The 50,592-nt window shown below is 53.7% G+C and carries 47 protein-coding genes, 3 tRNA genes and 5 pseudogenes; 27 read left to right on the top strand and 28 right to left on the bottom strand.

Going from position 1 to position 50,592, the window contains the following annotated elements; translation table 11 throughout:
- Positions 1-217 precede the first annotated feature (217 nt).
- Positions 218-490, top strand: a pseudogene (locus BM022_RS16475) (tyrosine-type recombinase/integrase); the annotation flags it as partial.
- Positions 491-564: 74 nt separating this feature from the next.
- On the opposite strand, the gene BM022_RS13040 reads toward BM022_RS16475, so the two are convergent.
- The 7 genes from BM022_RS13040 to gltX all read right to left on the bottom strand — a co-directional run bounded on the left by BM022_RS13040 (position 565) and on the right by gltX (position 4,507).
- Complete coding sequence (locus BM022_RS13040; protein ID WP_143079583.1) at positions 565-1,053, bottom strand: hypothetical protein; 489 nt, start codon at positions 1,051-1,053, stop codon at positions 565-567.
- A gap of 56 nt (positions 1,054-1,109) precedes the next feature.
- Entirely contained in the window at positions 1,110-2,042 is a 933-nt protein-coding gene (locus tag BM022_RS13035) for a restriction endonuclease (RefSeq protein WP_218146885.1), read from the bottom strand.
- 35 nt (positions 2,043-2,077) lie between these two features.
- Entirely contained in the window at positions 2,078-2,530 is a 453-nt protein-coding gene (locus BM022_RS13030; protein WP_091139964.1) for a site-specific integrase, read from the bottom strand.
- Complete coding sequence (locus BM022_RS16470) at positions 2,530-2,736, bottom strand: DUF6538 domain-containing protein (protein WP_371264337.1); 207 nt, start codon at positions 2,734-2,736, stop codon at positions 2,530-2,532. Before BM022_RS16470 ends, BM022_RS13030 begins: the two co-directional genes overlap by 1 nt.
- Before the next feature lie 91 nt (positions 2,737-2,827).
- Positions 2,828-2,903, bottom strand: a tRNA-Glu gene (locus BM022_RS13025).
- Between the two features lie 45 nt (positions 2,904-2,948).
- Positions 2,949-3,024 (bottom strand) — tRNA-Ala (locus BM022_RS13020).
- 73 nt (positions 3,025-3,097) lie between these two features.
- Positions 3,098-4,507: a glutamate--tRNA ligase gene (gltX, locus tag BM022_RS13015; RefSeq protein ID WP_091139962.1), complete on the bottom strand. Its 1,410-nt coding sequence runs from the start codon at positions 4,505-4,507 to the stop codon at positions 3,098-3,100.
- Positions 4,508-4,871: 364 nt separating this feature from the next.
- Here gltX and BM022_RS13010 point away from each other — a divergent pair, with 364 nt between their 5' ends.
- Together BM022_RS13010 and BM022_RS13005 are read left to right on the top strand one after the other, a co-directional pair.
- Positions 4,872-5,261: a LapA family protein gene (locus BM022_RS13010; protein ID WP_091139959.1), complete on the top strand. Its 390-nt coding sequence runs from the start codon at positions 4,872-4,874 to the stop codon at positions 5,259-5,261.
- A 121-nt stretch (positions 5,262-5,382) separates the two neighbouring features.
- Positions 5,383-5,457: transfer RNA gene (locus BM022_RS13005), tRNA-Val, on the top strand.
- Between the two features lie 556 nt (positions 5,458-6,013).
- Here BM022_RS13005 and BM022_RS13000 read toward each other — a convergent pair.
- Positions 6,014-6,988, bottom strand: coding sequence for a fatty acid desaturase family protein (locus BM022_RS13000; RefSeq protein WP_091139958.1), 975 nt, complete (start codon positions 6,986-6,988; stop codon positions 6,014-6,016).
- Positions 6,989-7,258: 270 nt separating this feature from the next.
- Between BM022_RS13000 and BM022_RS15595 the strand changes: the two genes are divergently transcribed.
- Positions 7,259-7,420, top strand: coding sequence for a hypothetical protein (locus tag BM022_RS15595; RefSeq protein ID WP_177191726.1), 162 nt, complete (start codon positions 7,259-7,261; stop codon positions 7,418-7,420).
- 213 nt (positions 7,421-7,633) lie between these two features.
- On the opposite strand, the gene BM022_RS12995 is transcribed toward BM022_RS15595, so the two are convergent.
- Entirely contained in the window at positions 7,634-8,656 is a 1,023-nt protein-coding gene (locus tag BM022_RS12995) for an SDR family oxidoreductase (RefSeq protein WP_091139955.1), read from the bottom strand.
- Positions 8,657-9,407: 751 nt separating this feature from the next.
- Here BM022_RS12995 and BM022_RS12985 point away from each other — a divergent pair.
- Complete coding sequence (locus BM022_RS12985; protein ID WP_256209171.1) at positions 9,408-10,361, top strand: c-type cytochrome; 954 nt, start codon at positions 9,408-9,410, stop codon at positions 10,359-10,361.
- 62 nt (positions 10,362-10,423) lie between these two features.
- Here the strand turns inward: BM022_RS12985 and BM022_RS12980 are convergent, their stop codons facing one another.
- The 3 genes from BM022_RS12980 to BM022_RS12975 all read right to left on the bottom strand — a co-directional run bounded on the left by BM022_RS12980 (position 10,424) and on the right by BM022_RS12975 (position 11,726).
- Positions 10,424-10,786, bottom strand: coding sequence for a DUF488 domain-containing protein (locus BM022_RS12980; RefSeq protein ID WP_091139950.1), 363 nt, complete (start codon positions 10,784-10,786; stop codon positions 10,424-10,426).
- A 216-nt stretch (positions 10,787-11,002) separates the two neighbouring features.
- Positions 11,003-11,143: a hypothetical protein gene (locus BM022_RS15590; RefSeq protein WP_177191725.1), complete on the bottom strand. Its 141-nt coding sequence runs from the start codon at positions 11,141-11,143 to the stop codon at positions 11,003-11,005.
- A 163-nt stretch (positions 11,144-11,306) separates the two neighbouring features.
- Positions 11,307-11,726 (bottom strand): hypothetical protein, encoded by a 420-nt coding sequence (locus BM022_RS12975; RefSeq protein ID WP_177191724.1) that lies wholly within the window; start codon positions 11,724-11,726, stop codon positions 11,307-11,309.
- A gap of 243 nt (positions 11,727-11,969) precedes the next feature.
- On the opposite strand from BM022_RS12975, the gene BM022_RS12970 reads away from it, so the two are divergent.
- Complete coding sequence (locus tag BM022_RS12970) at positions 11,970-13,286, top strand: PA0069 family radical SAM protein (protein ID WP_091139948.1); 1,317 nt, start codon at positions 11,970-11,972, stop codon at positions 13,284-13,286.
- A gap of 132 nt (positions 13,287-13,418) precedes the next feature.
- Here the strand turns inward: BM022_RS12970 and dnaQ are convergent, their stop codons facing one another.
- The 3 genes from dnaQ to BM022_RS12955 all read right to left on the bottom strand — a co-directional run bounded on the left by dnaQ (position 13,419) and on the right by BM022_RS12955 (position 15,520).
- Entirely contained in the window at positions 13,419-14,168 is a 750-nt protein-coding gene (gene dnaQ / locus BM022_RS12965; RefSeq protein ID WP_091139946.1) for a DNA polymerase III subunit epsilon, read from the bottom strand.
- Between the two features lie 117 nt (positions 14,169-14,285).
- Positions 14,286-14,744, bottom strand: coding sequence for a ribonuclease HI (gene rnhA / locus BM022_RS12960; protein WP_177191723.1), 459 nt, complete (start codon positions 14,742-14,744; stop codon positions 14,286-14,288).
- A complete protein-coding gene (locus tag BM022_RS12955) occupies positions 14,741-15,520 on the bottom strand; it encodes a class I SAM-dependent methyltransferase (protein WP_091139978.1) in 780 nt (259 codons plus the stop codon). The genes rnhA and BM022_RS12955 overlap by 4 nt, the downstream gene beginning before the upstream one ends.
- Positions 15,521-15,721: 201 nt before the next feature.
- Between BM022_RS12955 and gloB the strand changes: the two genes are divergently transcribed.
- The 3 genes from gloB to gnd all read left to right on the top strand — a co-directional run bounded on the left by gloB (position 15,722) and on the right by gnd (position 18,811).
- The gene (gene gloB, locus BM022_RS12950) at positions 15,722-16,510 is read left to right on the top strand and encodes a hydroxyacylglutathione hydrolase (protein WP_091139942.1); all 789 of its coding nucleotides are present in this window, start codon (positions 15,722-15,724) and stop codon (positions 16,508-16,510) included.
- Between the two features lie 229 nt (positions 16,511-16,739).
- Positions 16,740-17,855 (top strand): transaldolase, encoded by a 1,116-nt coding sequence (gene tal, locus BM022_RS12945; RefSeq protein WP_091139938.1) that lies wholly within the window; start codon positions 16,740-16,742, stop codon positions 17,853-17,855.
- A gap of 50 nt (positions 17,856-17,905) precedes the next feature.
- The gene (gene gnd / locus BM022_RS12940) at positions 17,906-18,811 is read left to right on the top strand and encodes a phosphogluconate dehydrogenase (NAD(+)-dependent, decarboxylating) (RefSeq protein WP_091139936.1); all 906 of its coding nucleotides are present in this window, start codon (positions 17,906-17,908) and stop codon (positions 18,809-18,811) included.
- A 26-nt stretch (positions 18,812-18,837) separates the two neighbouring features.
- Here the strand turns inward: gnd and BM022_RS12935 are convergent, their stop codons facing one another.
- Positions 18,838-18,942: a PEP-CTERM sorting domain-containing protein gene (locus BM022_RS12935; RefSeq protein ID WP_091139934.1), complete on the bottom strand. Its 105-nt coding sequence runs from the start codon at positions 18,940-18,942 to the stop codon at positions 18,838-18,840.
- Between the two features lie 613 nt (positions 18,943-19,555).
- On the opposite strand from BM022_RS12935, the gene BM022_RS12930 reads away from it, so the two are divergent.
- The 4 genes from BM022_RS12930 to pgl all read left to right on the top strand — a co-directional run bounded on the left by BM022_RS12930 (position 19,556) and on the right by pgl (position 22,464).
- Positions 19,556-19,978, top strand: a complete 423-nt coding sequence (locus tag BM022_RS12930) for a hypothetical protein (protein WP_091139931.1) — start codon at positions 19,556-19,558, stop codon at positions 19,976-19,978.
- A gap of 262 nt (positions 19,979-20,240) precedes the next feature.
- Positions 20,241-20,627 (top strand): hypothetical protein, encoded by a 387-nt coding sequence (locus BM022_RS12925; RefSeq protein WP_091139929.1) that lies wholly within the window; start codon positions 20,241-20,243, stop codon positions 20,625-20,627.
- A 188-nt stretch (positions 20,628-20,815) separates the two neighbouring features.
- Positions 20,816-21,289, top strand: a complete 474-nt coding sequence (locus tag BM022_RS12920) for a hypothetical protein (RefSeq protein ID WP_091139927.1) — start codon at positions 20,816-20,818, stop codon at positions 21,287-21,289.
- Positions 21,290-21,750: 461 nt separating this feature from the next.
- Positions 21,751-22,464, top strand: a complete 714-nt coding sequence (gene pgl, locus BM022_RS12910) for a 6-phosphogluconolactonase (protein WP_091139923.1) — start codon at positions 21,751-21,753, stop codon at positions 22,462-22,464.
- Positions 22,465-22,564: 100 nt separating this feature from the next.
- Here pgl and BM022_RS12905 read toward each other — a convergent pair whose 3' ends face one another.
- The 5 genes from BM022_RS12905 to BM022_RS12885 all read right to left on the bottom strand — a co-directional run bounded on the left by BM022_RS12905 (position 22,565) and on the right by BM022_RS12885 (position 26,777).
- The gene (locus tag BM022_RS12905) at positions 22,565-23,206 is read right to left on the bottom strand and encodes a helix-turn-helix transcriptional regulator (RefSeq protein ID WP_091139921.1); all 642 of its coding nucleotides are present in this window, start codon (positions 23,204-23,206) and stop codon (positions 22,565-22,567) included.
- 625 nt (positions 23,207-23,831) lie between these two features.
- A complete protein-coding gene (locus BM022_RS12900; protein WP_091139976.1) occupies positions 23,832-24,614 on the bottom strand; it encodes an N-acyl homoserine lactonase family protein in 783 nt (260 codons plus the stop codon).
- Between the two features lie 62 nt (positions 24,615-24,676).
- The gene (locus BM022_RS12895) at positions 24,677-24,922 is read right to left on the bottom strand and encodes a hypothetical protein (protein WP_091139919.1); all 246 of its coding nucleotides are present in this window, start codon (positions 24,920-24,922) and stop codon (positions 24,677-24,679) included.
- A gap of 155 nt (positions 24,923-25,077) precedes the next feature.
- Positions 25,078-26,022 (bottom strand): bile acid:sodium symporter family protein, encoded by a 945-nt coding sequence (locus BM022_RS12890; RefSeq protein ID WP_091139917.1) that lies wholly within the window; start codon positions 26,020-26,022, stop codon positions 25,078-25,080.
- Between the two features lie 26 nt (positions 26,023-26,048).
- Positions 26,049-26,777, bottom strand: a complete 729-nt coding sequence (locus BM022_RS12885) for a class I SAM-dependent methyltransferase (protein ID WP_091139914.1) — start codon at positions 26,775-26,777, stop codon at positions 26,049-26,051.
- A gap of 210 nt (positions 26,778-26,987) precedes the next feature.
- Here BM022_RS12885 and BM022_RS12880 point away from each other — a divergent pair.
- Positions 26,988-27,227 (top strand): annotated as a pseudogene (locus BM022_RS12880) (transposase); the annotation flags it as partial.
- 2 nt (positions 27,228-27,229) lie between these two features.
- Here BM022_RS12880 and BM022_RS12875 read toward each other — a convergent pair.
- Positions 27,230-28,513: a hypothetical protein gene (locus BM022_RS12875; protein WP_091139908.1), complete on the bottom strand. Its 1,284-nt coding sequence runs from the start codon at positions 28,511-28,513 to the stop codon at positions 27,230-27,232.
- A gap of 107 nt (positions 28,514-28,620) precedes the next feature.
- Here BM022_RS12875 and BM022_RS12870 point away from each other — a divergent pair.
- Positions 28,621-29,011 (top strand): annotated as a pseudogene (locus tag BM022_RS12870) (transposase); the annotation flags it as partial.
- A gap of 63 nt (positions 29,012-29,074) precedes the next feature.
- Here the strand turns inward: BM022_RS12870 and BM022_RS12865 are convergent.
- Positions 29,075-29,710 carry a C39 family peptidase gene (locus BM022_RS12865; protein ID WP_218146884.1) on the bottom strand — a complete coding sequence of 212 codons (636 nt, stop codon included), beginning with the start codon at positions 29,708-29,710 and terminating at the stop codon, positions 29,075-29,077.
- Positions 29,711-29,957: 247 nt separating this feature from the next.
- Positions 29,958-30,386 carry a hypothetical protein gene (locus BM022_RS12860; RefSeq protein ID WP_091139904.1) on the bottom strand — a complete coding sequence of 143 codons (429 nt, stop codon included), beginning with the start codon at positions 30,384-30,386 and terminating at the stop codon, positions 29,958-29,960.
- Between the two features lie 365 nt (positions 30,387-30,751).
- Between BM022_RS12860 and BM022_RS12855 the strand changes: the two are divergent.
- The 3 genes and pseudogenes from BM022_RS12855 to BM022_RS12845 form a co-directional block, all read left to right on the top strand.
- Positions 30,752-31,019, top strand: a pseudogene (locus tag BM022_RS12855) (DDE-type integrase/transposase/recombinase); the annotation flags it as partial.
- A 61-nt stretch (positions 31,020-31,080) separates the two neighbouring features.
- Positions 31,081-31,389: pseudogene (locus tag BM022_RS15255) on the top strand (integrase core domain-containing protein); the annotation flags it as partial.
- Positions 31,390-33,289: 1,900 nt separating this feature from the next.
- A complete protein-coding gene (locus tag BM022_RS12845; protein WP_091139900.1) occupies positions 33,290-33,634 on the top strand; it encodes a hypothetical protein in 345 nt (114 codons plus the stop codon).
- 743 nt (positions 33,635-34,377) lie between these two features.
- On the opposite strand, the gene BM022_RS12840 is transcribed toward BM022_RS12845, so the two are convergent.
- Positions 34,378-35,259, bottom strand: coding sequence for a response regulator transcription factor (locus tag BM022_RS12840; RefSeq protein WP_091139898.1), 882 nt, complete (start codon positions 35,257-35,259; stop codon positions 34,378-34,380).
- A 776-nt stretch (positions 35,260-36,035) separates the two neighbouring features.
- Here BM022_RS12840 and BM022_RS16105 point away from each other — a divergent pair.
- Complete coding sequence (locus BM022_RS16105) at positions 36,036-36,161, top strand: hypothetical protein (protein ID WP_256209170.1); 126 nt, start codon at positions 36,036-36,038, stop codon at positions 36,159-36,161.
- A 464-nt stretch (positions 36,162-36,625) separates the two neighbouring features.
- Here BM022_RS16105 and BM022_RS12835 read toward each other — a convergent pair whose 3' ends face one another.
- Positions 36,626-38,497: a M10 family metallopeptidase C-terminal domain-containing protein gene (locus BM022_RS12835; RefSeq protein WP_091139896.1), complete on the bottom strand. Its 1,872-nt coding sequence runs from the start codon at positions 38,495-38,497 to the stop codon at positions 36,626-36,628.
- A gap of 377 nt (positions 38,498-38,874) precedes the next feature.
- Here BM022_RS12835 and BM022_RS12830 point away from each other — a divergent pair, with 377 nt between their 5' ends.
- From BM022_RS12830 to cls, 3 genes are all read left to right on the top strand, one after another.
- The gene (locus tag BM022_RS12830; RefSeq protein WP_091139893.1) at positions 38,875-39,081 is read left to right on the top strand and encodes a hypothetical protein; all 207 of its coding nucleotides are present in this window, start codon (positions 38,875-38,877) and stop codon (positions 39,079-39,081) included.
- A gap of 588 nt (positions 39,082-39,669) precedes the next feature.
- Positions 39,670-40,311, top strand: coding sequence for a DVUA0089 family protein (locus BM022_RS12825; RefSeq protein WP_091139891.1), 642 nt, complete (start codon positions 39,670-39,672; stop codon positions 40,309-40,311).
- A 735-nt stretch (positions 40,312-41,046) separates the two neighbouring features.
- Complete coding sequence (cls, locus tag BM022_RS12820) at positions 41,047-42,306, top strand: cardiolipin synthase (RefSeq protein ID WP_256209169.1); 1,260 nt, start codon at positions 41,047-41,049, stop codon at positions 42,304-42,306.
- A 210-nt stretch (positions 42,307-42,516) separates the two neighbouring features.
- On the opposite strand, the gene BM022_RS12815 is transcribed toward cls, so the two are convergent.
- Positions 42,517-45,366 (bottom strand): bifunctional diguanylate cyclase/phosphodiesterase, encoded by a 2,850-nt coding sequence (locus BM022_RS12815; RefSeq protein ID WP_091139886.1) that lies wholly within the window; start codon positions 45,364-45,366, stop codon positions 42,517-42,519.
- A 689-nt stretch (positions 45,367-46,055) separates the two neighbouring features.
- Here BM022_RS12815 and BM022_RS12810 point away from each other — a divergent pair.
- The 4 genes from BM022_RS12810 (at position 46,056) to BM022_RS12790 (ending at position 48,330) form a co-directional block, all read left to right on the top strand.
- Positions 46,056-46,328, top strand: a complete 273-nt coding sequence (locus BM022_RS12810) for a hypothetical protein (protein WP_091139884.1) — start codon at positions 46,056-46,058, stop codon at positions 46,326-46,328.
- Between the two features lie 229 nt (positions 46,329-46,557).
- Positions 46,558-47,241 carry a zinc metallopeptidase gene (locus BM022_RS12800; RefSeq protein ID WP_218146883.1) on the top strand — a complete coding sequence of 228 codons (684 nt, stop codon included), beginning with the start codon at positions 46,558-46,560 and terminating at the stop codon, positions 47,239-47,241.
- A gap of 529 nt (positions 47,242-47,770) precedes the next feature.
- Positions 47,771-48,007 (top strand): helix-turn-helix domain-containing protein, encoded by a 237-nt coding sequence (locus tag BM022_RS12795; RefSeq protein WP_091139877.1) that lies wholly within the window; start codon positions 47,771-47,773, stop codon positions 48,005-48,007.
- Between the two features lie 107 nt (positions 48,008-48,114).
- Complete coding sequence (locus BM022_RS12790) at positions 48,115-48,330, top strand: hypothetical protein (protein ID WP_091139874.1); 216 nt, start codon at positions 48,115-48,117, stop codon at positions 48,328-48,330.
- A 138-nt stretch (positions 48,331-48,468) separates the two neighbouring features.
- On the opposite strand, the gene BM022_RS12785 is transcribed toward BM022_RS12790, so the two are convergent.
- Positions 48,469-48,804, bottom strand: coding sequence for a DUF5335 family protein (locus BM022_RS12785; RefSeq protein ID WP_218146882.1), 336 nt, complete (start codon positions 48,802-48,804; stop codon positions 48,469-48,471).
- 679 nt (positions 48,805-49,483) lie between these two features.
- Here BM022_RS12785 and BM022_RS12780 point away from each other — a divergent pair.
- On the top strand, positions 49,484-49,888 hold the full coding sequence (locus BM022_RS12780) for a hypothetical protein (protein ID WP_091139873.1): 405 nt from the start codon (positions 49,484-49,486) through the stop codon (positions 49,886-49,888).
- Positions 49,889-50,592 lie beyond the last annotated feature (704 nt).

Here is a 50,592-nt window from a genome sequence, read left to right as displayed (position 1 = left end):
CCGGCTCAAGGATAAACGCAAAGCCGGGCATGTAAAGGTCAAGGCTTAGTAAAATTAAATGTCCGGGTGGGTCAGTTTTATTCCGGCCAAATAACCAAAAAGTGGGTCAGTTTTAAACCGGCGTTGACAACTAGCTATGTGCGCTGCCATGTTCACACATTGAACGTGATGCGCTAAAGGAACTGTTGCGCGGGCTCATCGAACGGATCACTTTAGATATTTCAGAGCTAGCCTGGTGGGCCTAGCGCATGATAAAGAGTTAGTCTTACATGCCTTTCGGCACACCTATGTTTCCACCCTGGCAAACACTGGTAGTGATTCTTTCCGTTTGCAAAAGGTCATGGGCCACAAAAGCATTCAATCGACTGAGCGATACATAAATGTGTCTGCCTCAGCCCTCAGGGGTCTATCAAGCATCATCGAAGAGCGCACCGACAAGTATCAGAAAGAGGTCACCGCTAAAGCCCAATCACCGGATACAGAAGAGTAGTACCGCCGCTTCCCTCAATACTTCCCGCTCCCTCTACTCCAGAGATAGGAGAAAGCAGAGATTGGGGCCAGAGACTAAGCCATATCTGGGTTCAAATCAAAGTAGAATTGTGCCAATACGGCGACTACATTCTGTAACTCAGATTCCGCTTCTTGCAGCGCCTCTAAATTCACATATATATATGGGTCTTCCGGAGGATTCATCTTCGATTTGATGCTAACAAGCGCGGCCTCCTCACCATAAGGCATCCATAGCCAGTGAACGTACGTATTGCGTAACTGGCTTAAGCTATCAAATTTGTTAAGCGCCCAAATCAATTCGTGTCTTTTCTCTACCTCATATTCAGGTCTCTGATCAAGCAGATTCTTGATGATAGTTGCCATGTCAGGTACTTTGAGACGTCCAAACTCAACGAGGATGGCGAACTCTTTTTCAGGTAGGCGTAAAAAATTAAAAAGTACGCTCTTAACTGCGAGTTCGGAATTAGTATAGGCCATCACCAATCTTCCTATTGCCGCGTGGTAGTCTGCCAAACGGGATTGGGATCGAGATTCTGTTGCCATATTAAATGTCCGAGGACAATAACTGATCGAGGGCGAGGTGTAAAAGCGACAGGAATCTACTCAAAGAAATCCTCATCAATCTTCTTTAGGTACAGCACTTCTTCATTTCTACAACCTATGTTGTATCTGATCATTAGTTGAGCTAACTGAATGCCATCAATGAGTACGATGCGCGAGTGGAGGTCACGAGCGGTCTGAATTGCAGACTGACTGAAAGCCGAGGTCGTAACGAAAATTCCCTTGTGGGCACGTTTGAGGCTCAGGGCTCCGTAAAAATCCCGTATAGTTCCTGCTCCAATATTATTCCCCTCTGCATAGCGTTTCGCCTGCAAGTAAACCTGATCCACCCCCAGAGGATCTTGATCAATAACGCCATCAATACCATCATCGCCACTCTGTCCTAGTGCTCGCCCCGCCTCTTTAGAAGTCCCCCCATATCCCATCGCTAGGAGAAGCGAAACAATCAATTTTTCAAAGAAAGCTGCGGGATTGTTCCGTACACGGTCCAGTAATTCGCTGGCGAGTGTAGCCGTAATCTTCCGGTGAGCCTCGCGTAGGGTTTCATCTGGCGTCGAAGGCTCAGCTAATGATTCCGAAAGTTCTAATAGAGAGGAAGTCAAACCGGCATCTGCTTCCCGGGTTCGGTTTTTAAAATCTTGGTAGCTCGGGAATTGCTCAAGAAATGCGTTATTGATTACGGTGGAAGTATTTGCAAGGGCAGCACGTCCCTTGTCAGTAATCACAAAATAGCCCCTGCGCGTACTGCTAACTAGTCCAGCCTGTTTGAGATAGCTCTTCGCCCAATGGACGCGATTAGTGAATCTTGTCTGTTTGCCACTGGGAAGAAGTTCGGCGCGCTCCTCGCCGGTTAACTTAAACCGGGCTGACAGTTTCTCAACGACGCTAACATTGGAATCTTCCCCGGTTGCGACGCACTCAAGCACAGGGCGCATTAATGTCTGATAATCCGGTATCATTTTTCTTCTCAATAGAAATTGTTTTAACTTCTTTACGGTTGGCCGCTTCAGAGGTTTACAGGTTTTAATCCTTCATACTTTAACCGCGCCATCTCTTCAGCTAATCGCGGCAACCAGGGACCCGAACCATAGGTACTTCCAACATTGCCTCCTGCGTGGCCGGTAAAGGCATCGTGTATTTCCTGATGGATGCCACTGTTCCGGCAAGCATCCTTAAATGAATGGCGAAAACTGTGAAACACCTTTCGCTCATCTTCAATGCGGATGACCTTCCGCGCGTACCGGCCCCACCATTTGGAAAAGTTTCCAGTCAACGACCTGTGGCTATCCACCCTTAGTGCTGGAAAAACCTTCTCCAGTTGTTGATGGGCGTACTCAACAAAACGAAGCCTCAGCAACTCGGGGTGAATAGGAATAATCCTTCTTGAATTATGTGTTTTTAAAGATGCACCCTCTGCCTCATCAGTAATACTGAGGAACCAGATACCGTCCGCAGCCATTAGGTGAGCCCTCTGCGTTGAAACTCTTGATCGAGCTTAAACGATTCGACGCGAGCGAGCCTATCTGCCTCTTTTCGGTCTTTGGTTTTAAGGCTGAAAACGATCTGAGATGAGGAGTAAAGACTTAGGAGGTCTTTAGGGATGCGCCTACGGAAATGATATGTTCCGTTACGGTTGAATACGTGGATTTGTGATGGCAAGTCCATACTCCAAGTGTAACAGTAGTGCGATACACTTGGAAATTGAACCTATTGATTTGGTTGAATATTACTTCTAATCAACCAGTTGAGGATGAACTGGCGTCCCCAAGGGGATTCGAACCCCTGTACTCACCGTGAAAGGGTGATGTCCTAGGCCACTAGACGATGGGGACTGAGGGGCTTTTGAGCGGTCTTCAGTCTGTTACTAGCCAGATTGCTGGTGGAGGTAAGCGGGATCGAACCGCTGACCTCTTGCATGCCATGCAAGCGCTCTCCCAGCTGAGCTATACCCCCGGCAAAATGAACGCGAATTATACTGAGCCGTCCTGTTCCAGTCAACGTAAAGCAGCACGACGGCATTAAAGCCCTACTCGACTCCGTTTAGGAAGTTTTCAAGCTGTTGATCCATGCGCTTGAGGGTTTCCTCTCTACCGAGCAATTCCAGCACTGCGTTAATGGAAGGCGTCTGGGTTTCACCCGTCACCATCACCCGTAGCGGCATGGCCACCTTGGGCAGCTTGATTCCGTATTCCTTGGCGCAACTTTTGATGGCTTCATGTATGGCGTGGCTCTCCCATTCGACCACCGCAAGCTTCTGCCGCAAATCGAAAATCACCGGCCTCGCCTCCGCGGAAAAATGCTGCGCCTTGAGTTCAGGGGAAGGCTCAAGTGAGCGATAGAAATAGACCGCAGCGTCGGCCAGCTCAGCCACCGTGTCGACACGTTCCTTGAGCAGGTTTGCCACGCTCGCCAGATTCGGCAGCCCTGGCGCGGCGCCAGGGTCGCAACCATCCGCCTCGAGAAACGGCTGCACCAGCGCTGCCAGCCGCCCATCGTCGGCGGCTTTAAGGTATTGCTGGTTGAGCCATTGCAGTTTTTCGGGGTTGAATTTTGCAGGCGAACGGTTGATGGCTGAAAGGTCGAACCACTCCACCAGCTGCTCCCGACTGAAAACTTCCTCATCGCCATGCGACCAGCCCAGACGCGCCAGATAATTGATCAGCGCCTCGGGCAGGTAGCCATCTTCGCGGTATTGCATCACCGAAACAGCGCCATGCCGCTTGGAAAGGCGCTCGCCATCCGCGCCCAGAATCATCGGCACATGCGCATACTGTGGCAATGGCGCGCCCAACGCCCTGAGGATATTAATCTGGCGTGGGGTGTTGTTGACGTGGTCGTCGCCCCGGATGACGTGAGTAATGTTCATGTCCAGATCGTCGATCACCACGCCGAAGTTATAGGTCGGCACCCCGTCGCCCCGCAACAGCACCAGATCGTCCAGCTCGCTGTTAGCCACTGCAATCTGACCCTTGACCAGGTCATTGAACGCGACGGTTCCATCCTGAGGGTTCTTCAGGCGCACCACGGGTTTCACACCGGGTGGCGGTGTTTTGGTCGAATTACGCCAGCGCCCGTCGTACCTGGGCTTGAGCCCTGCTGCGCGCTGCTGCTCGCGCATTTCATCCAGCTCTTCCCTGGTGCAATAGCAGTAATATGCATCACCGGAGCGCAGCAACCGGTCCGCAACTTCATGATAGCGGGCCAGCCGCTGCATCTGATAAAACGGCCCCTCGTCGTAATCGAGCCCCAGCCAGGCCATCCCGTCCAGAATGGCTTGCGTGGATTGCGCGGTCGAGCGTTCGAGATCGGTATCCTCTATTCGCAAAACAAACTTGCCGCCATGCCTGCGGGCATACGCCCAGGAAAAGAGCGCGGTTCTGGCCCCGCCGATGTGGAGATAGCCGGTTGGGCTGGGAGCGAAACGGGTACGAATCATAGCAGTGGTCGTAGAGAGAATAGCTTGCGATTGGCTGAGGTTTGGCTGACGGTTGAACTGGCGAACGCGCTATTTTACGCGAGGCAGCCACTTCCTGCCGGCTCATTCGCGTCATTTGAAAGCGGGAACAACAGAGGACACGGCTGCAGTCCAAGTGAGGCAACGTTTCCCACGCTCTGAGCCCACTGCACCGCCCTGCCTCCTCGCCTCCCTCCCTACTACGGCCTTTCATGTCGGCTGTTATAAGCCCCGTTCCCATTCGGGAGATTTATAACCGGCCGCATAGGGTGCATACTGTAGGGTGTGCTCTTCACATCATCTCGCCCGCGCGTCTTTCGTAGACAATTAATAGCAGGAGACAGCGATGCAGCTATTGTTAATTCTCGGCATTGCCCTCGCCATTGCCGCCGTGGCGTTCGCTCTGCAGAATAATTCAACCGTAACGGTAACCCTGGGCCTGTGGAGCTTCGACAGCTCGCTGGCCATGGTGCTGCTGCTTGCAACCGGCATTGGCGCCGTTATCGCAGTACTGCTGTCGTGGCCCAGCATGCTGAAGAGCATGTGGACGAGTTCCCGCTTGCGCCGCCACATCAGCAGGCTGGAGGCGGAGAAAGATACGCTGGAACGGCGCGTCGGGCAACTCGAAGCAGAGCTGGCGAGGGTGAGCCCCGAACCCATCCCGGAAGAGCCGCCGCGTTACCTGGGGCTAAAATCCATACTGATAGGCAGCGAGCCCGAAAAGCCGAGAGAATAAGCAGAGCCAGCGCAAACCAATATTGCAAGCAGCAACCCATGCGTTGACCGGAATCCGCCATTTATGCTCTAATTGCGCCTCCCTCAGCAGTTATCCATTCATTACGATAACGAACGCAGCGGGGCGGTTAACTCAGCGGTAGAGTGCCACCTTCACACGGTGGAAGCCACTGGTTCGATCCCAGTACCGCCCACCAAAAGATAGCCCAAGGAAATCCAACGGAGGCCACAAAACGACGCATACTGTTTGTGGCGTTTTTTCGTCCAGATAAAGCCAGCAGAAACGCTGGGTCATTACATTTATTCTTCTGTATTTCTTCCGCCGTTACTTTAACGTTTCGCTCTAACGAGCTTTCCCGCTGCTTGTTTATTCTCTTTTTTTCTTATCTTTTCTGACAACGCTAGGCTTCTCGTTACAATTCTCGGTTACGGCTAAATCGAGCCTGCCGTTTGACACCTTACACCCCCGCTTGGACGCCGACAAAGACCGCTCGCTTCTTTCCGCGGGGCGATTAGTTGACATAAGCGCTATCGATGAGGCAAGAAGAACGGGATGGTGGAGAAAAACCTTTTTCTAATGTAAGCATTGAATATCTTAACCGCTAGTCATCTTCAGCTATTTCAGGCGTAAGAAGTAAGGAACCTCACCCGGCGGTTGAACAGTCAAAGTCGCACTGACAAAAAAAGCTCGATTATTTTAAGGGGCCATCACATCCAATTAGCCACTAGACCAGTTTTGCCTAGCGCCCATACTTACCCCTTACTCGGACCACTTATAGCATCTGCTAACTGACCCCCAGTTCCCGAGCCTCGTACAGCATTGAGTTCTAAATTTTGCGCGATGCTTTCCGGCCCACTTATCATGGCATAAAAGAAGACGGCAAAATAACTTTTATCGACAATTGCATTCTGACGTGCGATTTCAGGCAGCATCTGCGCATGCAATGCTTGAAGATTATACCAAGGCACTGCGGGATACATATGGTGTCCGATGTGGTAATTAATATTGTTCCAGAACCAAGAATGTATCTGGTTACTAATAATAGTGCGCGTTCCCGCAAGCTGTCCAGAATTCCAGGGAGTTCCATAATGTTCTGCGACAAAACGAACGCTATTAAAAAATCCGAAAAATATGAGCGGCCAAAACCAGATCTCAAAAACTTCAGATGCAATTCCTTGTCTGGAAGCCCAGTTGAAAACAGTCACCACAACAATTACGTGAAATGTAATTTCGCTCCAATGAATCAGCGCCTTCTTACCCCTGAATTTTTGTAATGGGAAAATAAAAATAAACTGAATCGCGGTGAGAAATACCCCGAACATGGCATACGCGTAAAAAAGGATATGGTCGCCGATTCCACGTTTACCCATGGTGAATGCATCTGGATCTTTTGCAGAGCGATTATGGCGATGATGCAGGAGGTGATCTTCCTTGAAGCAAATAAATGAAATAAGCATAGGCGCTATCGCGAAAACGCCAAATGCCCAGTTTTTCCACTTTTCCTTAAATAGGACGCTGTGGGTGCAATCATGCATAAAGGTCATAATGCCCATCTGCATGTAGCCCATGGCAAGGTAACAGAGCCAAGTGATGGCCAAATAAGGGGAGTTCCAGGCGATGGCTCCTAATCCAATCCAAATTCCGTAAAACACAGGAATTTTTAGGTTGGGTTGCCACCGATGACGGTAGAGTTTTTTCAGTTCAGCGGAATCAATTGGACCTGCCATAGCTTGAATTCGATACTCTTTAAGAAATACCGATCAAATAAGCTCTTGGCGGCAAATCCAGAGTTGAATGAATTTCCAGAATTTTAATTTCCATAATTTAACGGTAGGGTCATCTTTTTAACAAATTATCGTTTTACATGTTGCTGCGTTTAAAACTGACCATCTGTACCGTTTGAAAATTGACCGGGTGTGATAGCAGGGTGAGCGCCCTCCCCCTAGTCTACCAGACTGGGATGGCTTGCACCTTCTTTTGATGTTGGTGAGCATAATATGGATAAGAATCAGCTGATTTCTCCGCTTCTGAGAGCGTTTCTCCTTCTCCCGATCCTCGATGCGAGCCTTGACGATTGCGCTGATCGGCATGAAGCGGAATGGGTGGATCAGCAGGCGGTGGTCGCCGATAAATCCAACGACGGCCATGCAACGACGTAAACATGCCTTTGACCGCTACTCGCCATTCACTATCTTGAAGTGCTGTGGCGTTCGAGAGGCGGATATTGCACGTTGAATTTCTGGTTAAGAATTCAGGCGAGCGGAGATAGGCGGACACGGCTATACGCGCGTGGCAAGCGGAAGATATTCATTCGTACTTATCCACGGGTGAACCGGCCAACGCTATCCGCTTCTGTAATGTCCGGCATGGCGCTAGGGGTGTCCTTCCCCGCCCGAGGCACCGTACACCTGTCCGGTTGCGTAGCTTGATTCCTGCGACGCAAGAAAGACATACAGGGGACCCAGTTCCGCCGGTTGGCCGGGCCGGCCAAGTGGGACATCGTTGCCGAACCTGCTGAGATCTGCCCATCCAGTCGTTTGCATCGGAGTCCAGAATGGTCCCGGCGCCACCGCGTTTACTCGTATACCCTGCGCGGCCACCTGCTTCGCCAGCGACTTTGTGAAAGCAATGCTGCACGCCTTAGTCTGCGCGTAATCGATAAACGCGTCGGATGGAGTGTAAGCCTCGATGGAACTGGTGTTGATAATGGCCGCGCCTGGCTTGAGGTGCGGCATGGCGGCCCTGGTGATCCAGAACATCGCATAAACGTTGCATTTGAATATCGAGTCGAACTGCTCGGTCGTGAGATTGACAATCGAGGGCTGCGCGGCCTGCATGGCCGCATTGTTGACAAGGATGTCCAGCCCGTCCAGATCCCGTACGGCTTTGGCAACGAGCCTGGAGCAGAAATCCTCGTCCCGGATATCGCCGGGGATCGTAACCGCCTTACGCCCTTCCGCCCGGATCAGTTCCACAACCTCCCGAGCGTCGGGCTCCTCAACAGGGAGATAGTTGATCGCGACATCGGCGCCCTCACGCGCAAAGGCGATGACGGCGGCGCGGCCAATGCCGGAATCGCCGCCGGTTACCAGCGCCTTTCTACCCATCAGCCGCCCCGAGCCCTTGTAGGTTGTTTCGCCATGATCCGGCCGCGGCACCATCCTGCTCGCAAGGCCGGGCGGCTCCTGTTTCTGCGGGGGAAAGGGGGTAGCTGGATATTGTGTCCTGGGATCCCGTTTAACGGACTGGCCGGGTCCTTGCAGCGAACCGGCGGGATGGCTTTGTTGCTGGCCTTGCTGCCCCAGGGCCGGGGGGACGAATGCCGCGGCAAGGCCGGCGGTCATGCCGCCAACGAACTGACGTCGTGAGGCAAGGGGATCATTTTTTAATTTCATGCTCTGCTCCTACAAAAAAATTGCTAAAAGTGATCAGTGTGGATCGATAAATCCATCCAAACATAGTAATCAAGCCGGAAGCGCAGTTGGAAGCCGCCTCGCTGTGAACCGATGTACGAACAGGGCCACGAGAACAAGCAATAATTGTCCCCGTGCGGGAAACGTATGATTTCGCTTTTCATTTATCTCATCCGTGCGTTAAGGTACATTAGGCGCAAGCTTGTACTAGGGACAGACCTCGTTTTTTGAGGGCATGTACGGGCAGTTTCAGAAGATGGGAAAAACGGTGGTCTGTCACCCATCACTGATTTCCCTGGCGCCCCGGAAGACATCCGGCAGCGCCTGCCAGATCGAGGAAATACTTGTAATGCTACGTCTCCCTTTCCAGATCTGCTTTTTTTCCAACTGCAAGCCCCTGAAAATCGCGCACCTGCTGGGACAGCTCTTATCTTTTACTCCAACTCTTTAGAGCTACAAGCGGCAATGCGAAGGAACGACAAGCTGAATAAGAGCCCAGCCAAAACATGGTTGTTTTCATCGCGTTGGCGATCTCACTCTCATGCTTGGCCACTCGGGAAAAAAAACTTCCGAAAGTGATCAAGAACTCGATTGGGATGAAGTTGGTTCCGGTGCCGGCATGTGACTCCAAGATGGGCCGTGACGCGCTGTCCGAAACATTTGCCGTCGCGTATCCATGGATCCGAAGCACCCGTTGTCCGAACTTAATCGAGGTCGGGTATACTTCCAAATTATGACCAACGAAGCCGACCAGACATCGCCTACGTTCAACCGCTATTCCTGGCTGTACCGTCCACCCACCCTCCATTCATCACGAAAAGTGCAAGCGCCAAGAATCTTCCCGTGTTTCCTGCTCATGCTTGGCAGCCTGCTCGCCTTTGCCTTCCCCGTTGGCGCGGCGTCAAACGACCACACTACGATCGAGTTCAAACAGGGAGACAAGGTGGTCAAGGTCCTCTCGCTGGATGCCATACGTGCCATCACACCGGGGGTTTCACTGAAGATTTTTGAACCGCACGAAAACAGGGAACGGATCTACCAGGCACTTCCGGCCCGCCCTGTGCTGGATAACATCTTCGGCAAAGAATGGGAACAGGCGCGGGAAATTGTCTTCACCTCCATCGACGGTTTCCAGCCAAGCATACCGGTGGAGAAGTTCCTCGCCCATCCCGCCTACTTCGCCTTCGCAAGCCCGGACAATGCCCCCTTTACGACGACGAACCCGGTGCAGAACAACGAAGTCGTACAGCTCGGGCCGCTCTACCTGGTGTGGGATAACTTGAATTCGAAGGAGCTTCTGGCGTCCGGCGATTCCGATTTCCCTTACCAGGTCATGCGCATCACCGTCAGACACGATGCGCCATTCCCGAACATTTTGCCCCCACCCAACGCCTCCGCCGAGGTGAAACGCGGGTACACGCACTTTCGGCAACATTGCGTCGCCTGCCACACGATCAACGGCGAAGGCGGCGGCAAGGCGCCGGAACTCAACTATCCGACCAGCGTGGTGGAGTACATCAAGCCGGAATATCTCCGGCGCTGGATCATGAGCCCGCAGAGCATCCGCTACAACGCGCGGATGCCTGCCCTTCCCCGGGGAATTCCCAACGCCGAGCAAGTCACGGAAGAACTGATCAGTTATCTTAAAGTGATGAGCATCATGAAGCGCGACCCGGCGCGGCCTTAGCCTCAGGTGGCTTCCTGGCGAGACGCATGCTCCCGGCCCGCCGCAAGCGTAACGGCATTTTTCTATCTGAGGATAATACGTCGCAGCACAACCGCGTTGTTGTGCTGCTCGTCGTGCGCGGAATACACCAGCGTAACGAGGCTCTTGCGCGCCAGCGCGCGCAGTTGCTTCAATTCCTCCGGGTGCTGACTCACCTCCGCCTCATAGCGTGCGCAAAACTCCTCCCAGCGTGCGGGGTCGTGCCCGAACCACTTGCGTAAAGCAACGCTGGGCGCCAGCTCTTTTTCCCACAGATCCAGTGCGGCATCCGCCTTTTTGACTCCACGCGGCCACAGCCTGTCAACCAGGATCCGTATCCCATCCGTGGACTCGGGGGGGTCATACGCTCGTTTCAGCTTGATATTGGTCGCTTTGATTGTGCTCATGGCCAGCTTCTTCTCCGTGATGAGCCGTATTTATTAGTGGGTTCCTGCCACCGCCAACCGATTTTCTTCTTGCGAACAGGGCGCAAAGAACATAGCCCGGCTGTAACACGAGTTTTGCCGTCCAGCCCGTTTCGTTTGTGCCTTGGCGAACGGAACTCAAACACGTGTAGAGGTAAGGTTATCTCCTAAAGACGCTTTCTATAAATTTAATTTGTTTCATTCCCTATGGAGAATGCCATGAACAACGTGATCTATATCGTCGGCCTGATTGTTATTGTCCTGGCCATCCTTAAGTTTGCCGGGATCGTCTGAAAAACACATCGTTCCCCGGTACAACACGATCTTGCCGGAAACCATGTTCCCTCAACATAGGCGTGGTATGGGGTGGCGGCATTATGTGACCAAGCTGCTGCAAAAATAATTCATTTAGCCGCTGCCGGCCCCCACCACACACCGGCAGGATGGAAAATAACGCTTCGCTCCCCTCCTGGGCTCCAGGACAGGAACCGCGGCCTCTGCATCAACGGCCTATCTCTTTCGCCAGTTCCCGGAGCTGATCCAGAATAACTTTCTTCTGTTCGCCTAATTCGGCATAGCGCCCGTAAAGGCGGTCGAGGTCGCGGGTATGCTGGTTAAAGCGTTCCTTCCGTTCCCGTTGCTGTGCGATGCTTTCGTCATAACTTATCGGGGGCATGTCCTTTACCCCTCCCATCCCCTGTACCAGGGGATTACTGTCCTGTATCTCATTGCGGCGCAGCTCCTGCAACATCTGAAACTGCTGGTATACCGACTGCTGCTCCTGACTCACGTGGTTCAACGCCATCTCCAGCTGCGTAATGCGCGGGTCCACCTTGCGCTCCGTGCTCGGTGCGCCCTGAGCCATGAGCATGCCGGTCAGGCAGCAACTGAAGACAAATACAGCAAGCATGGCTGGTTTCACGGCTCGTCCCCACATGAGCGTTGTATCGCAAACTTCACATCATCCATTCCCAAGTCGTATCATCACATACCACGCCACACAGATAAACACCTTTGCAGATAAACACCTTTTGCCGGACTGCGCTGGCCACGTCCCAACGTTTAGATTCCGCGCAGGCCTTTTGAACCAACCTCAAGCCTCGCCACTCGAACGAGACTGCCGACGCGCTCGACTAGCCGCTCTCTGTTTTACCCAGGGCAAATCATGTCAAAATCCGATCCCAACCATCTTAACGATCCGAACGATCCTTACGATCCCTACCCTGACGCTGAACCGCAGTTCGCGCAGCCACCGCTTAAGGCAAAGAAAGGACGTGGCGCGGTATCAAATCTGCAGGGCCGTTATGAAGTCCTGACGCGCGAGCATATAGACGACGGCTGGTCCGGTGCACACATGGACGCAAACACGGACGCAAACATGGACGATGATCCGGCAAGCCCGGAAACTGCTGCTCAGACCGGTGAGCAGCCCGGAACCGGACCGGACACGGACGGCGCATCAACATGGAAGACGCTGGTGATTGAGGAACACGCCAAGAGTATCCTGAGCCGCAACCGGTCTCCCGACGTGCCCTTCACAATATCGCTCAATCCCTACCGGGGCTGCGAGCACGGGTGTATTTATTGTTTCGCGCGTCCCACGCACAGTTATCTCGGGCTCTCGCCTGGGCTGGATTTCGAGAGCAAGATTTTCGCCAAGGTGAACGCGCCCGAATTGCTCCGGCAGGAGTTGGCAAAAGCCTCTCATGTGCCGGAGCCAATCGCCCTTGGCGTCAATACCGATGCGTATCAGCCGTGCGAACGCGAGCTGCGGCTGACACGGCGGTTGCTTGAAGTACTCAACGAATGCCAGCACCCGGTGGCGCTGATCACGAAATCGTCCCTCATTGAACGCGACATCGATCTGCTGGCGGAAATGGCTTCGCGGCGGCTGGCAATGGCCGCAGTGACGTTGACCACGCTCGACTCGCAGGTGGCGCGTACCCTGGAACCCCGCGCGACCGCTCCGATGCGGCGCTTGCGAACCATCCGCGCCTTGACCGATGCGGGCATCCCCGTTGGCGTCAGCATTGCGCCGGTGATCCCTTTCGTGACCGAGCCGGACCTCGAACGCATACTGGCGGCGGCGGTGGAAGCCGGCGCGGTCAATGCGGGGTACGTAACGCTGCGCCTGCCGTGGGAAGTGAGTCCGCTATTCCGGCAATGGCTGGAGGCGCATTTTCCGGATCGCGCCGCTCGGGTGATGAACCGGGTGCGCGACATCCACGGCGGCAAGGACTACGACTCAAGCTTCGGCAAACGCATGCATGGGGAAGGAATCTGGGCCGATCTGATTCGGCAGCGCTTCGAGAAAACCGTCGCCCGTCTCGGCATCGGCGTCCGTTCTGGCCGCTTCCAAGGCTTGGATACCTCCCTTTTCCGGCGCCCTTCAACACCTGTCGCGCCTCAGCGAACCAAGCTTGAACTAAAGAAAAAATCCGGGGAGAAGCCCAACCCTGGGGGACAGTTCGAGCTGTTTTAATCGACGCGTCCCGTCGATCCCTTAGAAGCGGCCGCCTGAGCCGCAGGCTTCCCGCTGGAACACTTCCCCACCGAAATAACGGAATCGGTCTCCTGCTGCCGCGCACATAGCATGCGGCAGGGGCAAGGGGCACTATGCGAGCCTCGCCTCCACTTCTACGCTCTGCTCGGCAGCGTCTGCCGTTTCGGCGAGTTCCAGCTGTCTCCACAGGCACTTTCCCTTGCTTTCTTTCTCGATCATCTCCAGTTGCCGGGTGTGAGCTTCCAATTCATCCGTGGTCGCAGGCAGCACGATCAAATGCAACTCATGCAGATTGGTCGCGAAGTCTATATCGGTCGCGGCCTCCAGTTCCATCAGCAGGCTTTCCTGTCCGCGCGTCATGGCCAGATAAACCTCCGCCAGCAACTCCGCATCCAGCAGCGCGCCGTGCAGCGTGCGGCTTGAATTATCCACCTCATACCGTTCACAGAGCGCATCCAGGTTGTTCCTCTTACCCGGATAAAGCTCTTTCGCCATCTTCAGCGTGTCGGTAACCGAATGGCAGCAATCGCTCAGCGGTGACCATGCGGCCAGCCCGAGTTCATGGTCGAGGAAGGCGACGTCGAAGGGTGCGTTGTGCATGATCAGCTCGGCCCCTTCGAGGAACTCGATCAGCTCGTGGACAATATCGACGAACTTGCGCTTGTCCTGAAGAAATTCGTTATCGATACCATGAACATTTAAGGCGCCCTCGTCGATCTCCCGCTCGGGGTTCAGATAATAGTGAAGGCGCCGTCCCGTCAGCCTGCGGCTTTTCATCTCCACCGCCGCAATTTCGATAATACGATGGCCGAGCTTGGGTTCAAGGCCGGTTGTTTCCGTGTCGATAAAAATCTGTCGCATCTATTCGCTTCCTGTCTTCCGCTACCGGGCGCTGGTCGCTCTGCCTGGCGGTTCCTTAACGCTGCTGCGTCGCTTTGGGCGCTGAATTTCCCGCAACGCGCCAGTCCCGCGGTGGGATTAAAGATTCTCGAGCACGGACTGGACGCCTTTGTTTGCCAGCATGTCCGCCTGCTCGTTGCCGTCGTGGCCGGAATGGCCGCGCACCCACAGCCATTCTATTTTATGCCGCTGTGCCAGGCGATCCAGTTCTTTCCACAGGTCGTCGTTTTTGACCGGTTTTTTATCCGCCGTTCGCCAGTCGCGCTTTTTCCATGAATGAATCCATTCGCTGATGCCCTTCTGCACATAAATGGAATCGGTGTGCAACCGCACCTCGCAAGACTTCGTCAGCGCTTCCAGCGCGCGAATGACGGCAAGCAGTTCCATACGGTTGTTGGTGGTCAGTTTTTCGCCGCCGCACAGTTCGCGCGTATGACCATTGTAGCGCAGAAGCGCACCCCAACCCCCCACCCCGGGATTGCCCTTGCAGGCGCCATCGGTGAATATCTCCACTATTCCAGCGCGCGTCGCGTTCACTCCTTGTAGTGCGTCCCCGTCTTGCAGCGCGCAGCCCTGCGGGGCTCTTTCCCCGTCGCCTGGCCTGTGAGCGTCTGCGCCACCGGCGCCATGGCTCTTCTTCGCGCGCGAACTTCCTTCCACTCGGGCTTGATCACCCGCATACCGTGCACGCGCTTGACCGCCGTCAGAAAATATACCCCGCCCGAAGACCGCCACCAGCGATCGCCCGCGGCCTCCATGAATTTGAATCGCTTCAGCCATTTCTCCTGGCTGAAGGGTGGCGCGTAGCAACACAAACGGTCCTCGGTAATTTCGAAATCAAGCAGCGTCAACCAGTCCTTGAGCCTGGGCCGCGCGATGAAGTTGCCTTGCCAGGGATAATCATCATCCCTCAAGGAAGCGAAAAGCCCGCGCACGCCCCACAGGCTGCGCGGATTGAAGCCGCAAACGATCGCATGGCCTTCGGGCACCAATACCCTGTGCACCTCGCGCAGGATCTGGTGCGGATTGGCGCTGAACTCGAGTATATGAGGCAACAGCACCAGATCGATGCTATTCGATTCGATCGGCAGAAAATCGGGCGCCGCCCGCACCTTCCCCCCTTTTTCCACCGATACGCAGAACTGGAGCGGCATGCGATTGGTACGCAGGAAATCGTATTGTGGAAAACCGATCTGCATGGCGTGATAGCCAAAAACATTCGCCACGGCCCTGTCAAAATGATTTTGCTCCCTCTCCAGCAAATACTGGCCCAAACAGGTTTCAAACCATTCCAGTTTTCTATTGATTGACATATAGTAATAATGCGGAGCTGACAGAAGCGGCAAAATTCATCCAGACCATACGCAAAACGCCCGATTCATCTGTTGATATCCACAGAACGGGAGAATGTTCGTCACGTTCGACGTCATGCCCGATTTACCGGGTTTGACCTGTCCATGTCCAAACCGACCTGGATCCACTGATTCCACTCACTGGCCATTAGCCCTTTACTTATGACGCCCTACATCATCCCGCTGCGCGCCTTGAAGGACAATTATATCTGGGTTATCCGGGATCATTGCCATGCAGCGGTGGTTGATCCGGGAGAGGCAGCCCCCGTGCTGGATTACCTGCGGCGCGAGAATCTGAAGCTCATCGCGATTCTCAATACGCATCACCACAACGATCACATGGGGGGCAATGCAGCGCTGCTGCGCGAATTTAGTGTGCCTGTCTACGGCCCCGCCAAGGAATCTGTTTCCACCGTCACCCGTCCTCTGAAAGAATGCGCTGAAAAGGAAAACGAGGAAGGCATCGTGTACCTGGCGGAATTTTCGCTCAGCCTCAGGGTGCTGGACATTCCCGGCCATACCGCCGGCCATATCGCCTATTATGGCGCAAACATGTTATTTTGTGGTGACACCCTTTTCGCGTGCGGCTGTGGTCGATTGTTTGAGGGTACGGCGCCGCAAATGGTTCAGTCCCTGGAAAAACTCTCCGACTTGCCCAACGGAACCCTGGTCTACTGCGGCCATGAATACACACTCGACAATATTCGCTTTGCCCGCGTGGTCGAGCCAGGTAGCGAGGCTTTGATCGAACGTGAAAAAACGGTTGAGCACCTGCGCAGGCAAAATGCTCCCACCCTGCCTTCGACAATTGAGCTGGAAAAAGCCACTAATCCCTTTTTGCGCTGCGGCCAGCCGGAAATCATTCGAAACGCGAGTAAACAGGCGGGCAGGGAGTTATCCGACCCCGTCAGCGTATTCGCCGCTCTCCGGGAATGGAAGAACAGCTTCTAAGCCGGGCTGCAAAAAAACCAATAGCTCACTGAATGTTGGCGCGCTTGCATTGTCACACGATTGTGCTTTACTTCAACAAGACCTGAAAGAAGTACTGACCAGCCGAGGAAAGCAACCCGATCGCTACGGTTGAGGAAGTTGTGATAAGTGCCGTGGTGCTCACATGCCGCCACCGGTACAACCGTACCCTAGCCGTGAACGATAGCGGCGCTGCCATGGGAGGAACGATATGAATCCGTTTGAACAGTTGTTGCAATGCGGCCAATCCGTCTGGCTGGACTCCATCAGCCGCGATCTCATCAATAACGGCGAATTGCAGCGCTTGGTGAATGAAGACAAGCTGCGCGGCGTTACCAGCAATCCCACTATTTTCGAACAGGCGATGGCGCACGGCGAAAGCTACGATTTTGCCATGCGCCAGCTGTTGCGGTCGAATAGGCAATTGAGCGACAAGGATTTGTTCGAAGCGCTTGCGTTCGAGGACATTCGCATGGCGGCGGATGTGCTGCGACCTGTGTATGATGCAACGCAAGGGGGCGACGGCTATGTAAGCCTTGAAGTTTCGCCGCATCTCGCCAACGACATGGAAAGAACCGTGGCAGACGTGCATCGGCTGTGGAACGCGGTGCAGCGTCCTAACCTGATGATCAAGATACCCGCTACCCCGGCGGGCATTCCCGCGATCGCGCAGTGCATCGCTGCGGGCATGAATATCAATGTGACCCTGATGTTTTCACTGCAAAATTACGCCGACGTCTCGCAAGCCTACATACGCGGCCTCGGCCATCGGGCTGAAACGGCGCCCGATTCAAGTGCCCCATGGCCGGTTTCGGTTGCGTCCTTCTTTGTCAGCCGCGTGGATACCGCGGTTGACCCATTGCTGGAAAAAATAGGCTCGACCGAGGCGCTCAACTTGCGCGGAAAAATCGCCATCGCCAACGCCAAGCTTGCTTATCAGCGATTCCATGAAACATTCCACGGCGAGCCGTTCGCCTCCCTGCGGGCCCAAGGTGCGCCGGTGCAACGCCCGCTTTGGGGCAGCACCGGCACAAAAAATCCCGCGTACTCGGACGTTATGTACGTCGAGGAGCTTATCGGGCCCGAAACCGTCAATACGCTTCCACCAAAAACGCTCGCGGCATTTCGCGACCACGGCCGCGCACGCGAGACCCTGCAGGAAGGGGTCGAGCAGGCCGAAGCGGATATCGCGCAGCTGCGAGAACTGGGGATAGACCTGGATGCGGTGACGCGCAAGCTTCAGGAAGACGGCGTGGCCGCTTTTGCCGCCTCGTACGACAAACTGCTGGCTGCGCTGAACGGCAAGCGGCAGAGCATCGCGGCCTAACGTCGGTTCGTCGGACAGCATCTGTTCATCAAATCAAAAAGGGGGAAGCGATGGAGCTCGGAATGATCGGTCTGGGACGCATGGGCGGCCCGATGGCGCAACGATTGACGCGCGGGGGACACCGGGTCGCCGGTCTCGCCCGCAACCCGGATGCGCTGCGGCAGCTGGAGGAAATGAACATCGTATCGGCGGCGTCGTTTGACGAGCTCGTCAATTCGCTGAAACCACCGCGCATTGTTTGGCTCATGATTCCCGCCGGTGCGCCGGTGGATGAGAACATAGCCGGGCTGTTGCCGCTGCTCGAACCCGACGACGTCATCGTAGACGGAGGCAATTCAAACTACAAAGACACCCAGCGCCGGGCCCAGAGGCTGAAAGCGAACCGCATCCATTATGTCGATGCGGGCACCAGCGGGGGTGTCTGGGGCCTGCAAAATGGCTACAGCATCATGGTGGGCGGTGATGAGGAAGTCGTCGCGCGGCTGCGTCCCATCTTCGAAACCCTTGCTCCGGCTGCGGATAAAGGCTGGGGCCGGGTTGGCCCCCATGGCGCCGGCCATTTCACCAAAATGGTCCACAACGGCATCGAGTACGGCATGATGCAAGCCTATGGGGAAGGCTTCGCAATCATGCGTCACAAAACTGAATTCAGCCTGGACCTGCATCAGGTGGCTGAAATCTGGCGCGACGGCAGCGTCGTGCAATCGTGGCTGCTCGATCTGACCTCGGCTGCACTGGCAAAAAACCCACAACTTGACGGCATCGCTCCCTACGTGTCGGATTCAGGCGAGGGCCGGTGGACCGTTGCCGAGGCCATCGATCTTGACGTCGCCGCGCCCGTGATCACGCTGGCGCTATTGCAACGGCTGCAATCGCGCGATCCCGAGTCCTTCTCGAACAAGCTTCTATCCGCCATGCGGAACCAGTTCGGCGGGCACGAGATGAAAAAGGAATAAGCTGGATATGACCTTAAAACCCGCGATCATCTTGCCGGGGTGGTTTGGTACTTTTTTGAGCGCCGCATTCTCCATCCTATAAGCCCGAGACCTGCTAAAAACATCGCGTAGGTTTCTGGTTCTGGAACCACCTGAACAGCAAATGAAAAGACGAGATCAAAAGCGAAAGCTTCATCCGCGGATCTATGCTGAAAGTAGCTTCAGCATAGGTATGAGTGGAATAAATGCCGAGAACAATTAGGGCAACGCTTGTATTTTTCAAACATGAAAACATTCACCTCCCCAGCACTACGTCTTGCTTAATTGCATTTATCGCTTGGTTAGTATCAGCATTCATGTTCCATTCTCCTTATTCTTATTACAGGATGACCAATTCGGGGACAATCGCAGGATGTGTCCGCAACGAAGTTATGGCATACATAATCATAATAGGCGAAGAGATGGGAAATCCAATCTCAGAACTAGGCTTCTTCAAAGTAGTGAATTACGCGCGGAACTATCTTCCCTCGTGCTTTGGAACAGGATTGATAGCTATTGCACAACATAGAATTAAAATGCACGGATACTCTCGCTTTGTTTTGCCGCTAAAAATACTTTAGACATGCGCAACTTGACAAAAGACGCTCCTTCCTATATTCTCACCGCTCCGTTGTAGCCATTTCCCGAATAACTTCCCTAAATCACGGTCACCGGCCGATTTCCCCGGTGCCAGTTCCAGTTTGATCTCTGTCCGAGAGGCCCGACATGAATCTCCCCAGATTTGCTGCAACTCTCTCCCTGCTCGCCGTTTTTGCCGCTTCCAGTCCATTCGCAGGCGCAGTGGAAGATCTTGATATCGAGGCAGCCGTCAAAAGCGCCAAAACAAGAAGCGACCATGAGACGATAGCAAAATATTATGAAGGCGCAGCCAAAGAGGCTCGGACTAAGGCCGAAGAGCAGCAATCATTACTTGAGGAATACGAAAGCAAGAGCTATCTTTACGGCAGGAACGCTGAAGATATGAAAGCCCGCGCCAGCGCAGCCCTGCGGAAATACGAGAAAGCTGCGCAAGCCAGCAGCAAAGAGGCGGCCCTGCATCGGCAGACGGCGGCACAGCTCGACGACAGCTCTGGCGAACCCGGTGCCAAACCCTTTAGCGTTGCGAATGAGCCATCCCGCCACCACTAGCGCGCCGCAGTAACGCCTGAAGCAATCAAACGACGACACGGGAAAATAGGAGGACAGTTTAGGCTGTCCTCCTATTTTTTCGCTTGAAAACAACCACCCCGCCGTTATTGCCGATCCTTCTCTATACTATACTTTAAACATGACTAAGTTGACAAAGGGTGCGTGTTCGTGTATAGTTCACACCATGGTAGCTCGAAAAGACAGAGAGAACAGACACGCAGCAGATTTCGTCAGAGAAACCATTAGTCAGAGAGGTGTGATCATGAAAGCCGGAAAAATTGTCACCCGCATATCGTTGTTCAGCCTGTTGGCTGCGCTGGGTTGGTCCGCATTCGCCTTTGACGTCGATTCCGCTATTCAGAATGCCGCAACTGCGCACGACCATGAGGTGGTGGCAAAGTACTATCAGGATGTCGCCAAGGAGATGCAGGCAAAAAAACAGGAACAGAAACAGTTGCTGGAGGAGTATGAAAACCATAGTTATCTCTATGGCAGACAAGCTCAGGATTTGCAGGCGCATACCGAGGCCTTGGCACGCAAGTATGAGAAAGAAGCAAAAGCCAGCATGAAAGAAGCGGAGTTGCACCACCAGATGGCCTTGCAACTTGAGGAAACAAACCCTTCGGGGCAACGGCTAAGCGCCAGATAACTGGCATTAGAATGCATTTTGCCTCATACTGTCTAAGGCGGCATACAGCGTTAATCTGTAGGTCGCCTTAGCAAGCAGATCCTAATCAGCAAACCCGAGTTAGCAAACGTCGAGCAAGAGTCGGCACCTGACGCTTGCGCCCGCAATCCATTCCAAGCGAAGCAGAATATGGCGAGGACACCCTCCATATGATTAAGGCGCGAAGAAGGACCTTCAACATTCTAACGTTTTCCGTCGGGGTGACGCTGGTCGCTGCACTCCCCTTCTCAACCGTGGTTGCGAAGGACGCCCGCGCACGTACCGCTAACTCGGCTGTCCTTGCCCAAAACAGCGCCGAAGCCGTGTCGCCCACGGAATTTGAAGCTGAGTCCAGCAAGAATCATGAGACCGTAGCCAAGTATTACGAAGATTCAGCCGCGGAGATGCGGGCAAAGGCGCAGGAACAAAAGCTGTTACTGGATCAATACGAGGACAAAAGCTACCTTTACGGCAAAAAAGCCCAGGACCTTCAAGCGCACACGACAGCATTGATACGCAGGTATGAGCAGGCCGCTGAGGCTGACGCAAAAAAAGCGGATACGCATCGAAAAATCGCCTCACGGCTCAAGGATAACTTGGCTGGGCAATCAAAACCCAACACTATGAATTCATCCCGCCGGTAGCGGCTTGTCACTGTACCGAGGCCTTATACGCTTATACGGCTTGGGAATATCGCAGCAGCAACCCCGTGTTATATTTGCAGATTCTCTCGCGTGGCCGCGGCTGATGAGCGGCGGCGAACGCGGATGTAACAGCGTTGCTCGCCGCAATTCCGTTTCTGACTCTGAGCACGCGTCCCGCCTCGTGCGTTGTATTGTCCCGTGCTTTTCGTGCATCTTCCCACATGAGTCGGCTGGCGCTTTAAGCGTGCCGGTGCGAGCCACCCTCCCAGCTGGCCTCTATACCGAGGCTGGCTGCGCGATGACCAACCGCAGCGATGGCTGCGCTGAGTTGCGAGGTTTTACTTGTTGTCCGGCCTTGCGGTATCATGCCCCGGCTGCGGCCGGTTGATTCGCAGAGCGGACGCGCGACCAACCTGCCCAGGCGCTACTTCGAAATAACATAACAAGGTCAATTAAAACCCATGAACTCACCCCAATCGGAAAAATGCCGCTGGCATGGTTATGACAATCTTCAGGCGCTGCAGGATGCTGCGGTAGCTGCCATTCTTGATAGCGCAGCTCGTTCCATCGAGGAACGCGGCCGTTTTCTTCTGGTGCTCTCCGGCGGCGAAACGCCACGTGAAATTTACCAGCGATTACGGGATGCGCCGACCGACTGGTCGCTCTGGCATATCTATTTCAGTGACGAGCGTTGCATGCCCCCATCCGAAGAAGAACTGAACGCGCGCATGGCCGGGGAAGCATGGCTCGACCACGTGCCTATTCCTCGCGCACAAATCCACGAGATCCCGAATAGCCCTCGCGCAGATATAGCCGCCGATGCCTATGCGCAAACCCTGAGTTCCGTTGGCGTGTTCGATTTAACGCTGCTTGGGCTCGGAAAGGATGGACACACCGCGAGCCTCTTCGCGCGCAACGAATGGGGAGTGGAGCCGGGTTCCCCCGATACGCTGGCGGTATTCAACGCGCCCATACGGGTGCCCCAGCGCATTTCGCTCAGCGCGGCGCGACTCAACCGCTCGCGCCAGATCATATTCCTGGTGAGCGGGGAATCGAAGCGGCAGGCGGTAGCAAGATGGCGTGCTGGCGAACATATCCCTGCAACGGCCATCACAGGCGAATCGGGGGTTGATGTGCTGGTGGAATCGAGCCTGTTGCAGCCGGCAAACGGGTAAAACTAAAACAATGGGGAAATGAACGGAAAAAGCAGGGGGAAATACGCGGAGAAACCAGCTCAGGAATTAAACGGAAAACAATAAAAAAAAGGAGTAGAACCTACTCCTTTTTCGAAGAGAATTTGAACCGGCATAAATCTCCGCCGTGGGCCATGCACTCATCGTGATCGACCTTGCTATCGGTAAACGTCTCCATTAAACCCTTGTCCAGGTGGCAGATCTCCCTGTCTTTTACCGCCATCCTGTGAAATACGCAGTTATCCGCTTCAATGACCGTCTCGCCGTTGGGCATGGTGACCGTTTTTGCGTTGTAGCCAAGCTGGTCCATTACCTCAGCCAGCTTATCAACCTTCTCCTCATGCGTCTTGAGCTCAGGATATTGGCTGCGTATCTGCTGCGCCACGCCCACGCCGATGTCGTTCAAGCGCTTGCCCATGTTTTCGGAGCCTTCCTCCTGCTGCACCGACGCCACCACCAGCTGCGCAAGCCATGAATACTGGCGCGGAAAGCTTTCTTTACCTAGATCGGTCAGGACATAGAGTTGCTGTGGCCGCCCACCGCCGGACGGACGCGTGTTCCCAGCCGCTACCAATCCTGCCCCTTCGAGCGAGGCAAGATGCTGCCTGACCGCGTTACGTGTGATTTCGAGGCCTTTCGAAAGCTCATCCACGCTCATGCCCGGCCTTTTTCCTCGCAGCAGCTTGAGCAGCTGCTTTTGCCGCTCTCCCATCGTATTAAGCATTTCGCTATCCCTCCTCTCCCTATCAGATTAGAACACGAAAGTTTTCATTATAGAACCATTTACCTGCTTGCCATCAATTCTTTAGACACTTTTCCCAGACGATAGTTGACATATAGTCATAAATCCTAAATATTTTCGTTCCGCAGACAGTTTGCGATACGCCTGGCACCAAGTCCGATTGTATGGCTGCTCGCCTTAGCTCATATTATTCTAGCGGCACTGCTATTTATTTCCTTCAAGTCTAATCGATTCTAAAGGAAAGGCCCCGGTGAAAACAAGGAAATTCGCGCGGTTTTGCCCCATTTCACGCGCTTCCCCGCAGCGCGGGCGAGCCGGAGAGTGTCTCGCATCGCCCATTTCACAAAACTCCGCAAGATGGGACACATCGGGGTCCGGGGTACGCTGACGAGTATGGGAAGCCTCTCGAGGGAAAAGGCGAGACAAAAACATGGCAGACAGACGAGCAAAAAGACGAGCAAACGAAATGGATTTGGCAGTGCCCGGAAAAATGGGATTCTACGGACGTCAGTCTCGGAACTTGAAGTCCTGGTTGATCACCTGAGCGGGGAAAGGATTTGGGGGAAGAAGCGGGAAGAAGGAGCGGGAGGAAGGATAAGTTCGAATTTCAATCCCGCCATGCGGGAAACGTGGGCAAGCGCTGGAAAAACGCCATATCATGGTTGGGCCATAGTTGGGCCCTTTCCCTGGCCGCAAGGGACTTGAGTTTGCGGATACTATCCAATGCCAGTGCCTGGTTATCCTGCCAGCAACTCCCGGGCGCAATTTCCTCGGCCAGATTCTCGCTCAAGTCGGCCGCATCCCCGCACAGGATGACGGGGAGCCCTTTTTGCAATTCAATAAACAGCGACATATGTCCGGCCGTGTGGCCTGGACTGGCGATCGCGTGGATACCCGGCGCCAGCGTATATTCATCGGATGCGAGCCGCCAGCTGCCCGCATCAACAAGCTCATCGGCAAACACGCTTCCGTCCCGGCTGGTCCGGGCCGCGGCCAGTTCATCCGCATGGACATGCACTTCGCAGCCCGGAAAATCGCAAACCCCACCTACATGATCGAAATGCAGATGACCGATGAACACGACGTCAATATCGGTTGATCCCAGCCCCAGCCGCGCCAGATAGCGCAGGATACGCTGCTCATCGTGCATCACGGGCGGCTCAACCGTGGGGCGCATGGGGTCGAAATATGCTGCACGCAAAGCGGGATCGGCAACCTTGCGGTAGTCGCAACCCACATCATATAGAATCCGGCCATTCGCAGTCTCGATCAGATAGGCGAGGATCGGCGCATCGATGAATTCGCCGTGACCACGGTTATGGGTCGAAAGCGTTTTTTCGTAGCGTATCGTCCCTGTCAGAAGCGGCCAGACCTTCAATCCCCTGGACATGTCGTTCTCTACGCGAGTATGTAGGTGAAAATGGCCAACCGCGGAAAACATGTCTTTGTCATTCAGCGTTTCTCGTGCTCAGCATCCGAATGCCCGGCATCGCCGGTGCGGTGAATGGAGTTGGCGAGGATGTGAGCGGAGAAATTCATCGCGAAAGGCACCACCAGAATCGCCGCCAGCAATATCAGCAACGCGGTGTTAATTCCGATGTCTATTTCACCGCGCATGACTCTCATAAACAGCCATGCGACGAGCCACACCAGACCAATCACGCCCGCAGAGACGAGTAAAAGAAGGTTATCCGTCATGGGGCTTCCACCTTCACCGGTACTTTTTCATGGAGCGGTTTCACCGTCGACATTCTCCCGATGCCTGTTTCAATGCCTTTCATGTTACCGCAGCGCAATGCCATTGCAAGCGCTCCCGCCATTGGTACTGCGTGAAAACGCGCGGATCGAACCTGTCAGCGCACCTTCGTCTGACGCAACCGCGGCGCCCGGGTCCGCCACAATACCGCCAGCAGGCTGCCCAGCAAGGAATGCATGACCGCTGAAACCGCGCCCACGACAGGCGCAAGCGGTAGCAACGGAAATGCCTGTTTCGCCAGCACGATGGCCAGACCGGAGTTTTGCATCCCGACTTCGATCGAGATCGTCCTGGCGCTCTGGCCCTCATAACCGAGCATTTGGGCAAAATAATGGCCGATAAGGAAACCTCCACCATGCAGCAGTGCGGCAGCCAGGATCAACTCGGCACCATAGATAAGTATCGCTTCCGCATTGGCGGCAAATACCACGGCACAGATGAAACACACGCCGGCTACCGACAACAGCGGTGCGACGGGTATCATGCGCGCCACCAGGTTTGGCGCCCAGCGATTGAGCAATACACCGAGCATGATCGGGATGATCACGACCTGGAGAGTTTGCTTGAACAGGAGCCAGGTATCCACCGGCACCATGGCCCCGACAAGCAACTGGGTCAGCAATGGTGTCAAAATGATTGCCGCCATGGTGGAGCAGACCGTCATTACCACCGAAAGCGCCACGTCTGCTCCGGCAATGTAGGTCACCAGGTTGGATGCGGTGCCGCCCGGACAACACCCCACCAGGATCAGGCCCACGGCGAAATGCGGCGGCAGGTTCAAGGCCTGCGCCACGCCCCACCCCAGCAGCGGCATGATTGAGTACTGGGCCACGAAACCGACCGCTACCGCTCGCGGCATGCGCGCGATCCTACTAAAATCGCCCAGGGTAAGCGTCAATCCCATGCATAACATGATGAACGCCAGCACCAGCACCACCACGGGCCCCTGGTTCATGGTCACAAACCCCTCGGGCCAGTAGAGCGCAGCGGCCCCGGAGAGGATCATCCAGAGCGGAAACAGGAGAGCCAGTCGATGTAGCATGAGGACGCGTCCGGGGGCAACCCCTATCAGATCGCTGAACCAGGGATAGCGGTCACGGCATGACGGGAAAATAGCAGCGTGTGATGCTGCGCGTGACGGCTGACCAGATGCGTGTGGATCAATCCGGCCTGGCGTGCCATTTCGCGCAAGGTGGAGATAGATTCCGGATGATCGTGCGCGCGGACATGGGCGCACGCCTCCTCCAGTTGCTCCCCGGGGACTGCCGTCCATTTTTCGCGCATGAATTGCAGGTAACCCTCCAGATAGCTCTCCCGGTCCTGGTTTTCTTCGCGCACGACGTCCACCAAAATGAACCAGCCCTTGTCCGCGAGGCAGCGACCGACCGCCTGGAAAAAGCGCGCCTTCTGCTCGGGCATCAGGTGATGAAGCGCAAATCCGGTGAAAAGGACATCCCAGCTTTGTGCGGTGGACTCGACCGCTTCCAGGAGATCCCCTTCGGTTAAAACGACCTCGCCAGACAATTCCGCAAGGTACGCATGCGCCTCCGCCAGCGCCGTTGCGGACAAATCCACGCCCTGGTACAACGCCGGCTGCATGCGCTTCAGGCAGGGGGCCAAGTAGCGTGCATTCCCGCAACCCAAATCCAGAATCCGGTCGAAGGATTCATCGCACTGCTCCATAAGGCGATCTATTCCGGCGTAGATTTCACGGTGAAACATGTAGTTGTGCTCGGTCAACAGATCGTACAGCGACCAGGAGCGGGTGAAAATGGCAGTAGATTCAGGGCTGGACATGAAGCGAGGGCGGGATGACCGGACGAGACTCTACAATATACCCGATTTCGAGATAGCCGTTGAGCGCATCGCATTCACGCCAAATCACAAGACGGCGCGCCATGGGGGGTAGCCGCATCCTGAAAGGAGCGGTCAAGCTATACCATGCGCGCCCAATCATGCTCGTTAGCCGTATTAGGCATAAGCCGATTATGCTTTGGAAGCGGCAAGGGCATTGAACTGTGTTTCATCCAACCGGGCAAGCCAGAGCGCTTTAACCGCTCATACCGGGCTGAAGTGCTCAACAACTGGTTATTTACATCACTAGATGAAGTGCGGGAAATCACGCACCAGTGGCTACAAAGTTATAATGAAGAACGACCCCATAGCGGGTTGGGAAGCCTGCCCCCGGCTGTGGTTCGTGAGCTAAAAATTTTAGCAATTGAATCAAGCATAGCCTTTCTAATTTGACTTTAACTTCCCTTCTTTTTAAACGGCACCTCAAATCTCAATGGAATCGCTACACTGATAAAATAATCAGGAGCGTGTTTTGTTAAACCAATACCAGCTACTGTAGAGAAAAATAACCGCGAACCAATAATGGAAGACGCACCGAATGTAAATACACTATTGATTGTATCTGTCCCAGGGATTGAGTTATTAAATATCCTTGTATTACCTATAAAACTTTGCTGAATACCCACACTTAATGAAGTCTGCGGACTTGCAGCAAGCGTTGCGCCCAAAGTTAAACTATACACATCGCCAGGCTCGATCCCATCTTTTGCAAAAGTTTTCCTGTAACCCAGCGTGCTGGTAAAAGCTAATGGATCCTGACGCTTAAGTGCGGTTGCTGAAAAATTCAACTCATTGAAGCTGGTAGCCATACCCACGCCAGTCGCAGTCCCAGCCAGGCCCCCAAGTGAAGCATTACTGAGTGTTTGTTGTTTGCCTGTATCTGTATCCCAGGTTATTCGACCAACGATATCTGGCAGCCAAGCGCTTTCCCGCAGCAAAGTTTTGGCAAGACCGACACGAATGTCACCTAGCGCATAAGTGGTATTTTCCGTTTCTTGATTGACAATTCCTACAACATTAGATGCATTGATTATCCGGGCTGGTATGCCAAGTTCTACCTGAGCCCCGAAAGGCAGGCCGAGTCTAGAAAAAAAACCTGTTTCGATATCGTTACGGCGTGTTTGAGTATCGGCAACTGCACCTATGTTACCCGCTGCATCCCTGAGCAAGACAGGCTGTTCGTTATCAAAACGCGCATAATTCACATATGGCTGAATTTCTGCTAGTCCGAATGGCAACAGTAATGCCCCAGTCTGAACCAATGTGCGTTCAAGGGCTCGTTCCGCTGCCTCCTCATCTACCACAAAACTACCGGCGCCTGTTTTGCCTTGCGCTGCGGCCACAGGTGGTGTTTCTTTTGCACCTTCATTAGCTGGAGCCTGTCGAGCAGGTTGGCCGGCAACGACTTTATCTGATGGCGCCGCAGGGAGCTGAGCAGCCTTTGTAGATTCAGAAGCCTGCGGCACCCCGCCTACACGTTGTTCGAGTTGCTGGACTCGCCGCTGAAGATCTGCAATTACCTGATCGCGCTCCTGAAGTTTTATCATGAGTTGATTGACCGATGCTGCTTCCGTTACCTGTTGCGCCCAAATACTGAATGGATTGACAAGAAAAAGACTGACGCCCGTTAATAAGGCCCCTTTAATCCGGTTCTTTTTCGATCCATCGACTCTTTTCATTTCCCGCCTTCCAGTCTCAAGAAAAAACCATGCAAAGTACAATATATTTCGCTCTCCAGTTCCTCATATCGAACATCTTTTTTAGGAGACAGGTATGCCTGGGTGCTATGCATAGTGCTTCACGTTCTGATCGTATTGGAGCAGCCGCCGGAATTGAGAGTCGGAGGCGCTGGAGCTTTTGCGAGAAATTAACAGCTGTCGAGGAATCGCGTCTGCCCGGCATGACGGCCTCTTGTCCGGCGCGAAAATATGGTATTGCTGCTCCAGGCGATTATTTCGCCGGAGAAAACTCGTGACCGAAGGCGGACAAGAAGCGAAGCGGCGCGTAGTGACTGCGGGTGACGTATGAGAGTTGAAAAGGCGGATTCGTGAGTTGGAGGAGGAGTTGGGCAAGAAAACACTGGAGAATGAGGTTCTCACCGAAGCGGTGAAGCTTGCCCATAAAAAAGAACTGATCTCGCGCACGCCCTTGCTGCTCGAGGAGGATTCCCTATTGAGCGGCGCTTTGAGAACATTGACTGGCGCTTGCAGACTGTGGAATGGTTCAGCGACGTTCACAATTTATCGCAACATCACAAACTCATCTGCTCTTGGTTCAAGCAGATTAGGAGTTGAAACGCCATCAGTCCGCGCGACCGCAAATCCGACTTTACCGATTTGCGGAAAATCTATCCATGCGTTTTCGAATTGCTCGACCAGCAAGGTGCGGTTGCCCCATGCTGGATCGGCAAGTAATACACGGTTACCTTTTATTCCCCGAAAAATAACAAAATGGTTATACCCCAGCAGATTGAGGGGAACAATAATAGGCGCTTTCTTTACCAAACCATCAAGCGTGAGCTTGCCATAGCCGATTCCATCGTAGCCACGTGCATCGGCATAGCGTTTTAAATCGAGTAAGGAAAAGCCCTGACGAATATTCACCAGTAGAGGATTCTTTATGTACTCCTCCCGCCCCATCAGCGCTGTCGCTACCTCTTTCTCGGTAACCATGTCGTGATGCTGAAAATTCAACAAAGTCGTTAACGCAGCGGCCCCGCAGCTAAGATCCCATTTCTGCATAACAACATTTTCCCGGCGCATTTCAAGAAGAGATTTAACTATTCTCGCATCCGCCAGGTTCGCAACACCGATGGTCAGAGTAGCGATACAGATTAATCTTATGGCTACAGGATAAATGGATCGACATTGTTGCATACGCCCCTCCCCTGTTTTTTATTAAGCTTTGTATTCTCACAAGACTATCTATCGCCGCACGCCTCATGTCTGCGTTTTGGCTCACACTGGCCTTGATTTAAAAGTACTGATACGGAGCGGTAAATGAAAGCAATAGAAGTAAGGATGGATCGCCTTATTCTGGTATTTTTCCCGCCCGGCTTGATTGCCGCGATGTAACCTTTGTTTTATCTGCTCCGATCTGCATTTGGTGGAAGCCTTTGGTTTACTAATGGGACGGAACGTCGATCACGATCACCGTTATATGTCCCTGTGAGAAAGAAAACCGCGGAGTGTGATGGTCATGAACGTTGCTATGTGCGATGACTTTGTCCCCCTCGGCAGAATACGCAGTCTGAACATCGGTATCACTGCTCCAGCCGCAGCAGGCGACTGCCTTCCCCACACCTCGCCCAATTTCAACATTGTTTTTAGGCGTGCTGAAAACGGTCGTCGATGTGCTGCTATAAGTGCGTGTATTGGAGCCCTCCGCAGTGGCGAAAGCGGCAACTCCTACTGCGACGCTGCCCGCTGTTACGGTATCCATCTCTGTGCCGGTCAGTCTCACCGGTTCCGCAGCCCATAGAACTACCGGCTGCGCCAGGGCGGCGAAAACCACGACGCCAAGCGCTAAAGGTGAAAGTAAAGTCATTCTCATAATCTTGCTCCTGACTGCAAATGTAGGGGAAATAGGTAGTGCCACTCTTTCTTCTCGATGCGCTGGAAATTTCTCCCCGTTTTGCTGTTGTCTCCGTTTCAGGCAAGATCGAATAGAGTGGCAAACCAATACTAATGTATCGTCTTCGTTTTGAAGATTCTCATTTAGTTGTATATGAACTACCACTTTTAGATGGAGAAGGTGTCAATTGACGATCTAGCATCCCTCAAGACCTGGGGCACGCGTTGAATCAAAGCACGTTTGGAATTGAGCAGGATTTTGAGGACGCTCCAACGCCTGCGAAAATGGAGCCATGAAAAATCAAACAAGTTTTCGCCCTAGGTAGACCAGGTGCTCGGATATGAAACCGGCGGTTCAAAGCGGGTCGTCCTACCAGCTTTAGGTCTCGGACCTCACGTATGGCTCGACTTGGCAGGGCTGCTACTGGTGCGTGGCCTCCGTGATTGACGTGTTCGCCAGGAGTATTGTCGGGTGGCAGGTCAGTAGCTCCATGCAAATGGACTTCGTGCTCGATGCGCTCGAACAGACTCCCTATGCTCGTCAACCTGGAAATCAGAGGGCCTGGCACATCGCAATCGCACCGATACGGGATCTCAATATCCCTCCATTCGCAACATGAACTTCTCCCCAAGCGGCTATTGAGTCTACCTTAGGCCCGCATGCAGTTGCCCGGCTCCTGCACATGTGGAAACGGCTCAGCGACACTGGCAGCGGGTTATATCAGCCCAGAAGCCACCATTTTGTCCAAGGTCTTGGGCCTCGTCAGCTGTTTGACCGCCGTGAGAAGTGCCGACTCCTACGGGCATTGCTGAAGCGTTCGTCAAGACCTTCAAACAGGATTTTTGTTTATTTTCACGAGCGGCTCGATGCAAAAACTGTAATAGCACAGCTTGAACAATGGTTCGAGCATTACAATGAATACCGTCCTCGCAAGCGGCTCAAGATGAAGACACCCAGACAGTTGATCCACAGCACGCCATGAAAATAGCTTTCATCGGTGATTTGAACTTCCGCCAAGCTTTTGAAATTCAGAACCGGCCACTACTTATTGAGAAGTTAAGTTAAACTCTTCTAACAAGTTTTAAGCTCGTCACTTCCCAAGACTTTCACGATCTATCGCGACGTAAAAAACCCATCTGCTTTCGGTTCAAGCAGATTAGGAGGTGAGACGCCACCAGTGCGCGCGACCAATCCGACTTTGCCGATTTGGGGAAAATTTATTCGACGGCGATAACGTTTGTAAATCCGTATGAGTAAGAAGACCACGGAGTGCTGGTATCAGTAACGGTGCTATTTGCGATGACTCTGTCCCCCTCGGCATAATACGTAGTCTGAACACTGGTATTGGTGCTCGAGCCGCAGCAGGCGAGTGCCTCCCCGTAACCTGACCCTGTCACAACGGTCGTTGTAGGCGTCCCTGAGGCGGTCGTTGAGGTACTGGCATAAGTGTATGTATTGGAGCCGGTTGTAGCGGCCCAAGCGCTAACTCCTAGGGAGACGGCGCCTGCTGTGAGAGCATCCATCTGCGTCGCGGTCAATCTCACTGGTTCCGCAGCCCATAGGACTACCGATTCCGCCAGGGCGGCAAAGACCACGGCACACAGCGCTAGAGGTGAAAGTAAAGTCATTCTCATAATCTTGCTCCTGTCATACGAGAGAGAGATTATTCTTATCCCTTTTTTTCCCGCGAAAATGTAGAGTTAAAGTGCCATTGCCGCTCTTTCTCCTCATGCTGGGAAAATTATCCTGTTTTGCTGTTGCCCTGTTTCCGCAAGAGTGAATAGAGTAGCAACTCGATATTAGTGCATCGTCTTCGTTTTGAAGATACTCTTTTGGTTGTATATGAGCTGGGACTTTTAGATGGAGAAAACGTCATGGACGACGACGTGGCGACACTAAGACACAGGGCATGTGTTGAATCCGCGCGGATTTTGAGGAGGCTTCAACGTGTGAGAAAATAGAGCCGTGAAAAATCAAACAAGTTTTCGCCGGACATAAGCGAGCGTGATAGGCGATGTGACGCTGGGACACCGAGTACACCGCTGTAAGCGGCAAGTACGACGGGATTGGTGAAATCTATCCGGTCCCTTCGGGTTGCACATCCAAAAACGTGGAAAACGCATTGAAAAGCTCGACCATAGTTCACTATCCACCAGCTCGATATCGATCCGCGAACACATGGACCACCATCATTTAGCGCGAGGACACGTGGAGCACGACTGCGAGATACAGCCAGTGTTCGTGGGTTGAAGATACAAATGATATCGGACCCGATTGGGCGCCTCGGCATTAAAGTCCTGCTCTAACCCGTTGTCGGCAACCTAGGCGAGGCAACGACCAGTAAAACTCGCCGCATCCTTTTAGGATGTCGCGCTCCTCGCTGACTTCGCTTCATTCCGCTTTCAGATGACGAATTTCTGCTGCCTAGAAGTTCGCTGTCTCCGATCGAACAGACTGTAGCGTTTGTGGACATAAACTAGGCTGTGAAACACCATCCTGGGTCACCTCTGATACTCCGGTGACTCTTTCGGGAATCTGTTTTACAGCATCTTGAATTCTTCCCGACCACGCTGCTGCCCATGACTCCTCCTTTCATGCCTTGTCTTTTAAGCCTTCGGAGTGGCTACAGACTACGGAGGCGAGTCAACTAAAGGAGTAGCGTTAAGCATTAGCCCACCTCTAGTACTCTGTTTGGGGTATCGATAGCACCTTCAGTTGAATGAATAGCACCTTCGGTTGAATAAACTATTTACGAATTGCGGGTATTGCACGATAGGGCCATAGTTGGCTCAACCGGCTAAACCAAATTCGGGGGTGCTTTCGAGTATTGGCCGGCTCTCGAGGCAAGTGTGCCCTTCAATATTTACTTCAGGAGAAGACCCATGAACGCAAAAATGACCTCGTTGTTTGCTGGTATCGCTTTACTTGCCGGTGTAGGCATTGCTAATGCAGAGGAACGCCTGACCGCAGCCTCAATGGATGGTGTTACGGCCGCTGGTTACAATAGCGTTTACTTCAATAAAGATATTTATACCAACGTACAGGCCTACCTTAATGTATACAAAGATGTTGATTCCTATGTGAACGTCGATGGAAAACTCGCGGATGCAGAAGCTGCTGCTTCCTGCTCCGCTTATAGCTGCTTGACCGAAACGCTCACCGTTACCAACACAGGTTATTACGGACCGACGACTTCCTATAGCCAAAGCCTCTCCGCTACCGACTAATTAGCCGCAAGAAAAATCAACCCGCCTTTTGCTACAGAACGACTGTTGATGAAGCATCTGTGGCTCAAGGCGGGCTGAGAAAGATCCCATAAGCCCCCATGTCTTTGCAAGGGGCTATCTTCATGCCGCCAATACGAGGTGAAAACGGGATCGGCGATGGCACACCGCCCTTTGCCGACAACCAGACCCTTACCGCCGCGATGCTCGACCGCTTGCCGCATCATTTCCACATTGTGTAAATTGCCGGCGAAAGTTATCGCCTTGAGAAGAAGCGCAAAGCAGACAAACACAAGCAAAAGGAAGTAAAACCCAGTGCGGAGGTGGCCAGAATTACTTCGACGTTTCCGACGATAAGTGGGTCAGATTTAAATCCGCGTTGACATTTAATTTGCGGATACCGGATGGATCGCTTCTGGTTACAGGACAGAGAGGGGAATTCGCGATTCGCCCCATGTGGTGCTATTGCAACCGGCTATAACCCGCGTTGATGTGACGAGAGATGTTCGCCTTGAACTACGGGCAGTTTTTTTGCGCCTTCCATTACTTTAGATGCTCAGTTCTATAAAGGGCGCGCAGCCCCGCTATTGATAGGAATAGGAATATTCCGCCTCCAAGGCGATATTGGCGGTCCGATGAAGTCGACTACTACAGATGAAAATGCAGGGGCCGACTCCATATGCGCTTAGATATCTCCTCTCTTGCTGCTCTCACTAATCCCAACCCTGCCGCACACTAAACCGCAATCAACATTCAGCTTTCCCCTCGGTTATTTGAGATCCCAGGAAAGCTGCGTGAGTGCGATTGATTGCCTTAAGCTTCGTCATAATTTTTCGGGTATGAACCTTTACGGTGCTCTCCTGCACTCCGAGCTCATACGCAATGATTTTATTTGACTTACCCCGCCGCACAAGCTCGAACACCTCCAATTCCCGCGGCGTAAGAGTATGCAACAGAGGTGGGTCAATCTTGGCGACGTTCGGGCACTCCTCCTCTCGGAGCATTGCAGTTTTTCCAGTGATCTCCATAAGAGCGTTATGTGGAATAAATGCACCGCCCGCCAAGACAAGTCGAAGTGACTGGATCACTGTGGACGGGTTGAAAACCGATGAGACGTAGCCGCGCGCCCCAATCTGAATGGCATCCAGAATATCACGGAGCTCATCATGATCGGAAAGGAAGACGAAGGGCAAGTCGGGAAGCTCAAGCTTCAGACGTAGAATTCCGTCAGAAATATGATTCTCGCTGATGCGTGCTGAACCAAGATTAAAGACGACCATTTCAACTTTGCAGGGACGTTCCAGATATCTAGTCACGAACTCATCGATGTTTGAATAAGGCAAGATAACAAACTCATCCGAAAGCGTTGTTAGCAGATTTGCGATGGATATCCGTGTCAGCGGCCGTGAATCAATCAGTGCACATCCCGTCTTAACAACGTCTTCTTCAATCGTGCTCTCGTCTATAGGATGAGCACGCTTTGGTGTCACAAATAGCTTATTCCCTGGGTCTCCCTCGGTCCTATCTTTCCAATTATCATGGCTGTTCTCTTCGCTGGTCAGTGCCAGCCCCATCCTACTCAGTTCACTCTCAAGCTCTGCTATTCTCCCTCTTAGTCCACTTATCATTTTCTTATCTCGCTACGCCCTAGTGTTCATATTAGCTGCGGTTCGTTTGGAGATCTTAGACGAAGTTCCATTTCTTCTTTTTGTTGCAGCCACCGTTAAGTAAAATATTTGTTACAGGAAGCAGGAACGGCTCCTCTTTTCGTTTCCATCCCTTTTTTCCAATCCTTTGGAGTTCACACGTCATTACCCGACGGGTCGGAGGATAAAACATACAGTTCCTTCGCACCAAAGAAATGAAGCATTCTAATTCCTTAGCACTAGGTACTGGTATTTCACGTCGGAGGATGAAACATCTTAGCTCCCACGTTTGTGCGGAACCGAACACAAATTTACTTATATTTACTACCGAACATTTTTGGAATCGATGGACGAATTGCCCAGAGGACCCCCGGGACACCTTCGCCCGTTTCTTGAAAAAAATTGTCCTTAAATTTTGACTGAGCGGCTATGTTATTTGCAGATCATCTTGCCTTATGAGCGCCCGCCGTCAGGATTACCGCTCACCATTAAGCTATTACGTTTTAGCAGGGCATTGGAACTGACAAATATCCCGATTGTGGATAAGACAAGTGTCCTCTTTGTATCCTTTACCTAAGTGAACTGCTTTAGTTTAATTTTCTCCGCCCGTGGGGGAGCGATCAGTAAATCTTTGTCCAGATCATACTAGCGATGGCGATGAGCGATACGAGGATGGCTCCTCGCTCTGTAAAGGTGCGTGCCGCCCGAGCGGATTATCCACTTTAACTCTCAGGAGAAAAACATTGATGAAAATGAGAATGACTTTACTTTCACCTCTGGCGCTTGGCGCCCTGGCGGAGCCGGTAGTCCTAAGTGCGGCGGAACCGGTGAGACTGACGGGGACAAAGATGGATGCTGTCACAGCGGGCGCCGTCGCCGTATGACTGGGCCCTTGGGCCGCTGCCGACGGCTCCAACACCTACACTTATACCAGCACCTCAACAAGGGCTTTCAGCACGCCCAAAGACAATGTTGATATAGGGTTAGGTTTCGGGAGGGCGGTCGCCTGCTGCGGCTCGAGCAGCAATACCGGTGTTCAGACTGCGTATTATGCCGAGGGGGACAAAGACATCGCAAAGAGCATCGTTCATGATCATCGCACTCCGCGGTTTTCTTTCTCACACGGCGTCACAACGGTTATCGCGGTCGACGTCCCTGCCCGGTAGTAACCTAAAGCTTCGACTACTGCAAATCGGAGCCGATAACACAAAAGCTGCATTGCGGCGGTCAAGCCGAAATTTCCCGGAGTTTATGAGGAGGCTTTTTTTGAACAGCCCCGCTTTTATCGGGCTTTGTGGTGTTGGTATACGGCATGGGAGGCCATAAAACAGTTGATCCGATTTAGGATTTAGACGTGGAACAGGTCTGCTGCCGCGTCATACTTCAGGACTCCCCCCAATCCGGTCAGCTCGACATGATAATCATTGGCCGTGATGCTGTGACTGCTATCCAGGTCGATATACAGATCGCGGCCGTTTTGCAAGCAGACGTTGGTCGAGATGCTCAGCGCGTTGCCGAGGGCGATGTCCGATGTTGCTGCACCCAGACGCGTGCCATTCACCATCAGCAGCGACTCAAGGGCGGCGGAGAAATCGAGCGCGTCGCCGCGACTGAAGTCGGACACCCTGTCCACTCCGCCAAACCGGATATCGCCACTATTGAAGGCGGTCGCAGTCCAACGAAACAGGTCATCGCCCCCACCGCCGGCAAGCGTGTCATTGCCAGCTCCGCCTTGCAGCGTGTCATTGCCCAGCCTGCCACTCAGCACGTTTGCATTCGCGTCCCCGGTCAGCGTATCAGCGAAGGCAGAGCCAGTCACCTTTTCAATACCTCTTAGCTTGTCAATGCCCTGGGCGCCGGTCGCGCGCCCGCCCGACAGGGAAAGATCCACGTTAACTGGAGCGGTGGCGGCCGCGTAGGTCGCCTCATCGAACCCTCCGCCACCGTTCAGCGTATCGTTCCCCAAGCCTCCGATGAGGAGATCGTCCCCTGGCCCCCCATTGAGGATATCGTTACCGTTGCCGCCGGACAGAATGTCGTTGCCGCTATCCCCAGTGACGAAGTCATTGCCTTCCCCGCCGTACATGACGTCATTGCCATTATGCCCGGCCATGAGATCGCCGCCGCTCCCGCCGTACATCGTATCATTGTCAAATACGTCGCGATCGGCCCATTCGGAACCGCGCATGGTATCGTTGCCCGGTCCGCCTACAAGGACGTTGCCTGCAGTGTTGCCAAAAATATAGTCGTCATAACTGCTGCCGGTCGCGTTCTCTATGGTGGCGTTGAAGGCAATCACCAGATTGTCGCGCACCCAGGCATGCTCGTCCCACACGGGACTACCGATCTTGCTAAATACCCCCGAAGTCAGATGCAGTTCCACATCCCGGGTCTGATTCGCCGCACTCAGCGTGTCGATGCCGCCGCCATCCCATATTGTCTCGTAGACCTTGGCGCCGGGCGCCCAACTGTATGTATCGTTTCCGCTCCGATAGTTCCAGTTGGCGCCGTATAGCGCCTGTAACGCGAGCACGTCGTAGAGCATAGGGGTGGTAGGGAAAAAATTTTCGCCGACGCCATCGATGTCATCTCCTACGTAATCCCGGTAACTCATGATGCTGTACTTGAGTGCATCGACGGATAGGCTCATGACATCGTTGTCATTGCTCTCGTGCGGGTGCTCCAGCCCCAGGGTATGTCCGATTTCATGCAGGAATGTGTAATACGCATAGTATCCAACGACCGGATCGTGATAGTCACTCTTGTTTAGCCACACATCCCCGCCGTAAGGCGCGTTATCCTGCCCCGGATAGTAGGCCCAGGCTGCGGAGGGCAGATTCGACATCGCGAGCCGGATATCGCCCACCGAGCTGTTATCCCCGGACTCCCACTTCGTGTCGATGGTGTCCGCCACCTCGTTGCAGTTGAGCGTCGCAACACGCGACCATTTATGCAATGTTTCCCGTGCAGCCGCCATCTGCATTGCGCTAAGGGCCTGCCCGCTGTCCTGCGGCTCACCGGTGTAGCCAAAGGCGCCGCTACTGTGCGCCCCGCTGCTGCCCACTGTGAAAGAGACCGGAAAACTGAATGTGACATTGGCGCTCCCGCCGAGACCGGATGCGCCCCACTTGGTTCCCACAATCAGGGCGTTTATTGTGCTATTCCCGGTGGGCGCAGGTCCAACGGTGGTGTATGTGCCACTACTATAAACCGAGCTCATGGAGCGCTCCTTTTAACGCATCAATTCGATACCGCATCAATCCCATACGCAACCGAAGCACTATGGTTTACGACTCTTACGCGGTCTGTGCGGTTTCCCGCGTATGGCGCACAGGTTGGCACAAAATCCCGCGGTCCAAAATGATGTTGCCGCCAAGTTCCAGCACGGTGGTTATTTCGGGAAACATGGGGAATGCTGCAACCCGGCTGAGCCCTGCCTTACCCCATCCCCCTGCCCCTGCCCTTTCCGTCCCCTTGCGCCGTGAAACGCTTAACTCCATTTGTCAAGAAAAAGAGCATGAGGGGTCACAAAAAACTAAAAAAAATTTCACAACCCATCGTTAAAATATACACGTCATTGTTTCTTGAGATCTGACCATGAAACGGTTAGTCCCCTATATCCGTACCGCAGACGGGGCCATCCAGCGTCTCAGCGACAGGATCTACGATTCCTGCGGGGACTCTTTGGAGCCTTATGTACACACGCAAAACCTGGTCGGATGGCCCGAGCCGCGGGTTTTTTGGGCGAAGGAAACCGGGCCCAGCCTGGGCGTCGCGCCCATGGGCGCGGTCTCCCCGGACTGATCTCCACAACCATCTTGAATTGACCTGCGGCAAATGCCAAAGGCGGGGCTCGCCCGCCTCGCAAACGCCGCATATCTCAGCCGTGCCGTTAGGACGCTTGGGACAGCGGGAGCAGGCTGACTGATTTTCCCCCATGCGATCGCGTGGCCTTCCAATGCGGCGCCAAGGCCCACTGCTGGCGCCATCACCTAATCCCGCCCCCCTTGGTCCGCTCCCTTGGGCTTTTCAATTTCGACAAGGCGTACCGCTTCATCCGAAGGCGTCGAAGCATTCCAGCATCCGAGCAACGTAATCGCTGGTAATTGCTGAAAAGCGTGGCGGATTGAGCAAACGCGCTTGCATACCATCCGCACGATTTCGCCACCCTGCAGTTTCCGGCAGTACTTTGGCTTACTCAGCCAACATGGTAAAAACCACGTGACGTTTTAATGACACTCAGGGGCACTTAGGAGTATGTCCTAACTTCAGGCCCTAACTCAGCCTTCCTATTGTCGCAGACGGCACCGGGCCATATCATGACATCCAATTGCAAGGTGACTTGTCGCAATTAACTTTGTTCGTGGCTATGTTTTTCTTGGGGAGACTGGCATGAAAACGTATGAAGCACTAATTGCGATGAGCTTGATCAGCGGAAGCGCCAACGCTACCGACTTTTCCTTCGCGGGAAATTTCAAACATCGCAACGAGGTGCAGGAGCTCAACTTCACGGTAGTAAGCGCGGCGAAAGAGGTTGTCTTGCGCACATGGTCGTTTGCGGGCGGGACCAACGCCGAAGGGGCAGTCATCGAACATGGTGGATTCGACCCCATGGTTACCCTTTTCGACGCCTCAGGCGTTCGTATCGGTTTTAGCGACGACGGAGGCACGCTAAGCGCACGCGACCCTGTCAGTGGCCACACCTGGGACCCCCTCCTCGCATCGCTTCTTTCCCCCGGCAGTTATACCGCCACCGTGACCCAATACAGCAGCTTCCCCCGGGGTATATTAACGGATGGTTTTCAGGGAACGGGGCCTGTCGGCTTTAATGGCAGGGATTCGCACTGGGCCCTGGATGTGCTGAATGTCGAGGGCGCCTCCCTCGGTGTTTCCTACATCTCCCCCATGCCCTCCCCCGTGTCTTCCGTTCCCGAACCTGAATCCTACGTCCTGCTGCTAGCCGGTCTTGGTCTTGTCAACTACGCAGCCCGCCGAAGACGAGACGCAAACGCAAACGCAAACGCAGGGTCATAGTAGTTCGGCCCCCGTACTACTGGGCCCTTTGCTTGAGCGTGGGGCGCTTCTGATCACCCTTCCGCCATCCCCATAGCCCATAGCGACAGAAATCAGCTCACGGCTTGATTTAACAAACTGGGTTCGAAGTCCCGTGATAGGGGCAGCTCCCCGCACTGGCTGTACGCTCGTTCGATTGCCGACAACCGCCCGCTCGAGGGAAAAATACCTCGCTGTTACAAAAGTACTGACGCATTTCTTGACAACAATTCCTGGGTTACCGGGAGGCAAGCACGTAACACTTTGAATTAACAGCCCGGCTTAAAATGGCATATTTATTGCTCAGCACGAGATGCCACAGGACCACCCGTTGCGTTGTACTGGCTCTGTACTGCCCATATCCGCCTGCGTACTGCTCAGGGCATGAAAGACGCCTTCTATCATTTTCTCTTGTAACGGATGAATCAAGAAAAAAAAGCTGAAAAAAACAGCGGACACCCTTTCCCCGCCTGGCTTTTTCATTATGGTTGGGCGCGCGCACATACGTCCGCTCGAGTTGGAGCAAGGAAAAGTCGGCTACATGGTATCACCGCATCCGTTTTTCCAGCTCCGCGGCCTCTCTCTCATCAAGTGGCTTCATGCCTGGAGGGAAGATCCGTTACATGGGGACAATTTGTAGCAGTTGTTTGTGCGGTCCTGCTGGCCGGTTGTGGTTCGCTAACTGTACCCCATAGAACTCAAGACACGCGTCCGGCCGTGCGCGTAGAAGGAACCCACGGGCCGCTTTCCGTTCAGCAAAGCGAGAGTGCGCTGGCGCGCAAAAACGGCAGCGCGGAAACAGATATCTTTAACAAACACCTCGCGGAGGTAGAGGGAATCTCGGAAAGCCCCCTCATGTCGGGCAACAAGGTGACGCTGTTGCTTGATGGCCCCGCTACCTACAAATCCATGTATGCAGCAATACGAGACGCAAAAAACAACATCAACATGGAAAGCTACAGCATCGAGAATGACGAAGTCGGACGGCGCTTCGCCGACGCCCTGGTGGAGAAGCAAAAAAAAGGCGTGCAAGTGAATCTCGTTTATGACAGCGTGGGTTCCGCAAGTACGCCGGAAGAATTCTTCAAACCCCTCATCGACGCCGGTGGGCACGTGCTGGAGTTCAATCCGCTCAATCCGCTCCTGTTGCGCAAAAAATGGGAGGTCGGCCGCGACCATCGCAAGCTGCTCATCGTGGACGGCCAGGTCGCGTTCGTTGGCGGGGTAAACATCAGCAGTGTGTATTCCAGCGGCTCATTCCGATCGAAACCGCCCGAGAAAGGCGCCAAGCCCTGGCGTGACACGCACGTACGTATCGAGGGTCCTGTCGTGCGGGAGTTCCAGAAACTGTTCGCAGCCACTTGGCTGAAGCAGAACGGAAAACCTCTGGATTGGGCTTCCTACCATCCTCCGATCGACAAGAAGGGCAATGAGATAGTCAGGGCCATCGGCGGTTCCCCGGATCAAGAACATAACGCGATTTACGTGACGCTCCTATCCGCGATCGATAGCGCGAAAACATATGCGTATGTGACAAGCGCATACTTCGTGCCTGATGCGCGCTTATTGGCCGCCCTGCGAAACGCAGCGCGGCGCAATGTCGACGTGCGCCTACTGCTCCCAAACGAGACCGACTCCAATCTTGTTTTTTACGCGTCCCACTCGTACTACGACGAATTATTAAGCGCCGGAGTAAAGATTTATGAACGTGAGGATGCGATGTTGCATGCGAAGACTGCGCTTATCGACGGTGTCTGGTCCACGATAGGCTCGAGCAATCTCGATTGGCTCAGCTTTGCGCATAATCAGGAAGTCAACGCCATCGTTCTCGGTCAAGAGTTCGGCGATCAGATGAAAGCCATGTTTGATCGAGACATCGCGTCTTCCCGGCTTATTACGCTTGATCGCTGGCGGCAGCGCCCCATTGTCATGCGCTTGAAAGAATTCGGAGCGCGCTTGCTGTCCCGTTGGATTTGATCAACCGGTCGACCCCAAAAGCTCTGCATCGAAACGAGCAACCGAAGCACCCGGAAATATCCTCATTTTTATTCGCGATTCCATCAATTCCCCCGAGCTTCAGCACAAAGCCTTCCTGCTCCTGTTAATTGCCGTATCCGCGGCATTCGGTACCATACTACTGACACGTACCAAGCCGGATCAAGTCGCGCCCATAGCCCCCATTCCTGGTTAGACCTCACCGAGTCCTTCCGGACGCGGTCGCTCGATCCCATACCCTTGCGCGTAATCGACGCCTATCCCCCGCAACGCCTCAAGAATGGCGTCGTTCTCTACAAACTCCGCAATGGTTTCGATTTTCATCACATGCCCGATATGATTGATAGCTTCGACCATCGCGCGATCGATCGGGTCATTGATCATGTCCTTCACGAAACCGCCGTCTATTTTCAGATAATCCACCGGCAAATGCTTGAGGTAGGTAAACGACGACATGCCGCTGCCGAAGTCGTCGAGGGAAAGGCGGCAACCCAGGTCCTTCAGCTTGCCGATCAAGAGATTTGCCTGGATCAGATTCGCGATCGCCGAGGTCTCCGTAATTTCGAAGCAAATACCGGCGGGCGGAACCTTATGCAGATTGAATTGCTCCACCAGGAATTCATATAAACTCTCGTCACATATCGATGTGCCCGACAGGTTAATAGAGCATGTGCCAAGCGGACTTCCGGGCGGGTGCCTTTCCGCATATTGCGCAAAGGCGGTAGCAATTACCCAGCGGTCGAGCTGGGGCATCAGGCCGTAGCGCTCCGCAGCAGGGATGAAAGCCATCGGCGGCACCAGCATGCCATCCTCGCCTTTCATGCGCAGGAGCACCTCATAGTGATCGCCACCGCCGTTTTCCGAGAGCCGCAGAATTTTTTGCGTGTACAGCACAAACCGGTGTTCTTCCAGCGCTTGCTGAATACGCCCTACCCATCCCATTTCCCCCCGGCGCTTGGCGAGGCCTTTATCTTCCGCGGTATATACTTGCACCCGGTTGCGCCCCTTGTCCTTGGCAAGAAAACAAACAGCGTCCGCCATGCGCAGAATGTCGGAAAGCGTCTCCTCGCCGTCGCTGAACGTCACCAGCCCGATGCTTGCACCCAGCGGAAATATCTTCCCGTCCCACGTAAAGCGGAATTCATGCACTGTCCGCCGTAACAGTTCAGCTATCCGGACCGCTGGCCCGGTCGGGCACCCCTCCAATAGCACACCAAATTCATCGCCGCCCAGACGGGCAAGCGTGTCGCTACCGCGAAGCTTGGCTTGCAGCACGCCCGTAAGTTGTTTCAGCAGCTCGTCCCCGGCAGAATGGCCACAGGTATCGTTAACCACTTTGAATTGGTCAAGATCGAGATAAAGCAGTGTGTGCTCCTTCGAGTCCTGCTTGCCTGTCTGCAATGCGAGCTCGAGGCGGCGTTCGAATTCATGCCGGTTGATCAAACCGGTTAACGCATCATGCGTGGCCTGATAGGTCATCGCCATCGCCATTTTCTGCGCGTGGGTAACATCGTGGAACACGAGCACTGCGCCCATGATTTCGCCGTGCTGGTCCCTGATGGGCGCAGCCGAGTCTTCTATCGGAAAAATTTTACCGCCTCGCTGGATCAGAACCGTATTCGGGGTGAGGCTAACATTTTCCTTATCGCGAAGGACCTTCTCGATTGGGTTGGGAACGGGTTCATTTGTCTGCGCATTAACAATCTGAAACACCTCCGGGAGCGGGAGCCCATACGCCTCTTGTGAAGTCCAGCCCGTCATGGCTTCCGCGACTGGGTTAAGATACGTCACGTTCCCGGCGACATCAGTTGTGATGACCGCATCGCCAATACAGCTTAGCGTGACGCGCAAGCGCTCTTTCTCTTCAAATAAAGCCTTTTCCGCGATCTCGCGTTCCGTGAGGTCGCGCCGGAGCTGAGTGTGTAGTTCGGCGGCCCGCTTTCGCTCGGAAACATCACGGATGGCGCTATAAACAAATTTGCCCTCTTCGGTTTCCAGAGGGCTGAGGCTGATTTCAACTGGAAATTCTGTCCCGTTCCGGCGCAAGCCATATAGTTCCAGCCCCGCGCCCATTGGCCGCGTACGCGGTGCGGCAGTAAATTTTTCCCGAAAACTCGGATGCCGCGCTTTGAAGCGGGAGGGAATGAGCACTTCTATTTTTTTCCCAAGAAGCTCCTCGCGCGGATAGCTAAAAAGCTTTTCCGTTTGTGAGTTGACCAATACAATCTCGCCCTTTTCATTGACAATTACAACCGCATCGGGCGCCGACTCCAGCAAATCACGGAATTTCTGTTCCGCTTTTTTTCGTTCGCTGGTATCGCGGATAGCGCTCATGCTGAAAACGCCCTCGTCGGTCCGGACCGGGCTCAGGCTGATCTCCACTGGGAACTCGACGCCGTCCTTGCGTAGACCAAATAACTCCAATCCCGCGCCCATTATGCGGATGTGAGAGTGGGCAACGTAACCTGCACGGTGCCCAACGTGCATGCTTCGATACCGATGCGGCAGCAGCGCTTCCACTGGCTGGCCGAGAAGTTCGCTTGCATCATAGCCAAACAGCTGCTGGGCTTGAGTATTGACCAGCACCATGCGGCCGGTCGAGTTCACTATGACTATCCCGTCGGGCGTGGAATCGAGCAAATCGCCGAATTTCGTACTGATCAGCTTGGCGTCGCGCAGCGCTTTTAAAAGGGTTATGTCCTTGCTGCTAAACAGTACAAGTTCATCTTGTTGCTGTTCGATCGACAGCACCTTGCTGGATATATCCGCATAAATGAGGCCCCCGTCTTTTCTCCGGCATAATGCTTCCTGGACATGAACCCCCTTATGTGAAAAATCCTTGAGGCTATTTTTAACTGTCCACGTCCGTTGGTCGGACGTCCCGATGAGCTCATCGACTTGCCGCTGCAACGCCTCGGCCTCGGTATAGCCGAATATCGATTCAGCGCCTTTGTTCCAGTAAATAACAATGCCATCGATTGTAGTGATGACAATCCCATCAGGCATTTCATCAAGGATAAGCTTGCCAAGTTTTCTTATCATTACCTTCACTCATAAGAAATTGTTCAGCCGAATTCAGCGCACGCCAATCCGCGAGACTTGACTATGCGTGATGATTCCGCGACGCCCGAGACTGAACAATTCCAGTCCGAATCCGGTTGCCACGCTGCCGGTTAACGAAACCTTATTGTTTCGGCGATGGCGTATATGCCTCTGCCGCCCTGCGCGCAACGCCGATACTGAACGCAACATTCGCAGTCATGCGGATTTGACCAATTGGCCTTACCGATGACGTCTCCGGGTTATGCCGCAGGCGCAGCGGGTATTGCAGTTTCCGCAAGCGTCGCTGCGTATGCAAACGAGCCATGGGCGGCGAATTCTGGACCCCAGGGACAGCCCGAATGCCCTTCGCACATTGCACAGTTGGGCCTTCGCAGCGAGACGAGTTCCGCGCAGGCGCCACTACTATAGCCATTTCTACCTATTGATTTACGGCAGAATCGTGACGGGATGAAGCGCTACATGGGATACCTGTAAGATTTGACAGGGGTACCACTATGTTTGCATGTCGTTTTAGAAGATGGCAAATTATCCAGTGGGTACACGCGAACTTGCACGGGACGTCGTCCAATCGGACGAGCCTAGAGCGTGCTGGTCGTATCTGAACGACCACGCTGTGTCGGCATCTAATGACACGGAATACCCGACCTGGCCTTCCAAGTGGCTAAATTATGAAAACCATGCTGACAGCGATAACCCTGGCCTTACTCAGCAGTTACGCCAGCGGATATGATCGCAACCAGAGCATTGGCGAAGAGTGGCAGCAACGCGGCCAGACCGAGGAATCGCAAAGAATCGAACAAGCAGCCCGGCAGCGAGAAATTGAGTACAGTAATAGAATGCAGCAACTGGAGCACCAGCAGAGACTACAACAACAGGAGAATGAACGGCGGCAAAGACAGCTCGAGGCGGAGCAATTCCGCCTGTGGCTTTGGTCGCGTTGAATGGCGACCATCCTATATGGCTACAATGGGAAACCCGGGACTGCCGCGCGATTCTGCCTCCTGTATGATCGGCGGGCCAACCCCCCCTGGTTCAGGAGACATATCGCATGGCTACGCAAGAAATTATTCGGAGCATTGGCGATCAAACGCTTTGATGCTCGCATGATTAACCCGAATGGCCGAATCCTCGTAACTGTCGGGATCAAGCCGTTTTACTGATACTCCTGTGATGCTTTATCTAATATTGACCTGTTTTATTGTGCTCCTGGTTGTCGGGCCTTCCGTTTGGGTCAAACACACTATGGAAAAATACAGCGAGCCGGCGGATCGTTATCCATTCACCGGCGCGCAACTCGCGCGCGAGCTGCTGAATCAGGCCAACCTACCGCATATCCGCGTCGAAGCAACCGAATTGGGCGACCATTATGACCCCCTGCAGAAGATCGTTCGTCTTACCGCCGATAAATTCAACGGCCGCTCATTAACAGCCATAACCGTAGCGGCGCATGAAGTCGGGCACGCCATCCAGGATCAGGACGATTACCCCCCGCTTGCCATGCGCACCCGGCTGGTACAATGGATCGCGCCTGCCGAGAAACTGGGCGCAGGCATCCTGATGCTGGCTCCGGTGATCATGGCTGCGTCGCGCTCTCCTGCGGCGGGGTTGCTGGTTGTTGCCGCTGGTATTCTCACGCTTGGAAGCACCGCGCTAGTGCACGCGCTGACCTTGCCGATGGAGTTGAATGCCAGTTTTGCCCGCGCGTTACCGTTTCTGGAGCGGGGGCGTTATCTGATCGATGGCGACCTGCCGCATGCCCGGCGCCTGCTCAGCGCGGCGGCATGGACCTATGTTGCCGCCTCCCTGATGACACTGCTCAACATGGCGCGCTGGCTGGCGATACTGCGCCGGTGACCGAAGCCAGGCTGTGCAAAATATTGACGCGATGCCATTACTTCCCAAAGACACGTCCCGCCCACCTAATGTTTGCATATAACTCAAAGGCATCAGCTGATTTACCGGGTGCGGCCCAGTAAATGCCCGCAGTAAGTGCATTCGGCCACGCGCCACGCGCTGGTGTCCGTATCGAAGCGCGCTAGCGCCCACGGATCCGCGCTCCGCTTCACGTCCTGTGATTCGCCGGATTTAAGGACGGCACCTTCGAAGTTGAGCAGCCGTAAGTGACTTGTCCCCCGGCTTCGGCGAGATAGAGTTGTGGTACGCCAGCACATTCGTGGGACGCCAGTGCTCGTGACCGTAAACACGGTTGCGATTGTCCCGCCCCCATCGTTGCTGCGATTGCTGTAGGCAAAACTCGCGCAGCTCAGTGCGGCGGGCGAAGGCGCAGAGTGGCTTCTCGCTCGCCTTCGCAAACAGCGACGCTCGACTTTAATCGATACATGTCTTATATTAATCGCTGTCGATCAAATATTTCAGGGAAGAGATGATCAGCTGCCGACTTTCCACCATACTGGGCGCGAAACGTCTCAAGGTATCGGACGTATGTCGGTCTACGGGAATAGCACGCGCCACCGTTGATCGCTATTACTACGATAGGGTGAATAGTTTCGACCGCGAAGTGCTGTCCAGGCTGTGCGACTTTCTACAAGTCAAACCTGGTGATCTGCTCGTTATCGTTGAGCAAGGCAAGTTATTCGATGCCGAAGTGGACGTTTCATGACGGCCGGGATCGGCTCGTTGGTGCGGTACCACCAATACCTGAGGATCGGGTAAAGAGTAAGCGTCAAAAGGAACGCTGACTGGGCGATAAATTAAAACGAGAAAAAAATGAATGAACGAGACCTCAAACTTCTACTGGATGCACACGCGCTCAAGCATATTCAAATACGCTATGCGGTAATGGCCGAAGGTTACATGATTGTGGCCGATGGCAAGCCACTGGAGACAGCCAGGCGCAAAACTCGTCAATTTAAAACCCTTGATACCGCCGCGAGGTTCCTGTTCAAAATCGGTATTGTAGATTTTGCCGTAAAACTCACTTAAGTTCGTGTGCCTTTGGCGCTACGTCGAAGCAGTAAAGAATCGGGAATCGCTTGCCAATCTTTGCCTGAATCGTAAGTTGTTGGAGTGGCGTGGGGTTTGGGGGAATTCATGCCTCCTGGAGCGCAAGCCGATCCGCCCTCACGCTGTGGGCAATCTGAGCGGGTCCTTCAAGAGCAGGATATGATGTGCTCCGGACGCATCGTCTACCTCGATGCTGTGAAGGGTCTCGACATTCTGTTCCACGTGTATTTGCTGCGGATGCTGGATGTTGTGCTCAATCCCCTCGACCATCACCGACAGAACGTCGCTCTTGGGATCATAGGTCAACCCGATCAACGGCACCCAATCGAGCTCAACCTGGTCTCCCAGTCCCAGGCTGGCAACCTCCAATTCCACCAGCTTCGGACCAAGGACCTTCGAGACACGGTCGAAATAGTCTTTCCAATGCGGTTTCGCTAGTTGTGTCAGTGCCATGCCTGAACTCCTTTGGGGATAATTGAAGGAACCCTCCTGAACCTTGTTCGCGCACATTACTACAGGGAGCGCAAACAGACTCTAGCGCGAGCATCCAAAGCGGAGGCTAAGAATCCAGTTCTATCTAGATTCTCTTTCAATATAGACCAAACAGCGTGGGAGGGCATGGTTCGCTACCGGTACGTGTTAGAACGGAGTGGTGCAGGACGATTTCCTGCATGGCTAGAGCCCTGCCATCTTGTATGCCTAATCCTTTGGCCCTAATCCTTAGGTTTCAAGGTTATTTAGAGTCGCCAAAGTTTGTTTTTTGAACTTGAAATCCATCTCTATCACTATGACCGTGTTTTTCCGCACAGACGACAACATAGATAAAGGCAAAATAGTACATAGTTAGTGTCAGCTTTTGTCATCTTTCAGACGGGGGTCACAACATGGCACGATGCGGTAGCCCCAGTTTATCAATTGCCTTGCTCTCCATTTCACCTCTACCAGTTCTATGAATCGGTAGAGTCAGCGTTGCAAGCTGTGTCAGAGGCTTATCGTCATACAAGGACGATTGGAACGATGCTAACGAGACTGTGTTGAGGCCCTCTTTTCATCGATCGTTATCAAATAGCCGTCAAACGCTAAATCATTACAGATAACTTTTTCGTGGTATCAATCTTCAAGGAGCAGAAACATGTTACATGCCGAAGACCCAACGAGCGGAGATCGCGTTCGCCACTCAACAGCGCCAGAGGTAAACCGCGAAATAGACCGACGAACAATCAGCAACATCCGGCGTTACGCCAATAGCAGCGACGAAATCATTTATAGACGCATAGAGGAACTTGACCGAGAGTGGGATATCGAGCGCACACTTGAGGTCAATGCATCCACGCTGGCCTTATCCGGCCTTCTGCTTGGCGCGACTGTCAATAGGAAATGGTTGGTGTTGCCGGGGGTTGTGCTGTCATTCCTGTTGCAGCACGGATTGCAGGGGTGGTGCCCGCCTTTACCCATATTGCGCCGGATGGGTGTACGCACGCGAGGCGAAATCGACCAGGAAAAATATGAGCTAAAGGCGTTGCTTGACGCAAGATAAGCCTGTCGGATCGCCCCAGGGATGATGCGAGTTGCTTTTCTGCACAGTAGTTTCGTCAAGGGGTTAGCTATCGGCACCGCAGTCAAACACCTCACACAGCTTATGGTGTCAAGGGACGAACGACGCTTGAGCACCACATTAGGCTGCCCTAAGTTTAGCGCTTCGGCCAACCGTTCGGTTCGAACGGATGTCGTCCTCTATCAGATACCGTGGCAGGGCCGAGTTACCGTAATTCGCTGCCGTATAATCGCATTAGGCAAGCGTTCCACAGCATGCCTTACCTGGGGAGCGCTGTGGAGTTCGTGGGAGAAGTGACCGAACATATAACGAAACGCGCTCTCTCGAGGCGAACTCGAAAGGCTGACAGCGCGTTGCAGAAACGTACCTGGTCACGTAACGCAGGCTGATACGCAGCAGCCGTGTAGAGACTTAGCCCTATATTAGCTTGCAAGGCAATCCGCGCAGCAGCAGTCCCGAGCGATCTGACTATAATTCCATAATCGACTAAGAATTTCCTCCGATTCCAAGGCGTAAGTAGCCGATCCTCTCCTTTGTTTGCCAATGAGAAACGCTTCCTTTTTACTATTCCTGTGCTCGGTGCTTTTTACATGTTAGCGCCGCTGTAATACTGACCCACTGAGCCGGAGTAAAACTGACCCACCTGGGCGAATATGGTGGCTTTTTGGCTGCCGATTATGTTGACT

This window comes from Nitrosospira sp. Nsp14 (genome assembly GCF_900113575.1).
GTDB lineage: Bacteria > Pseudomonadota > Gammaproteobacteria > Burkholderiales > Nitrosomonadaceae > Nitrosospira.
The sequence above is the reverse complement of the archived record's forward strand: the minus strand, read 5'-3'. Positions and strand labels throughout refer to the sequence as shown.

Bases quoted from the DNA above. Each gene is read 5' to 3' on its own strand.
- BM022_RS13040 (WP_143079583.1), bottom strand. From the start codon at position 1,053: ATGGCAACAGAATCTCGATCCCAATCCCGTTTGGCAGACTACCACGCG.
- BM022_RS13030 (WP_091139964.1), bottom strand. From the start codon at position 2,530: ATGGCTGCGGACGGTATCTGGTTCCTCAGTATTACTGATGAGGCAGAG.
- BM022_RS16470 (WP_371264337.1), bottom strand. From the start codon at position 2,736: ATGGACTTGCCATCACAAATCCACGTATTCAACCGTAACGGAACATAT.
- gltX (WP_091139962.1), bottom strand. From the start codon at position 4,507: ATGATTCGTACCCGTTTCGCTCCCAGCCCAACCGGCTATCTCCACATC.
- BM022_RS13010 (WP_091139959.1), top strand. From the start codon at position 4,872: ATGCAGCTATTGTTAATTCTCGGCATTGCCCTCGCCATTGCCGCCGTG.
- BM022_RS13000 (WP_091139958.1), bottom strand. From the start codon at position 6,988: ATGGCAGGTCCAATTGATTCCGCTGAACTGAAAAAACTCTACCGTCAT.
- BM022_RS15595 (WP_177191726.1), top strand. From the start codon at position 7,259: ATGGATAAGAATCAGCTGATTTCTCCGCTTCTGAGAGCGTTTCTCCTT.
- BM022_RS12995 (WP_091139955.1), bottom strand. From the start codon at position 8,656: ATGAAATTAAAAAATGATCCCCTTGCCTCACGACGTCAGTTCGTTGGC.
- BM022_RS12985 (WP_256209171.1), top strand. From the start codon at position 9,408: ATGACCAACGAAGCCGACCAGACATCGCCTACGTTCAACCGCTATTCC.
- BM022_RS12980 (WP_091139950.1), bottom strand. From the start codon at position 10,786: ATGAGCACAATCAAAGCGACCAATATCAAGCTGAAACGAGCGTATGAC.
- BM022_RS15590 (WP_177191725.1), bottom strand. From the start codon at position 11,143: ATGGTTTCCGGCAAGATCGTGTTGTACCGGGGAACGATGTGTTTTTCA.
- BM022_RS12970 (WP_091139948.1), top strand. From the start codon at position 11,970: ATGTCAAAATCCGATCCCAACCATCTTAACGATCCGAACGATCCTTAC.
- dnaQ (WP_091139946.1), bottom strand. From the start codon at position 14,168: ATGCGACAGATTTTTATCGACACGGAAACAACCGGCCTTGAACCCAAG.
- BM022_RS12955 (WP_091139978.1), bottom strand. From the start codon at position 15,520: ATGTCAATCAATAGAAAACTGGAATGGTTTGAAACCTGTTTGGGCCAG.
- gloB (WP_091139942.1), top strand. From the start codon at position 15,722: ATGACGCCCTACATCATCCCGCTGCGCGCCTTGAAGGACAATTATATC.
- tal (WP_091139938.1), top strand. From the start codon at position 16,740: ATGAATCCGTTTGAACAGTTGTTGCAATGCGGCCAATCCGTCTGGCTG.
- gnd (WP_091139936.1), top strand. From the start codon at position 17,906: ATGGAGCTCGGAATGATCGGTCTGGGACGCATGGGCGGCCCGATGGCG.
- BM022_RS12930 (WP_091139931.1), top strand. From the start codon at position 19,556: ATGAATCTCCCCAGATTTGCTGCAACTCTCTCCCTGCTCGCCGTTTTT.
- BM022_RS12925 (WP_091139929.1), top strand. From the start codon at position 20,241: ATGAAAGCCGGAAAAATTGTCACCCGCATATCGTTGTTCAGCCTGTTG.
- BM022_RS12920 (WP_091139927.1), top strand. From the start codon at position 20,816: ATGATTAAGGCGCGAAGAAGGACCTTCAACATTCTAACGTTTTCCGTC.
- pgl (WP_091139923.1), top strand. From the start codon at position 21,751: ATGAACTCACCCCAATCGGAAAAATGCCGCTGGCATGGTTATGACAAT.
- BM022_RS12905 (WP_091139921.1), bottom strand. From the start codon at position 23,206: ATGCTTAATACGATGGGAGAGCGGCAAAAGCAGCTGCTCAAGCTGCTG.
- BM022_RS12900 (WP_091139976.1), bottom strand. From the start codon at position 24,614: ATGTCCAGGGGATTGAAGGTCTGGCCGCTTCTGACAGGGACGATACGC.
- BM022_RS12895 (WP_091139919.1), bottom strand. From the start codon at position 24,922: ATGACGGATAACCTTCTTTTACTCGTCTCTGCGGGCGTGATTGGTCTG.
- BM022_RS12890 (WP_091139917.1), bottom strand. From the start codon at position 26,022: ATGCTACATCGACTGGCTCTCCTGTTTCCGCTCTGGATGATCCTCTCC.
- BM022_RS12885 (WP_091139914.1), bottom strand. From the start codon at position 26,777: ATGTCCAGCCCTGAATCTACTGCCATTTTCACCCGCTCCTGGTCGCTG.
- BM022_RS12875 (WP_091139908.1), bottom strand. From the start codon at position 28,513: ATGAAAAGAGTCGATGGATCGAAAAAGAACCGGATTAAAGGGGCCTTA.
- BM022_RS12865 (WP_218146884.1), bottom strand. From the start codon at position 29,710: ATGCAACAATGTCGATCCATTTATCCTGTAGCCATAAGATTAATCTGT.
- BM022_RS12860 (WP_091139904.1), bottom strand. From the start codon at position 30,386: ATGAGAATGACTTTACTTTCACCTTTAGCGCTTGGCGTCGTGGTTTTC.
- BM022_RS12845 (WP_091139900.1), top strand. From the start codon at position 33,290: ATGAACGCAAAAATGACCTCGTTGTTTGCTGGTATCGCTTTACTTGCC.
- BM022_RS12840 (WP_091139898.1), bottom strand. From the start codon at position 35,259: ATGATAAGTGGACTAAGAGGGAGAATAGCAGAGCTTGAGAGTGAACTG.
- BM022_RS16105 (WP_256209170.1), top strand. From the start codon at position 36,036: ATGACTTTACTTTCACCTCTGGCGCTTGGCGCCCTGGCGGAGCCGGTA.
- BM022_RS12835 (WP_091139896.1), bottom strand. From the start codon at position 38,497: ATGAGCTCGGTTTATAGTAGTGGCACATACACCACCGTTGGACCTGCG.
- BM022_RS12830 (WP_091139893.1), top strand. From the start codon at position 38,875: ATGAAACGGTTAGTCCCCTATATCCGTACCGCAGACGGGGCCATCCAG.
- BM022_RS12825 (WP_091139891.1), top strand. From the start codon at position 39,670: ATGAAAACGTATGAAGCACTAATTGCGATGAGCTTGATCAGCGGAAGC.
- BM022_RS12815 (WP_091139886.1), bottom strand. From the start codon at position 45,366: ATGATAAGAAAACTTGGCAAGCTTATCCTTGATGAAATGCCTGATGGG.
- BM022_RS12810 (WP_091139884.1), top strand. From the start codon at position 46,056: ATGAAAACCATGCTGACAGCGATAACCCTGGCCTTACTCAGCAGTTAC.
- BM022_RS12800 (WP_218146883.1), top strand. From the start codon at position 46,558: ATGCTTTATCTAATATTGACCTGTTTTATTGTGCTCCTGGTTGTCGGG.
- BM022_RS12795 (WP_091139877.1), top strand. From the start codon at position 47,771: ATGATCAGCTGCCGACTTTCCACCATACTGGGCGCGAAACGTCTCAAG.
- BM022_RS12790 (WP_091139874.1), top strand. From the start codon at position 48,115: ATGAATGAACGAGACCTCAAACTTCTACTGGATGCACACGCGCTCAAG.
- BM022_RS12785 (WP_218146882.1), bottom strand. From the start codon at position 48,804: ATGGCACTGACACAACTAGCGAAACCGCATTGGAAAGACTATTTCGAC.
- BM022_RS12780 (WP_091139873.1), top strand. From the start codon at position 49,484: ATGTTACATGCCGAAGACCCAACGAGCGGAGATCGCGTTCGCCACTCA.